The sequence below is a fragment of the uncultured Chitinibacter sp. genome (assembly GCF_945957625.1).
Taxonomy (GTDB): Bacteria; Pseudomonadota; Gammaproteobacteria; order Burkholderiales; family Chitinibacteraceae; genus Chitinibacter; species Chitinibacter tainanensis.
The window spans coordinates 57,672-113,361 of sequence record NZ_CAMFLP010000010.1 but is presented as its reverse complement, the minus strand read 5'-3'; the positions used below and the strand labels follow the sequence as shown (position 1 = coordinate 113,361).

Below are 55,690 nucleotides of genomic sequence, written 5' to 3'. Positions count from 1 at the left end.
CGATTTCACTACGGCTGGCCACGATGTAATTTGACAGCGCGTGCTCGGCGTAATAATCAATCAGCGGGTTCTGGCGCATGCCCTCCAGGCGCTCGATGCGGCTAGCGTTGAGTTTTTCATCGCCGGCCGGATCCATAATCGGGTAGATCTCCAGATAAATCTTGCCACCCAAGAAACACAGCGCAAGCCCGGCGCCACCCCACAGCGCCCAGCCGAAACGAGCGGCCATGGCAGGGATCGGCCAGCGCGGGGCGCTGCTTTGGGCAAATACCAGCATCAAGGCAAATGGGCCGAGGAAGTGGAAATACCACAGCGGATATTCCACCAGGCTATGCAGCAGTGATACCGACAACAGCGCCAAGGCAAACATCACACCCGGCTCGGCCCAGCGGCGCACCGCACTCCACAGCACGCCGGCTAGGCCCAACACAATCACCCCGGTGCCCAGCAGGCCGGTTTCAGCCATGAGGTTCAGCACTGAATTGTGCGCGTGGGTAAACAGCACGCTTTCCGACACAATCGCAAACTCAGGGCGCACTTGCAGCGCATTGCTGTGCACCGCATAGCTGCCCCAGCCCGTACCCAGCACTGGATATTGCTGGAATACCAGCCAGGCTTTTTGCCATTCCACCAGGCGGCGCGAACCATTCGAATCGAGGCGATCCAGACCGGTGGGGACTTCATTCTTGGCTTTAAGCAGCGCTTGCAGCAGCTCATTGACCATTGGCGCGGCAAATTGCATCAGGATAATCAAACCCGCCGCAATACTCAGTGCCCGGCCAAATTGGCGCAGGCTATCCTGACCGCGCCACCATACCAGCAAGCCCAGCGCCAGCCATGCCCCGGCGTACAGCAGCGGCGAGCGCGAGCCACAAAAAGCCAGCGAGAGCGCCAGCCACAGGCTGACCAGCCAGAAGACCGGCTTGGGCAGTTCGTCCTTTTGCGTTACCAGATAGGCGGCGCTGGCCAAGCCCCAGGCCAGATAATGGCCATACATATTTTTCTGGCCGATATTGCCGAAGATCAGTCGCGGGCCTTCCTGAATCAGCTGCACAATCTGCGGTACGGCAATGCCAGAGTTGAAAATCGCCCCGGCCAATAAGCCCCAGGCAAACATATTCAGCAATGGGGTTACGCCAAATACCGCAATCGCCCGCGCCAACGACCAGCCTGCCCCCGCCGCGCCTAGGGCGTATACCAACGGGTAAACTCGCTCGGTGGCGTAGCCATGCGGCAAGAACACCGCTTGCAAGCCAATCACGCCACAGAAGCCCAGCCACATCAGGCTGCTCCACGGCGGGGTGCAGCGGGTGTCGCGCTCGGACGGCACCAGCACGCCCGCGAGCGTAATCAGAATGCAGAAAAAGAAGGCCGCCAGCTCGGAAGGGAAGACCGGATTCGGATCCCAGCGATAGGGGATGCCGCAAGGCACCGCCGCCAGCAGGAAGAGCAGGCTTTGATAAAGACGTAGTTGGAAGGTCATACAGCAGAATCCGTTAGGCTGCTGCTTGTTCGTCCTTCACTGGTTGATACAGCCAAGTGGCAACCAGCACCCCGGCTTCGTACAGCAACCAGAGCGGAATGGCGAGCAAGCATTGCGACAAGACATCGGGTGGCGTAACTACCGCCGCGATCACAAAGGCGCCGACAATGACATAAGGGCGTACTTCGCGCAACTTGGCGACGGTGACAAAACCCATCCGCACCAAGACAATCACCGCGATCGGCACTTCAAAAGTCACGCCAAAGGCCAGAAACATGCCCAGTGCGAAATCGAGGTATTCGCCCGAATCCGGCAGCCACTGCATGCTATCGGGGATCACCGAGGCAATAAATTTGAAGACCACGCCAAAGACCAGGAAATAGGCAAAGGCCATGCCGGCGAGAAACAGCAGCGTGGAGGCAATCACTAGCGGCAGAATCAGTTTCTTTTCATGCACATACAGGCCCGGCGCGATAAAGGCCCAGATCTGATACAAGGTATGCGGCAGTGTGGCGACGAAAGCCACAAGCGCCGCAATCTTGATCTGCACCAGAAACGGTGTGGCAATCCCGGTGGTAATCAGCTTTTGCCCATTGAGCACTGCGGTCAGCGGGCCGACCAGCAGATCATAGAGCTTGGCCGAGAAAGCAAATGCGATCACAAAGCCCACAATAAAGACCAGAATACTGCGCACCAAGCGGTTGCGCAGCTCGATCAAATGGCCAATCAGAGGTTGCAGATTGTCGTTCAGGTCATTCATGGTTAACGGCGATCCGCGCCAGTGGGGGTGGGCTCGTTCAGGTCGGCAAATAGGTCAAGCTGGTTGTCCGGGGTGCTGGCTTCTGCTTCCCGGATGCTCGTCTTGCCTGCCGGTGTGAGAGGTTCCGCCATGCTCGTAGGCTCTGCACTGGCCGCTGTGGCCGTTGCCACGGCAGTGGCGGACTGGCTGGCTGATGTATTCGCTTGAGCCGCTGCCGGTGCAGCTTTAGCAGGCGTGGCGCTCTCCGCGGATGCGACCGGGGCTACGGGTGTCTCGGCGGCAGCGGGCTGAGCGGGTGCTTGCGCTGGCTGATCTTGCAAGGCCGAGCTGGCGTGTTCTAGCGTTTGGGCTACTTCGCTCTGGGCCGGCTGCATAATCGCGCTGATTTGCTGCTGTTCAGCTTCGATTTCGCGCTGGATTTGCGCTAGTTCGCTGGCCTGCATTTCACGCTGCAGGTCGGATTTGACGTTGGTTACAAACCGCTGCAGGCGGCCAAACAGCATCCCGGCTGTGCGGGCGACTTTCGGCAGTTTTTCGGGGCCAACTACGACCAGCGTAACGGCCCCGATGACCAGCAATTCACCAAAACTAACATCAAACACGATTATTTCTTATCGTTTTCGCTAACGTCGATCACGCGTTGCGCTTCTGGTTTGGCCGGCTCTTCTTCGCCTTTCATGCCGTCTTTAAAGCCCTTGATGGCCGAGCCGAGGTCTTTGCCCACATTGCCAAGCTTTTTGGTGCCAAAAACCAGGATCACGATCGCCAGAACGACCAGCCAATGCCAGATGCTAAATGAACCCATGATAAATCTCTCTAGGGGTATATCAATGCAAGCCTTTTAAGATATGGCCTGCAGATGATTACGGTTGTGGGGTACCCAGAATGTGCAGGTGCAGGTGGAAAACCTCCTGCCCACCAGCCAACCCGGTGTTGATCGCTGTTTTGTACCCGGCACCCAGGCCGTGCTCGCGCGCAATCACTGGCGTCAGCGCCAGCATTTTGCCAAGCAGCGCTTCATCTTCCCGGCTGGTGCTCAGCATGGATTCGATGTGGCGCTTGGGAATCAACAAAATATGCACCGGTGCGGCCGGGCGGATATCTTTAAACGCCAAGACCTCATCGTCTTCGTATACTTTGTTGGCGGGGATGTCGCCGCGCACGATTTTGCAGAAAATACAGTCGGTCATGGTTTTACTCAGTCAACACGGGCACGCGAAGCTTTTTCTTCAATACCGGAAATGCCTTCCCGGCGGGCGAGCTCAGCCAGCACATCTTCATGGCTTAAGCCTTCATGTGCCAGCAGCACCATGGTATGAAACCACAGATCAGCCACTTCACGCACGAGGTGCAGCTTATCGCCATCCTTGGCCGCCATAATGGTTTCTACGGCTTCTTCGCCCACCTTTTTCAGAATGGCTTCTTGTCCCTTGTTGTAGAGTTTGGCCACATACGAGGACGACGGATCAGCATGCCGGCGCTCGGCCAGCGTTTGCGATAGACGTTCCAGAATTTCAGCAGAAATCATATGCTGCTCCAAACAAAACAGGGTTGATTATATTGCGTCAGGATGACAAATCGATGTCAAACAGATGTGAACTTTTAGCTATTGTACCCCGCTCGCTGCTGCGGGGGTACCGTGCGCTTAAGGGTGGCTGTGGCCGTAAATGGCATGGGGGTCTTTGAGCACCGGATCGACCACGGCCCATTCGCCATCCACCAGGGTGCGAAAAAAGCAGCTCTCGCGCCCGGTATGGCAGGCAATGCCGCCCTCTTGCTCGATTTGGTAAATCAGCACATCGCCATCACAATCGAGCTGAATGGCTGAAACATGCTGAAAATGCCCTGATTCTTCGCCCTTGTGCCAGAGTTTCTGGCGCGAACGCGTCCAGTAGTGCGCCGTGCCTTTCTCGGCCGTGAGTGCGACGGCTTCGCGATTGGCAAAGGCAAACATCAGCACGCGGCCACTGACCTGATCTTGCGCGATTACCGGTACTAGCCCGGCTGCATCGTATTTAATTTCGTCGAGCCAGCTCATTGCACTACCACCTTGTCGGCGGTGAAATCCGCCACCGGGGTGTAGTACACCACCCATTGCCGAGTTTCATTGGCTTGGATTGCGCCCAACGCGCCTTCCATGCGAATGGGTTCGCTCACGCGGCCATTGGCATCCACCACAATCGGTGGGCGTTTGAAATCATGGCCAGCGGCGGCTTTCACTGTTAAAAACAGGGTGAGCTCGTTTTTCAGTCCGTGGCGCATATTGTCGACACTGACCGAAATATTGGCCGGGGTTTGCAGGCTTAAATCACAAGCCAGTAGATTGCTGCTCAAGCACGCAGCAGCGCAAAATAGTGCAAGGCGAGTCAACATCTGGGTGTTCCTCTGCGATTAAAGGCGCATTTCAATGCCAGCGGCCTGCATGGCTTCTTTAGCTTGGCGCACCGTGTATTCACCAAAGTGGAAAATACTGGCCGCCAGCACGGCATCGGCGTGGCCGATTTTCACCCCATCCACCAGGTGCTGTAAATTACCCACCCCACCTGAAGCGATGACCGGGATATCCACTGCATCAGACACGGCTTGCGTTAAAGGCAGATTAAAGCCAATTTTGGTGCCGTCGCGATCCATGCTGGTGAGCAGAATTTCGCCTGCGCCCAGTTGCTGCATTTTCAGCGCCCACTCTACTGCATCCAGCCCGGTTGGACGGCGACCACCATGGGTGAACACTTCCCAGCGGCTATTGGTGGCATCGGTGGCTTTGGCATCAATGGCCACTACAATGGCCTGACTGCCAAAGCGGCTCGCGGCCTGCTCAACCACTTCGGGGTTAGAGACTGCGGTGGTGTTAATGCTGACTTTATCTGCGCCGGCATTCAGTAAGCGGCGCACGTCATCGGCTTTGCGCACGCCACCGCCAACAGTGAGCGGAATAAACACCTGCGAAGCCACGGCTTCGATCACATGCAAAATCAGATCGCGATCGTCGCTCGAGGCAGTGATGTCCAGAAAAGTGAGTTCATCCGCACCTTGCTCGTTGTAGCGCCGGGCAATCTCGACCGGGTCGCCGGCATCGCGTAACTCAAGGAAATTCACCCCTTTTACGACACGACCCGCGGTCACATCCAGACAGGGAATAATACGTTTAGCTAGTGGCATATCAGGTTCCGCGTGGCGAGGGCCACGGTCATTCTTGCTGCTGCGTTTTCCAGCTGGTCCAGAGCGCTTGTGCCGTTTCGGCGTATTGGCTGCGGCCACCGGCGAATTCCGGCGTGAACCACTGGGTAAACACATTGAAGATTAGCTGCTGAACATCTTCGACATTCATGCATTGGGGCAGGCTACGAATAATGCTACCGGCTTCGGGGGCGTAGCCTTCCGGCTCGCCCACTAGGCGGATTAGCATGGGGTCGTATTCAAATAAAATGCGGCAGACTTCATCAAACCAATCTGGATTGGTGTCGCGTAAGAGCTGGCCGATCTGCCGCTCTTCGGTGGCCCAATCCAGCCATTCCGGTTTGTTGTCGTCGGCCGCCTTGTCGCTCATGGTTTAGCCACGCAGCTCGTCCGCCAATTCCTGCGCCTTGGCAAAGTCGATGGTGCCTTCGTAGATGGCGCGGCCGGTGATCACGCCTTCGATCCCTTCGGCGGCCACTTCACACAGCTTGCGTACATCATCCAGATTAGTGAGGCCACCTGAGGCAATCACTGGAATCGTCAGCGCTTGTGCCAGTTTTACTGTGGCTTCGATGTTCACGCCCGAGAGCATGCCATCACGGCCGATATCGGTGTAAATCACGCTTTCTACACCATAGCCTTCAAAGCGTTTCGCGAGGTCGATGACGTCGTGGTCGGTGACTTTGGCCCAGCCATCGGTCGCTACCTTGCCGTCTTTGGCGTCCAGCCCCACGATGATGTGGCCAGGGAAGGCATCGCACGCTTCGTGCAAAAAGCCAGGTTGCTTAATGGCCGCGGTGCCGATGATCACATAGTCGATACCGGCATCCAGATACATCTCGATGGTTTCGAGCGAACGAATACCGCCACCCAGCTGGACGGGTACTTCGCCATCCACTGCCTGCAGAATGCGTTTTACGGCATCCAGATTTTTCGGCTTGCCGGCGAACGCGCCATTCAGATCAACCAGATGCATGCGGCGCGCACCCTGATCCAGCCAATGCGAGACAAAGCTCGCCGGATCATCGGAGAACACGGTGGCATCATCCATCTCGCCTTGGCGCAAACGGACACATTGGCCATCTTTCAGATCAATTGCAGGAATAATCAGCATGATTTCAAAAGCAGGTAGTGAAGGGGGTTAAGTTAAAATGACAACTTCCAGTTTACGAAATTTTTCAGCAATTGCAGCCCAGCCGAGTGGCTCTTTTCCGGGTGACACTGAATCGCAAAAATATTGTCGCGCGCCACGCAGACTGCAAAGCGATCTGGGTAAGCTGATTCAATCACAGTTTCGGCATCCGTCGTCGGCGCAAAGTGATAACTGTGTACAAAATAAAACCGTTCGCCATCGTTAATGCCGTGCCACAGCGGATGTTCGCGGCGAATGAACATTTCATTCCAGCCCATGTGCGGCACTTTAAGTTTTTGGCCTTGGGCGTCATGCATGTTTTCAGGTTTGAATTTCACTACGCGGCCTTTGAATAGAGCGAGGCAATCCATATCGCCTTCTTCGCTGTGCTCAAACAAGAGCTGCGCGCCGACGCAAATGCCCAAAAATGGCCGGCTGGCGGCTGCATCGAGCACTGCTTGCTTTAGGCCGCTGGCGTTTAGTTCGCGCAGGCAGTCGGGCATGGCACCCTGACCGGGAAACACGACTTTATCGGCACTAGCGACGACCGCCGGGTCGGCAGTCAGCACGATGTGCGCCTGTTGCTCGGCGACCAGCTCAAAGGCTTTGGTGACCGAATGCAAATTGCCCATGCCGTAGTCGACAATGGCGATCAGAGGTTTACTTGCACTCATCATTAGCCCACCAAAGTGCCTTTGGTGGATGGGGTAATCCCGGCCATCCGCTCATCCCATTCCACTGCCATCCGTAGCGCGCGGCCTAGCGCTTTGAAGATGGTTTCGGCCTGATGATGTGCGTTATCGCCTTTCAGATTATCGATGTGCAGGGTTGCGGCGGCATGATTTACAAAGCCACGGAAAAACTCACCAAATAATTGCGTATCAAACTGGCCAATGGTGTCGCGGGTGTACTTGCAGTGGTATTCCAGGCCTGGGCGACCAGAGAGGTCAACCACCACTCGGCTCAGTGCTTCATCCAGCGGGACATAGCTGTGGCCGTAGCGGCGGATGCCTTTTTTGTCGCCAAGTGCTTTGGCGAACGCCTGCCCCAGTGCAATCCCGACGTCTTCAACGGTGTGGTGTGCATCGATGTGTAGATCACCCACCGCTTTGATGTCCAGATCAAACAGGCCGTGGCGAGCCACCTGATCTAGCATGTGTTCGAAAAAGGGTACGCCCGTATCAAATTTGCCCACCCCGGTGCCGTCCAGGTTTAGGGTGATGGTGATCTGGGTTTCCAGCGTATTGCGGGTGACAGTTACTTGGCGCATCAAAATTCTCGTTAACAGCTCAGCCGATGGCGGTCAATTCGGTATTTTCCAACAGTTTGGACGTGGCGGGAAGCATTTTGACCGGCAAATCCCTAATTGCGTGGGGAAAAGTGCCTGCCAGATTGCCTATTGCGCTTAACTTTCGCTGACTACTGGGGCTTGGATCGAAGTTTGTCAGCTTTAAGTCAATTGCATGCGATGATTAGTACGCTACTGCGCTCTTGGTCTGAGCGGCAAATGCTGCAGGAGTTCCGCCAAGGCGATCAGCGCCTGTGGCCCAGTCTGGGCATTGCCATGTGGTGGGTCGATGCAGGATGAAAATGCGCAGCCACCGCTGCGGCAGCCTCGAAATTTCAATGAAGGAAGGTTGAGCATGCATAAAATTTGGATGGTGATTGGGCTGCTGGCGGCCGAACTGGTGCTGGCGCAAACCCCGCCCCGCTTGCGTACGCCAGTAGTGGAAAATCAGGGGCAGGTGTCTGCCGCGCAGCTGGAAGAACAGGCGCAGCGTTTTCCGCAGACGTTTTTTCTGGAAGGGCCGGGTGATCGGCAAGTGGTGGCTTTGACCTTTGATGATGGCCCTAGCCTTGATACGCCGGCGCTACTGGATGCGCTGAAGAAAGAAGGCGTGAAGGCGACCTTTTTCTGGCAAGGCCAGAATGTACTGGCGCATCCCGAGATTGTCCGCCGCGCTGTCGCCGAAGGGCACACGGTGGCGAACCATAGTTTTAGCCACCCGAATCTGAGCAAAATGGAAGAAGGCGGCTTCTGGTGGGATTTGCAGCTGGCGAAAACCCAGTCTGCATTTCAGCAGGTAGTGGGTTTTCAACCGGCGCTGATGCGCCCGCCCTATGGTTTTTTGAACGATGGCCAGATCAAGGCGCTGCAAGCGCGCGGCTTGCACGCCATTTTGTGGTCGGTGGATAGTGCCGATTGGTATCACACCTGGAAAATCAGCAACGAGGTCCTCGCCAGCGCCCAAATCCACGAGGTGGTGGCCCAATATCTGCACCCCGAAGCCATTGTGCTGCTGCATGACTCTGGCGGGCGTACCCGCCGCCCCACTGTGGCGGCGGTGCAAACTCTGATTCCCGCCATTCGGGCTAAGGGCTATCAATTTGTGACGGTTGATCAGCTGTTAAAAGTGCCAGCTAAGCTCACGAGCGCCCAGCAAGCGGCGAACCAGCCTAGCTTAGACGCCACTTTGCAGCAGTTTCTAGTCTTATTCAATGAGCCGGATGCCGCTATCCGCGCGGCCGGTTGGGGCAAGATCCTGAGTGATGATTATCTGCATGTGAGCGCCGAGGGGGTATTGCGTGGAGTGCCGGCATACGCCGGCTTGGTTACCCAGTTGCGCTCCCAAATGACGGGCTTAAAGCTTGAACTCACCACGCCGGTACAGCAGCTGGGCGAGCAAGCCTTGTTTGGCTGGCGCGTGATGGATGCTGCGGGCACAACGGTGGCGAAGGGGGTGAATGTGTTGCAATTAGCCGCCGATGGGCGCATTAAGCAAAATACCGTTTATAACGACCGCCAGTTGCAGTAAGGTCGTGCTGACCTAGCCCGCAACGCGCAGATTCGCGCTGTGCTACAACGAAATTCGCCCGAGGATTTCGCATGCCACTGCAACGCCGGCAGGCCGAATTGGCCGCCATCGCCACTCAAATTTTTACTGCGCCCGCAGAAGCGCGCAGCGCCTGTCTTGCGCTACTGGATGAGGCACGCCTGCATTTTGATGTGCCGGTGTTTATCGAGGCCGCGCGGCAGCTGTCGCTGATTGAAGATCAGCTGGGTGATTTTGCCGGGGCGATTGCGGTGCTGCTGGAAGCGCAGGCGCTGGCGGTGGAGTTTCGTGCCTATCAGCAGATGCCCTTGATTTTGGAGCAGCTGGGTTGTTGCCATTATTCGCTCGGGCATTATCCGGCGGCGCTGCAGTATTTCCGGCAGGCGGTGCTGCTGTGTGGGCGGCAGGCCGAGCTGCAAAAAACTCGCGCGCTGGCGCTGATTGGTATTGGGCGGGTCTGCGATGCGGCAGGTGAGCACCGGCATGCCGTGCGCATGCATCAGGCCGCGAGCCAATTGCTGCAGGACAGTGGTGATGCCTATCTGATCACCATGGCGAAAATCAATTGGGCGGTGAATCTGCTGCAGCTGGATGAGCGCGCCGCCGCGCAGACGCTCTTGCAGCAAACCTGGCACGAAAGCGCGGCCGCGGGCTTGCCGCATCATGTGGCGGAATGCCAGTACCGGTTGGCGCAATTGGCGCGGCGGGAGCAGGATAGCGCTCAGGCTGAGCTCTTGCTGGAGGAGGCGTTGGGTACGCTCACTACCACGCCTTATCACTGGCTGGAAGTGAATGTGCTGGCCGAATGGGCCGAGCTGGTGGCCGAGCAGGCCGCCTTGCCGCAGGCGCTCACGATTTTGCAACGTGGCTTGCAGCTAGCACGCGAAGATCGCTTTTTGCATTTGGAGCTGCGCCTGCTGACACAGGCCGCCCGCTACGCTCAGCAGCTCGGGCTAAAACTGCAGCGCGAAGAATATGAGCGCCAGGCCGGGTTTTTGCATATCCAGCTGCACGACCACAGCGTGCCCTTACCGCAGCTGGATTTATCTGGCCTGGAGGCACTTGCAGTAGATTAATGCCAGGGTATGGGCTTGTAAATCTTGCCTGATAAGGACTTCAGCCCAATACCCCATTATTTCATCCGCAGTTCAGCCGCGTTGGCGTGCGCCGTCAGGCCTTCGCCGTGCGCCAAAACGCTGGCGATTGCGCCCAGCTTTTGCGCCCCAACCGCCGAGACCTTGATCAGGCTGGAGCGTTTCTGGAAGTCATACACACCCAGCGGGCTAGAGAAACGCGCGCTGCGGGCAGTTGGCAAGACGTGGTTTGGCCCGGCGCAGTAGTCGCCCAGCGATTCGGAAGTGAATTTACCCATAAAGATCGCGCCCGCATGGCGGATTTGCGGCAGCAGCGCCTCTGGCTCGGCCACGGATAATTCCATGTGCTCGGGGGCGATGTAATTGCAGATTTCACAGGCTTCGGCGAGGTCTTTCACTACAATCAGCGCGCCACGGTTGGCCAGTGAGGCGCGGATGATGTCTTGTCGCGGTTGGGTTGGCAGCAGTTTTTCAATGCTGGCCGCGACTTGGGCCACATACTCGGCGCTAGGGCACAGCAAGATCGACTGGGCGATTTCATCGTGCTCGGCTTGGCTGAATAGATCCATCGCCACCCAATCCGGGTTGGTCGTGCCATCGGCCAGTACCAAAATCTCGGATGGGCCGGCCACCATATCGATGCCGACAATCCCGAACACCGCGCGCTTGGCCGCTGCCACATAGGCATTACCCGGGCCGGTGATTTTATCGACTTGCGGTACGGTTTGCGTGCCGTAGGCCAAGGCGCCAACGGCTTGGGCGCCACCTACGGTGAACGCACGCGATACGCCGGCGACATAGGCTGCCGCCAGTACCAGATCATTGCGCTCGCCTTTGGGGGTGGGCACGACCATGATGATTTCGGCGACGCCGGCCACATGGGCGGGGATGGCGTTCATTAATACTGAAGATGGATACGCCGCTTTGCCGCCAGGTACATAAATACCCACGCGATCCAGCGCCGTAACTTGCTGGCCGAGCAGCGTGCCGTCTTCGTCCTCGTAGCTCCATGAGCTCATTTTTTGCTTTTCGTGGTAGCTGCGCACGCGGGCAGCGGCGGCTTGCAGGGCTTCGGCTTGGGCGGCGGGCAGGCGCTCGAAGGCGGCTTTGAGCTCGGCCTGCGTGAGTTCCAGCTCGGCCATGCTGCTGGCGCTGGTGCCGTCAAAGCGATTGGTGTATTCCACCACCGCGGCATCACCACGGCTTTTTACATCGGCCAGAATCGCGGCCACGCGCTGATCCACTTGCGGGTCTTGCGAGGTTTCAAACGCCAGCAGGGCGGTGAGTTCGGCTTGGAAATTGGCAGACGTGGAATCTAGACGGCGAATCATGGCAACGACCCAAAACAATGAGGAATTTCCCCATTATACCTTGAAGCCGTGGTGGCGTTCGCCAGCCGGCAAAAATGCCGGCCAAGGCTGATCTGGCGCAAGTGGGCGCACGCCCCGGTAGATCCCCGGGCGGGTATCTACCTGCAGGCTATGTTGTAGTTAGTTTTTTGACTGATACTGCTGGCTAAGTTGCAGCGCCTGCCAGGTTTTGTAGCCGCCGTTCAGGCTCTGCACCTGAAAACCCTGCTGCTGCAGATGGCGCTGCGCGATATAGCCGCGCAAACCCACCATGCAATACACCACTACCGGCCGCTGCCGATCTAGCGTGCGGCTCAGCTCGCGCAGCTGGCTGAGTGGCAAGTTGCGCGCGCCGGCGATCTGGCCGGTGGCGATTTCTTCCGGCTCGCGCACATCGATCAGCTGCGGTGCTGTGCCGCTGGCTAGATGTGCAGCCAGTGCTTCCGGCTCGATCAACTGAAGTAGGCCGTGTTGCAGATTTTGTGCGGCCATCCCCAGTAGATTCACCGGATCTTTGGCGGCGCCATAAGGTGGCGCGTAGCTGAGTTCCATTTCGGCCAGATCATCAATCGTGAGCCCCGCTTGCAGTGCCACGGCCAGCACATCAATGCGTTTATCCACGCCTTTTTCGCCCACGGCTTGGGCCCCCAGCAGTCGGCCGGTGGCAGGCTCGAATAGTACTTTCAGGCTGATCATGCTCGCGCCGGGGTAATAGCTGGCGTGATCATTGCCATGCAGATACAGCTTGCGATAGGCAATGCCGGCTGTGGCGAGGCTTCGTTCATTCAGGCCGGTGCTGGCCGCGGTCTGATTAAACACCTTGCAAATCGCGGTGCCCTGGCTGCCGCGATAAGCATTGCTGTGGCCAAAAATCGCATCCGCCGCGATGCGTCCTTGCCGGTTGGCGGGCCCCGCCAGCGGTAGCAATACGGCTTGCTGATGAATGGTGTGGTGCACCCCGACCGCGTCGCCCACCGCATAAATCGCAGGGTCGCTGGTTTGTTGCTGCGCATTCACGACAATCCCGCCGCTGCGGCCGATGCTAAGGCCTGCGGCTTGCGCAAGGCCAGTTTCCGGCTTAACCCCGATGGCGAGCACTACCAGATCGGTGTGCAGTGTACGGCCTGAGGCCAGCTGCAGGCCGAGTTGTTCGCCCGCGTGTACGGCTACCAGGCTCTCGTCCAGTAATAGTTCCACCCCATGTTGCGCCAGCGTTTGGGCTAAGGGCGCGGCCATTTCGGCATCCAGCGGGGTCAGCACCTGCGGCGCCCGCTCGATCAGGCTGACCGCCAGGCCACGGTGGCGCAGCGCTTCGACGGTTTCTAGCCCGATAAAACCAGCACCGACCACCGTCACATGTTTCACCTCACTGGTCATCGCCTGCATCAGCCGATCAAGATCGGGTACGGTGCGCAGCGTAAACACACGCGGGTTATCCAGCCCCGGCAATGGCGGGCGAATCGGGGCTGCGCCCGGTGCAAGGATCAGTGCGTCATAGCTTTCGTCATAGGTTTCACTGGTTTGTCGATTGTGCACGCGCACGGTTTTTGCCGCACGATTAATGCTGAGCACTTCGCTATTCACGCGCACATCTAGGCCAAAACGTGCGGTGAGGGATTCGGGTGTGTGCAAGAGTAGGGCGTCGCGCTCGGTAATCTCGCCGCCCAAGTGATAGGGCAGGCCGCAATTGGCAAACGATACATAGGGGCCACGCTCGAACACGACGATGTCGGCGTGATCATTCAGACGCCGCGCCCGCGCCGCCGCCGAGGCACCACCTGCCACCCCACCAATAATGACCAGCTTCTTGACCTGATTCATGGCTTTGCTCCGTTAAATTTAAACAAAGTATATTATGTTAAAAAGTATAATGTAAAGCCGAAAAGTACCAGGGCTTGATGCAGGTCATGCGGTTAGCTGATGCCGGCAGGCATGGGGGGGCTTAGTGTCGTGCCGGCGGTTCGGCTGGGGCGGCGGGTTGGGCGACAACGCGGCTGAAAATCAGCGTGATGAAAATGCCGAAGTGAGTCGAGCCGATAAATGATTCAGCGATAAATAGCAGCTTGCCATCGCGGTTGCAGGGCAGGAAATCACCAAAACCCACGGTGGCAAAGATGGTGGCCGAGAAATACAGCGAGTCGAGAAAATCCGGATTATTGCTGCAACCGGCGCTGGTGCCGTAAACGTCAAACATCTGCCAGCCGGTGGCAAAGGTATAAATCAGCAACAGATTGCTAAGGATAAACAGCCAGACGGCTTGCTCGGGCTCGATGCCATGCCGCAGGCGCAAGCCTTTGGCGATGCTCAGCACATAGGAAAAGTAATTGAGATACACCAGCGCGATAAACCCGTGCAGGGCTGTGCTGGTGTTCTCAACATAACCGAGCTTAAGTAGCCACGGCCAGGCGAACATGCACAACAACAGATACAGCGGTAAACGCTGCTGCTTGAAGTGCCGCCGTGGCATAGCTGAATTAGGCGTGGCGGGCCGCAACAGTCGCGGCAAAGGCATCCAGCATAGGCTGAATACGGGCGTGTTTGAGTTTGAGCGAAGCCTGATTCACCACCAAGCGGCTGGAAATCTCGCGAATATGCTCTACCGCCACCAGATTATTGGCTTTTAACGTGCCACCAGTCGATACCAGATCGACAATCGCATCGGCCAAGCCCACCAGCGGGGCCAATTCCATTGAGCCATACAGCTTGATCAGGTCAACGTGCATGCCTTTGCTGGCAAAGTGCTCTTTGGCTTGTTCGGTGTATTTGGTGGCAATGCGCATGCGCGCGCCTTGCTTAACCGCGCCTTCGTAATCAAAGCCATTTTGCACCGCGACCATTAGCCGGCATTTGGCGATTTCCAGATCCAGTGGCTGATACAGGCCCTGACCGCCATGCTCCAGCAGCACATCTTTACCCGCCACACCCAAATCAGCCGCGCCGTATTGCACATAGGTCGGCACATCCGAGGCGCGCACGATAATCAGCTGCACATCGGGCTGGTTGGTGCCAATAATCAGCTTGCGGGTGCTTTCCGGTGCTTCGGCTGGCTCAATGCCAGCGGCAGCCAGCAAAGGCAGGGTTTCTTCGAAAATCCGGCCTTTGGAAAGGGCGATGGTAATCATGGGGTATCCGTCCCTAGGTCTTGTAGGTGTTGCGTCCTAGCGCAATACCCTTATTTGAAAAGTGCAATCTTGGCCGGGTATTTGGCCGGCCAGCCATTAATCGCCCGCGCCGCCTGCCACATGCTAAACAAGGCCGCACCCACGCCAACCCACCACACAAAAATCGGGGCGTGTAAGAGAGTGGTAGCCAGAAAGGCCAGTGCATAAAAGCAGGCCATCAGCATCTGGAAATTCACCGATTCACGCGCATGCTGCTCGACAAATTCCGAGTGCACACGGGCAAATTGCAAGATGATAAAGGGCAGGCCCAGCGAAATCAGCGGCATGGCCAGCACCGGTAGCCAAAACACCGCTGCCAGATGGGCGATCACCGCAAAAAACTTTTCATGCTCTTTGGGCGGTTCAACTTTGCCGTCGCTGTCTTCGCTGGCGGGCTTGGGATTAATGGTGAGCATACCGCTTATTTGATCCGTTCGATTTTAACGCCGACACCGGCGAGCTTGCGCTCGATGTGCTCATAGCCGCGATCGAGGTGATAGACGCGATCCACAATGGTTTCGCCTTCGGCAATCATGCCGGCCAGGACCAGCGAAGCCGAGGCGCGCAGGTCGGTCGCCATTACCGTGGCGCCCGAGAGTTTTTCCACCCCGGTTACAATTGCGCTGTGGCCATCCACTTTGATTTTGGCGCCCATCCGCGCCAGCTCAGGCACGTGCATAAAGCGGTTTTCAAAGATGGTTTCGGTAATTACACCGGTGCCTTCGGCAATGGCGTTCAAGAGTGTAAATTGCGCCTGCATATCGGTTGGGAAGGCCGGGTATTCCAGGGTGCGGATATCCACGGCTTTCGGGCGCTGTTTCATATCCAGCGAAATCCAGGTATCACCCGTTTCGATGTAAGCGCCCGCTCCGGTGAGCTTATCCAGCACGGCGCCAAGGATGTCGGCACGGGTGTTTTTCAGCAGCACTTTGCCTTGTGAGGCGGCAGCGGCCACCAGGAAAGTACCGGTTTCGATGCGGTCAGCTACGATGGCGTGTTCGGCGCCATGTAGCTTTTCCACGCCAACAATCGTGATGGTGTCGGTGCCGTGGCCGGTGATTTTGGCGCCCATTTTGATCAGGCACTCGGCCAGATCCACCACTTCTGGCTCGCGCGCGGCGTTTTCCAGAATAGTAGTGCCTTCGGCCAATACCGCCGCCATCAGCAAGTTTTCGGTGCCGGTGACGGTGATCATGTCCGAACGGAAACGGCAGCCTTTCAGTTTACCGGTGGCTTTGACATAGCCGTGCTCGATCACGATCTCGGCGCCCATCGCTTGCAGGCCCTTGATGTGCTGATCAATCGGGCGCGCGCCAATCGCGCAACCGCCCGGCAATGAAACCTGCGCTTCGCCAAAGCGGGCCAGTGTGGGGCCCAGCACCAAGATGGAGGCGCGCATGGTTTTCACCAGCTCATACGGCGCGATGGTGCTGGTGATGTTGTTGGCGGTGATTTCGTACTCGTGCACGTTGTCGGTCATCACCCGCACGCCCATGCCTTGCAGCAGTTTTTGCGTGGTTTTCACATCGGCCAGCTGCGGGACATTGGTCAGGCGCAGGGTGTCGGCGGTGAGCAAAGAGGCACACAGAATCGGCAAGGCGGCATTTTTGGCGCCAGAAATGGTGATCTCGCCGTTGATAGGGCCGTTGCCGGTGATTTTCAGTTTATCCATGATATTTGGTTCCGCGCGGGGCGCTCGCCCCACTGATTTTATTTGAAGTACAGCCAGTAGCTCACTGCGAGCACTGCGATCAGCCACGGCAGATTGGCCAGCGCCGCTAAGGGGCCACCATTTTTCTGCTCGCGCTGGCGGGCGTCGAGTTTGGCTTGTTCGATGACTTTGTGCCGAGCCTCAATCTGGCCCAGATCAAAGCGGGGATCGCGCTCGCTCACTGGCGGGCAGTCCATTCGGCTGGGGTGAGGGTGGCACGCATCGACAGCGCGTGCAGCTCACCGGAATCCAGATACGATTTCAGACCATCATTGATCAGACGATGGCGGGCCAGCAGTTTAAGGCCCTCAAACTGGCTGGAAACGATGGTGGCATAGAAGTGATGGCCATCGCCCTCCACTTCGAGATGCTCACAGGGCAAGACTTGGCGGATCAGCGTCTGAACGTATTCTGGTGTCATAAGTATCTGTTTGGGTGCGCAATTTGCGAGGTTGCCGCCGCTTTGCAGCAGCGGCAGACCCGCATGATAGCCTTAGCGGCGGATTTTGTAGCCGGATTTTATCAAGGTCAGCGTGATTACGGTGAGGATTGCCAAAGTAAATCCGACAACCGCCAGCGATTGCCATGGGCTCACATCGGCTACGCCAAAGAAGCCATAGCGAAATCCGTCGATCATGTAAAACACCGGATTGAGGTGGGAAACGGCTTGCCAGAATGGCGGCAAGCTATGAATCGAATAAAACACGCCCGATAAAAAGGTCAGCGGCATGATCAGGAAATTCTGAAAGGCGGCCAGTTGATCGAACTTCTCCGCCCAGATTCCGGCGATGAGGCCCAGCATCGCCATCAGGCTGCAACCCAAAATCGCAAACACCAATACCCATGCTGGGTATGCGAATGGCGGCACCGCAAAAAATAGCGTAGCGAGCAATACCCCTAGGCCCACTACGATGCCACGCGCTGCGCCGGCGAGGGTGTAGGCCGCGAAAAATTCAAAATGCGAAATCGGCGGCAGTAACACATACACGATATTGCCGGTTATTTTGGATTGAATCAGGCTAGAGCTGGAGTTGGCAAAGGCATTTTGCAGCATGCTCATCATCATCAGGCCGGGAATCAGAAAGACGGTGTAGCGCACTCCCGGATACGGCTCGACATGGGCTTCGAGCACATGGGCAAAAATCAGCAAATACAAAAGCGCGGTAAGCACCGGCGCGGCAACGGTCTGAAAGGCCACCCGCCAGAAGCGCAGGATTTCTTTGTAAAACAGTGTGTAAAACCCGGTCATGCCTGCTCCGACTTAGGCGTGCATCATTTGCACAAAGATTTCTTCCAGATCGGGCTGGCTAATGGCCAGATCTTTGATGGTGATGTCGTGGGCGCGCAATTCGCGCAAGATCGCTTCCAGCCCATTGCAATCGGCCAGCTTCAGGGTAAAGCGGCTCTCTTGCTGCTTGAGCAGCAGCGGTTGCAAGCGTTCGGGCAGCGTAGCGGGTTTGAGCTTGAGCTCTACCGTCCGCGCCGCGCCGCGCCCGAGCATGGTGCTTTTATCTTCCAGCGCGATCAATTCGCCCCGTTTGAGCATGGCGATGCGATTACACAGGGTTTCGGCTTCTTCCAGATAATGGGTGGTCAGCACGATGGTGTGGCCCTGCGTATTGAGCCGCTGGATAAATTCCCACAAGGTTTGGCGAAGCTCGACATCCACCCCGGCGGTGGGCTCATCCAGAACAATCACCGGGGGTTTATGCACCAAAGCCTGAGCCACCATGACGCGGCGCTTCATACCCCCCGAGAGTGCGCGCATATTGGTATTGGCTTTTTCGCTTAAACCCAGATTGTGCAAAATTTCGTCAATCCAGTTGTCGTTATTGCGCAGGCCAAAATAGCCCGATTGAAAGACCAGCGATTCGCGCACAGTAAAGAAAGGATCGAACACCAGCTCTTGCGGCACGATGCCCACCGCGCGGCGGGCGGCGCGATAGTCGCTGGCGACGTCATGGCCCATGACGCGAGTTTGTCCGCGGCTGGCGCGGGTGAGGCCCCCTAAAATGGAAATCAGCGTGGTTTTTCCCGCGCCATTGGGGCCGAGCAAAGCAAAAAAATCGCCCTGCTCAACGCTGAAGCTCACTTCCTTGAGGGCGGTAAAGGCGCCGAAATCTTTGCCGACGTGGTTAAATTCTATGGCTTTCACTGCGCATCCTTGCTGGGTTCACTGGCGCTGGGGCTACTGCTGGGGGTGTCGCTTGCGGCTTCGGCCGCCACGCTGCTGCCGTGCTCGGCGTCGCTTCCCAACGGCAGCGGATAAGGTGGATTGCCATCGTGCACCTTGAACCAGCGCCGCTGCAAATAGGTGTCACGCACAAAACTATAGGGATCGAACTGCTCTTGCAGGGTGGCATCTAGCGGCAAAAGGCTGGCGCGCAGATCAATCACATAGGTGCTGTAATAGGCAATCTGGCCGGCCAGCGGGTCGATGTAGTCGATTGGCCCCCAGGCGAGGCGCAGCAGATTATCACTTGAATCACGCAGCGTGAGCGGGCCGTAGAATGGCACCATCAGATAGGGCCCGCTGGGCACACCCCAGTAGCCAAGCATCTGGCCAAAATCTTCGTTCTGTTTTTCGATAGGCAAATCGCTGGCCCAATCGATCAGGCCGCCCACACCCAGTGTGCTATTTAATACCACCCGGCCGGTACTCTTGGCCGCAGCGGTGCCTTTGGCTTGCAGCAGGGCGGCGGGTATGCCGAAGAGGTCATCCAGATTGCCAAAGAAATTACCTACCGCAGAGCGTAATGGCGGCGGTATATATTCGCTGTAGGCCTTGGCCACCGGGCGTACCAGATGTTGATCCAGCCCGCTGTTAAAGTCGTAAATCGGCCGATTGATGGATTCGAGCGGATCGTAGTTGTTTTGTGGCGTCGCGCAGGCGGTACACAGCAGGGCGGCCAGCAGAGTCAGTCGGCGCATAATGGAAAAAGCGCCGTAAGGCGCTGTCCGTGTGAGAGTCATACGGTTATTGTTGGTCGCTTAAACTTTGATTTGCAAGAGATCTTGCACGCCATAAACCCGAATCAGCTGACCAAGGGCGGCCGGGCTGCCCTGATAGCTTAGTTGCCGCTGCCGTGCCTGCGCCCGGCGCCGCCATTCCAGTAAGAGCGCCACGGCGCTGGAATCCAGCGTCGTAACGGCCTGTAGATCCAGTGTCAGATCACCTGCCGCCAGTAAGCCATCCAGCGCGCTGAGCAAGGCGGGTGTACTGGCGTGGGTGAGGGTGGCGGGCACTGGATACAGCTGCATCTTACTTGCCTTGCTTGGCAGCGTTATTACGGGCCGCTAATTGCTTGATCAGGCCGTCGATACCATCTTTGCGGATCACTGCGCCAAATTGATTCCGGTGGTTATTGATAAAGCTGATGCCATCGACGTTGATGTCGTACACCTTCCACTCATTGCCATTCTTTTCAAAGTTGAAATCGAGAGGAATAGGTTTCTGGCCTGGCAGGCTGACTTCGGTGCGCACGGTTTGTTCATCGGCATCATTGCCGGCGCGGGTGCCTTTGATATTGATTTGCGCGTTTTTGTAAACAGTAAGGGCGCTCAGGTAAGTGCGCACCAGCATGGCACGAAATTCGTTGGTGAGCGCTTCTTGTTGTGGCGTAGTCGCGCTTTTCCAGTATTGGCCCGTGGCCAGTGCGGTCATGCGTTTATAGTCGGCCAGCGGCGAGAGGCGTGCATCAACCAGGTCACGGGTTTTTGCTGGATCTTTGTCGTTCTTTTTGATGATTTCCAGCACGTCTTTGCTGGATGAGCGCACGATCTGCTCGGGGCTGTCGCTGGCGATGGCGCTATGGGCTACAAAACTCAGGCTCGCGGCCAGCAGCAGTTGTTTAACGAGTTTGATCATTCCTGTTTTTCCTTCTCTTTGTCGGCCTGGCTAAACAGGAAACGACTGATTAACTGCTCCAGCACAATCGCTGAAGAGGTGATTTTGAACGTATCCCCGGCTTTGAGGGTTTTCTCTTCGGCGCCGGAGGTAATGCCGATGTACTGCTCGCCCAAAAGGCCCGAAGTTAAAATTTCGGCTGAGCTATCGCGGCTAAATTGGTAGCGGCTATCGACATCCAAAGTGACTTTGGCGACATAGCGCTGTGGATCTAGGCTTATCTGGCTTACCCGGCCAACGACAACCCCGGCGCTTTTCACTGGCGCACGTACTTTCAGCCCGCCGATGTTTTCAAAATCAGCGGTTAGGCTGTAGGTGCTGCCGGTGGGTAAGTTGCCTTGGCTGCTGACCTTGAGTGCCAAGAACATCAGCGCCGCCATACCGGCCAGGACAAATAGCCCGACCCAAAAATCGATCATGCCACGTTTCATTTACACTCCCCGAAACATAAAGGCGGTCAGAATAAAATCAAGAGCCAGAATCACCAGCGCACTAGTGACCACGGTGCGGGTGGTGGCCGTCGAGATGCCTTCGGCAGTCGGGGGCGCATCATACCCTTCAAAGACGGCGATCAGTGAGACAGCAAAGCCGAAAAACAGGCTTTTGATGACTCCATTCATGACATCCAAGCGAAAATCTACCGCACCCTGCATTTGCGACCAGAAGCTACCTTCATCCAAACCCAGCAGCTGCACTCCAATCAGGTAGCCGCCAAATATCCCCATGGCGCTAAACATGGCCGCCAGTAAAGGCATGGAGATCACGCCCCCCCAGAATTTCGGCGCCACCACGCGGGCGATGGGGTTGACCGCCATCATTTCCATCGCTGCTAGCTGTTCGGTGGCTTTCATTAGGCCGATTTCGGCCGTGATCGCGCTACCGGCGCGGCTAGCAAACAGCAGCCCCGCCACCACTGGGCCCAGCTCGCGCACCAGTGACAGCGCCACCAAAATCCCCAGTGAGCTGGCAGCGCCAAAGCGTTGCAAGGTGTCATAGCCCTGAAGCGCCAGTACCATGCCCACAAACAGGCCCGACACCACAATAATCAACACCGAAAGCACACCGGCAAACCAGATTTCACGCAGGGTGAGCTGTGGGCGTAGCAATGCGGTGGCCGAGTGGCGCAAAATCGCCAGCTGGAAACGGGCGGCAAAGCCCAGTTTGATCAGCGTATTGGTGACTGGCTGCCCTAGGCGCGAAACCAGGTCGAATAGTAGCTTCATGCCTGCACCCCCAAAGCTTGGGCGTAGGGTGGCGCCGGCTTATGAAAGGGCAAGGGGCCATCGGGCTGCGCATTGATAAATTGCTGCACAAATGGATGAGTTGAGGCGCGTACGGCGGCCGGCGTGCCTTGGGCTACCAGCTGGCCCTGGTCAAGAAAGTACACATAATCGACAATCGCCAACGATTCGGCGACATCGTGGGTGACCACGATCGACGCCGTACCCAGAGCATCATTGAGCTCGCGAATGAGCTGCCCCACGGTAGCAAGCGAAATGGGGTCAAGACCCGTGAAGGGCTCGTCATAAAGCATGACTTGCGGATCAAGTGCGATGGCACGCGCTAACGCCACCCGCCGCGCCATGCCGCCGGATAAGGCCTGTGGCATCCAGTCGGCGGTGCCGCGTAGCCCCACCGCGTGGAGCTTCATCAGCACCAGATCACGAATCATGGATTCGGGCAGCTGCGTGCGTTCGCGCAGCGGGAAAGCCACATTGTCGAAGACCGACAAATCAGTAAACAACGCCCCGAATTGAAACAGCATGCCCAGCTTGCGGCGGAGCTGATACAGCTCGCCCTCATTCAGGCGACCGACCTCGATGCCATCCACAAGCACCCGACCATGCTGGGCGCGCAGCTGCCCGCCGATCAATTTAAGCAGCGTCGTTTTACCTGAGCCCGAGCCACCCATGATGGCGACCAGCTGGCCGGCTTCGATCTGTAGCGAGACATCGCGCAAGATCGGTGTGTCGTCATAAGCAAAGCTGACGTTTTCGAATTCAATCAGTGGCATAGCTGCAATTTTACGGTAAGGCATTCAGGGATACCAAGCGGTAGTTTGTTGCTAATTGTTCTTGATCGCACCCAGAGTGGGGTAAATCGCGCCGAAAGTGGAAAATTCACATTCTTGACGGAGCGATTCTTACTGTGAGCTGGCATTTGCAATGGGGTTTCCTAGAATAAGGCTATTCCTTTTCAGACTGGATTTCGCATGCGACAGCTGGCGTTGGCGATCGGTATTGGGCTACTAGCGGGGTGCGCAGGCACCACTGGCTTATCTCCCGTCGCAGGCCGGCATTTACAGGCCTCGGCCGTCGCGGCCAGCGATGAGATCCCGGCGCCGGTTAAAGTGATCCCCTACCTGCCACAGCCCGCGGCCAGTGCGCCTTTGGAAACCTACAGCGTGGTAGTGAGCCAGCTGCCCGTGCATAACCTTTTATTTGCGCTGGCTCGCGACGCGCGGATTAACGTTGATGTGCATCCAGAAGTGCAAGGGGTGGTGACTCTCAATGCCATCAACCAAACCCTGCCGCAGATCCTGACCCGAATTGCCCGCCAAGTGGATATTCATTGGCGTTTTGAGCAGGGCGTGCTCACGGTGATGCCTGATCGACCTTATCTGCAAACCTACAAAGTCGATTACTTCAATCTCTCGCGCAATATGAAGGCCAATGTGGCGATTCTGAATTCGGTAACCACGGGCGGCCAAACTGGGACAAATAGTCGTGGCAATAGCTCAACTACCAGCATTGACAGCGAAAACCCACATCAGTTCTGGAAAAGACTAGAAACCAATCTAAAAGAAATGCTTGGCATTCGTGATGGTGCTCCGACTAGCACATCCCTGACCCAGCCGGTGTTAGCCAATGTGGCCACCCAGCTTAATCAAACCTTGAGCCAGAAAACTACCGATACCAAAACCGCCGTGGCGCTGACCGAGGCGCTGAGCAAAGCCGAGAAAAACGCTGCCGATGCCGGTAAAAGCCGCGCCGAGCAAGCCAACGCCACTACAGTGGTCGGGGCGACGACGGTGAATATTCCGGCCAATCAGGTGATTATGAATCCGGAAAGCGGCACCATCAGTGTGCGCGCCACCCACAAAGATCAGCAAAAAGTCGCCGAGTTTCTGGCCATGGTGCAGGCCTCGGCCCAGCGGCAAGTGATGATCGAAGCCACCATCGTGGAGGTGGCGCTGGGTGACCAATATCAGGCCGGAGTAGATTGGAGCCGTATCGCTTCCGGCTCGGGCTGGTCGCTGGGGCAAAGTCTGGTTGGCGCCAATCTGGGCGCGGCTCCGATGACTTACCTGAGCTACAAGGGCAGCAACTTTACCGCCACACTTAAATTACTGGAGCAGTTTGGCCGCACCCGCGTGCTATCCAGCCCCAAGGTCATTGCGCTGAATAATCAGACCGCAGTGATGAAAGTGGTCGAAGAGCAGGTGTATTTTACGCTGCAACTTGAAGAAGATAAAAACACCGACGGTGTGGTCACTGGCCGCACCTACACCTCCACCCTGCATACCGTGCCGGTGGGCCTAGTGATGCAGGTGACGCCGCAGGTAGCGGAAACCGGGCTCATTTCGATGAATGTGCGCCCCACAATCACCAATATCAGTAGCTATGTTGAAGACCCCGCCGTGGCTCTGATCAGCCGTAATTCGGATCGCCCAGTGCAAAGCCTCGTGCCGGTTTTGCAGGTGCGCGAGTTTGATTCCACCTTGAAAATCGCCAGCGGCCAGTCGGCCGTGCTCGGCGGCTTAATTCAAGACAAATTAGTCACCAGTCGGCAGGGGGTGCCAGGCCTGTCGCGTGTGCCGGTGCTGGGCGATGCCTTTAGCTATCGCGATGATAAGGTCAGCAAGATTGAGCTAGTGGTGTTTTTGCGCCCGATTGTGGTGCGCGAGCAAGGGCTTGCAGCCGAGCAGGCCAGTGATCAGCGTTTTTTGCCGGGGGACGATTTTTTTCAGCGTAGCAGTGATCAAGAGCTATCGGCCTTTCAGGGCGGGCTAGTGCCATTGCCGGCCAAAGCGAGAGCGCAATGAGCGGCTCGTATTTGCAGGCGCTTAAAGACGCCGCGCGGCTGCGAGAACAAGGCGATGCTGCGCCCGAAAAGACTGAGCCGCCACTGGAGCTGGAGTTTGAAACGCCTGCTGCTGATTTAAATGCGGATTCAGCCGCTAACGCCACCGCCGAGCCCACGCCCCCAGCGGCAACAGAACTGGAGTCGCAGACGTCGTGGCCCACTTTGGATTGGGAAAGCGGCCCGCCAACGGCCACAGCCACATCTGCGCTCATCGATGTGTGCGCAAGCAATGCGGAATCTGGACATGCATTGCCAGTCGATATCGGTACTGAGCAGCCTTCGTCTATAGATACTCCGCTAAGTTTAGCGGCCGACGCAACGACTGAGGATGCGGAACCCAATCGCGAGCCCGCCACGGTTCGGCAAACATTACTAGCCGAGGCGGGCTTAATCGAGGCTGAGTTGCCGCAGCAGGAAACGATGGCCAGTGATCAGCTCGCGGCAGAGGTGATTGTGCCCCCGGCGGTTGAGGTAGCTGCGCCTGCCCCGCGAGCGCCTGACAGTACCGCGCAAGCAGCAACGGTTGTGAATGTTCCCCCTGCGCCCGATACCACCAGCACTTCGCCGCCTGCCACTAGCTGGTGGGCCGGCCAAACTCGTAGCCAATCGCGTGGCTTATTGCCCTGGCTGGCGCTTGGCGGCACGGTTTTTTTGCTGGGCATGGCCGCGTGGTTGGGCTGGGAATATCAGCAGCTCACGCGCAGTAGCGATGCACCTGCCCGCGTCATCGCCAGTGCGCCGGCTTCGGCGGTGGCGACGGCTGACCCCGGCGCCGAGGTGGCGGCCATTCTGGCGCAGTCGCAACCAGATGCATCCAATATGGCTACAGGGTATTCGTCTGAACCCAAAGAGAATATTGATTCTGCTGGCAATACCCAGGATGTAAAAGAGCCGGCTGCCGCCCCTGTGCCAAAGCTGCCAGCAACCTTCGCGCCACCCGAGGTACGGTTTGTGCGCACCGTGGCCAGTGCGCCCAGCACAGTTCAGGCGGCCTATCAGGCGTATCAGCGGGGAGATTTAGCGCTGGCAGAGCGGCAATATCGGGCGGTGTTGCAGAGCGAACCGCGCCAGCGCGATGCCTTGCTGGGCTTGGCCGCGATTTATTTGCGCCGGGATGATACCCCCGCCGCGCTAGGGGTTTACCAGCATTTGCTCGCGCTGAATCCGCAAGATGCGCCGGTGCAACAAGCTGTGCGCAGCTTGCAGGCTGCGGGTGGTAATGAAGCCATGGCGGCGCAAAGCACTCAGCAAGGTGGTGAGTTCAGCAACCCGCTCGCCCAAGCGCAGTTTCATGCGCAGCGAGGGGAATGGGCGGCAGCGCAGGCGCTGTATTTTTCGGCTTGGCAGGCTGACCCCAGTCAGCCCGATCTGGCGTTTAATTTGGCGGTGAGTTTGGATCAGCTAGGGCAGCGCAAGCTGGCAGCCGAGTTTTATCAGCAAGCCTTGCAGCTGGCGCAGCAGCGGCCAGCGCAGTTTGCCAGTGCGGCCGCCGAGGCTCGGCTGGCGCAATTGCGATTGGCGGGCTACTGATGAGCAATACCAAGAAAACTCTGCCCCTCGGCGCACTGCTGGTTGAAAAAGGGCTGCTCACAGAAGACCAGCTGCGCATTGCGCTGTTGGAGCAACGGCGCTCGGGAACCCCGCTGGGTAAGCTACTGGTGGCGCTGGGCTTTGTTTCGGAAGGGGTGCTGCGCGAAGCGCTATCGGAAAATCTCGGTCACCACAGCATTGATCTGAGCCGCACCGTGGCGGATTTGCAGGCGATCCGGCTGATACCCAAAGAGCTGGCCAAACGCTTGTTGGCTTTACCGGTGGGGCTGGATAGCGCGGCGGCAGTGCTTACCGTGGCGATGGTGGATCCGAATAATCTGGTGGCGCTGGATCAGCTGCGGCTGCAGACCCGAGATCAATATCGGATCGAAGCGCTGCTGGCAGCCGAGTCGGATATCGTCAGGGCGATTGACCAATATTATGGTTTCGAGCTCTCGATTGATGGCATTTTGCACGAAATCGAAACGGGCGAAATTGATTACGGCAGCCTCGCGCAGGCCGAGGCTGAATACAGCCAGCCGGTGGTGCGCCTGATTGATGCGCTCTTGGCCGATGCGGTGAATCGGGGTGCCTCAGATTTGCATTTCGAGCCCGAGCCTTCGTTTGTGCGGATCCGCTACCGCATTGATGGGGTCTTGCGGCAAATCCGCGCGCTGCATAAAACCTATTGGCCGGCGATGGTGGTGCGGCTGAAAGTGCTCTCGGGGATGAATATCGCCGAAACCCGGGCGCCACAAGACGGCCGAATTTCGCTCACCCTGTCGGGCCGTAGCCTGGATTTTCGGGTGTCGGCGCAGCCGACTAGCTGGGGTGAAAATCTGGTGCTGCGGATTTTGGATCGGCAAAAAGGCCTGGTGCCGCTGGATAAGCTTGGCTTGAGCCGGAGCAACCTTGATCTATTGCGGCTGATGATTGCGCGCCCGGAGGGGATCATTTTGGTCACCGGCCCCACCGGCTCGGGCAAAACCACCACCCTGTATTCGATTTTGAATCACATTAATTCGGTGGCGGTGAACATCATGACGCTGGAAGACCCAGTGGAATATCCGCTGCCCATGATCCGGCAAACCTCGGTGAATGAAGTGAGCAAGCTGGATTTTGCCAACGGCATCCGCGCCATGATGCGGCAAGACCCGGATGTAATCCTGATTGGCGAGATTCGTGACCGGGATACGGCCGAAATGGCGTTTCGTGCCGCGATGACCGGGCATCAGGTGTATTCCACCCTGCATACCAGCTCGGCAGTCGGCGCCTTGCCGCGGCTGCTGGATATCGGCGTGCTACCCGACGTACTCACCGGCAATATCATCGGCATTATTGCCCAGCGCCTAGTGCGTACTCTGTGCTCGCACTGCAAACAAGCCTATCAGCCCGATGCGTTCGAACAGCGTTTGCTCGGTATCCGCCAGCCCCAAACCATTTATCGCGCAGTGGGTTGTCCGCAATGTGAGCATCAGGGCTATCGCGGGCGCACCACGGTGATGGAGTTGCTGCGCCTGGATGGTGAGCTCGATGAGCTCATTGCCCGCCGTGCTTCGCAGCGCGAAGTCCGGCAATTAGCCTTGCGCAAAGGCTTTGTGCCGCTGGCCGATGATGCCTGCCGCAAAGTCTTGGCCGGGGAAACCGCGCTGGAAGAAATCGCAAGGGTGATTGACCTAACTGAGCGGGTGAGCTGATGCAGTTTCGCTATCGGGCCGCCGAAGCGGGCGGACGCATTCGGGAAGGGGAGATGGCCGCTACCAATGTGGCCGACTTGGAAATCCGCCTGGCGCGCCTGCAGCTCACCTTAATTGAGGCGCGGGCGGCCCCGCAGCGCTGGTGGGGCGCCCGGCGGATTCATCGCCGTGAGCTGATTCAATTTTGTTTTCATCTGGAGCAACTGACCCGCGCTGGTGTGCCGCTACTGGAAGGCCTGGTTGATTTGCGCGATAGCGTGGATCAGCCGCAAATGCGCGAAATTGCGGCCAATCTGATTGAAGATATCGAAGGCGGGCAGCAGTTATCCCAAGCCATGGCCGCGCATCCACAGGTGTTTGATCAGGTGTTTGTGAGCCTGATCCGTGCCGGCGAAGCCAGCGGTGAGCTACCTACGGTGCTGGGTAAGTTAGCCGAGGCAATTAAATGGCAGGATGAATTGGTCTCGCGCATGCGCCGGATTGTGATGTATCCGGCGTTTGTCGGGGTGTTGGTGTTTGCGGTGGTGTGTTTTTTGCTGATTTATCTGGTGCCGCAGCTAGTGGCATTTATCACTGCGATGAAGCAGACCTTGCCGTTCAGTACCCAGCTACTGCTGTGGCTCTCTACCCTGTTTGCCAATGCCTGGTGGGCAATTATTGGTCTGCCTGTGGCGCTGGTGCTGTTAGGCCGCTGGCGCTATCAGCAGGATGAGGCTTTTCAAATGCAGGCCGATGGCTATCTGCTGCGCCTGCCGGTGTTGGGGCCGATTGTGAAAAAAATCGTGCTGGCGCGCTTTGCCGGCTTTTTTGGTTTGCTCTACGGCGCCGGGCTGCCCATTTTGGAATGTTTGCAGATTTGCGAGGGCATTATGGGTAATCGGGTGCTCTCCGCTGCAGTCGCGCAGGCGGGGCAACAAATTCGCGAGGGGCAGGGCGTGAGTGCCAGCTTTGCCCAGGTGGGGCTGTTTCCGGCGCTGGTGCTGCGTATGCTGCGGATCGGCGAAAACACCGGCCAGCTCGATGGGGCGCTGGCCAATGTGGCGTATTTTTATGATCGCGATATCAAAGAGGCAATTGAGCGCGTGCAAGCACTGGTTGAGCCCACGATGACCGTGATTTTAGGGCTGCTATTGGCCTGGATTATGTCGGCGGTGCTCGGGCCGATTTTCGATACCATCAGTCAATTGCGATGAAAACGCTGATTCTCTTACTGACCCAGGATCGCCTCGCGGTGTATGCCGAGCCCGCGGCACCCAGCTTGCTGGCCGAATTTGGGCTGGATGACGCTGGCCAGCAGGCCTGGGCTGCTTGGCTGGCGGCGCGCGGGCCATATCGCTGCTTTGTACTTACTGATCTGGTGGAAGAAGATGTGCTGCAAGAGGAGATCCCGCGGCTGGGCGGGCGGGATCGGCAAGCACTCTTGCAGCGGCGCCTGGCACAGCAATTTCGCGCCACTGCCTATCGGCAGGCGCGGCTACTGCGCCGCGGCCGGCGCGGCGAGCCCGATCGGGTGCAGCTCGCGGCCTTGCTCAATGGTGAACTACTGGAGCGGGTGATGGCGCCCTTACTGACGCGGCAATGGCCGGTAGTCGGGGTGTATTCGCTGGCGCTGCTCACGCAAGCCTTGCTGGAACGGATACCGCAGCATCCGCCGCAGGTGTTGGTGATGAGTAGTTTGCGCCCCGGGCAATGGCGGCAAAGCTTTTTTACCCATGAGGGGCTGCGCTTTAGCCGGCTGGCGATCTTTAATGCCAGCCACGCAAGCCAGCCGGATGAGCAATTACATGATCTAGCCAGCGAATTACACCGTGCGCGGCAATATCTGAGCACTTTGCGGCTGGTAGGGCGCGATGTGCGCTTACCCGTGTGGCTACTGGTTGATGGCCCTCAGCTGGCCGCGATGGGTGGCTTGTCGGCGGCCCTGGGCGAGGAAGCTGGCGCGTTTGATTTGCAGCTGCAAACGCCGCAGGGCGAGCTGGCGCAGCGCCTGCGGCTACCCGTGCACAGCGAGCACTGGCTAGAGTCGCTGCTACGCCTACTGGTGAGTGGCAAGCTGGCCAATCAGTATGCTCCCGCTGCGGTGCTGAAATACGATTGGTTGTACCGCTTAGGGCGGCACTTGTATCAGTGGGCGGTGGTGTTGGTGTTGCTGGCCGCGGGGCTGGCCGCCATAAGCTGGTGGCAGGCTACCCAATTGCAGCAGCAGCTGGGTTTGGCTGAGCAGCGTTGGCAACATCTGCAGCGTGAGGAGCGTGAATACAGTCAACGCCTGCATGGTGCGGCGGCCAGTGCACCCTTGCGCTTGCAGACCATGGCCCGCTTTACCGAGCAGCATTTGCAGGCAGCGCCCGATCCGGAGCGCACGCTGCAGGCGGTGAGCCAGGTACTGCTGGGTTTGCCGGGTTTAACGCTGGATGAAGTGCAGTGGCAAACGCTGGCCCCGGCTGTGCTTGCCGATGCCGCGGCGAATGGTGCGGTGCCAGCCGAGCCGCAGGTGGCCGATCCGCAGGCGCAGCCCAATCCATGGCTGGCGCAGCAGCTCACCTTGCGCGGGCGGGTGGCCGATCGGCAGGCGCACCGACAATCTTTGCAGCAAGTGCGGGCGCTCCAAGAAGCGTTGCAACACGATCTGGCCGCTGTGCAGATTAGCGTGGTGCAATGGCCGCTGGATATCCGCTCTAAGGCGAGTATCCAGCCACAACTTAATCAGGTGGCCGATTCCAGAGCAATACCCGCCGATTTTGTGCTGCAACTTAATTGGCCTACCCCGGAGTTAACCCATGAGTGATGCTATTTGGTCGCAGCTCAGACGCAGTGATTACGCGCTGATACGCCGCCCAGTGCTGTGGTTTGGCACCGCGCTACTGATGGCGGGCGTGTTATTGCTGGTGGGGCAAGGCTATGTGTGGTTAAGCCAGAGCGAGCTGGATGCGCAGCAGCAACGACTGCGCGCGCAAGTGGCCAGCACCGAAGCGGCTAAATTGGCGTGGGATGCCGTACAGCGGCATCAGTCATTAGCCAGTCAGCTGCAGCGCCGCGGTGTATTGGGCGCGGAAAATCGTCTGGCTTGGGTCGAGCAACTGGCCGCACTGGCGCGCGTGCACCCGGAGTGGCAGCTGAGCTACAGCCTTAATCCGCGTCGGCTGAAAGAAGGGGCTACGCCCGAGCAGGGGCTGGCGCTGTATGCCAGTGAGCTGCACCTGCAGTGGCAGGCCGGCTCCGAGTGGGATTTTTCTACCCTGCATGCCCAGTTGCGGCAATTGCCGGGGCAGGCTGTGGCGCGTGAATGCCTGTGGCAGCGCGTGCCGGCTCAGGCGCTGCCGCTGCGGCTGGATTGCCGCTACGATGTACTCACCATGCATGATGCGGAGGCGCCATGAAGCGATTGGCTCTGGCGGTGTGTGCCGTGTTGCTGGCGCTTAGCCCGCTGGGGCTGGCGGCCGATTCCTGGGGGCGGCTGTTTTTTAATCCGCACGAACGCGCCCAGCAGCTCACCACCGAGCGCAGTGCCGCAGCAGCACCGGCTGACGCCACGCCCGCTCCGCTGCGCTACGATGGCCAGCTCAAAGGCCCACGCCGCCAGGTGCATTGGGTCAATGGGGTTGAGGCAACGCCGCCGGCCGGCTTGCGCCCCGGGCAGCAACAGCCTTAGCCGCAAAGTCCCGCGCACTTGTACCGTGCACGCAGGTTGGAACGGGGTAATTTTCAGCCCGCTGCCGTGCGCATACTGTTACAGGCCAGCTTGCGAAAGCGCGTAAAATGGCGGCACTCGCCGGTGCGAGATTGGCCTTGAGGTGTGTGGGTGAGCGCTGCCCGTTTAAGATCGAATATTCTGGCTCTGTATCTGGTACAGGGCCTCAATTACGTCGTGTCCTTCGTGACCTTCCCTTTTCTGCTGGTGCAGCTGGGAAGCGAAGGCTTTGGCGTGATGAACTTTGCCTTTGCCTGCGTGCAATATGGCGTGTTGCTGACCGACTTTGGCTTTAATCTCTCGGCGGTGCGCGAAGTCGCGCAAGCGCGGCATGATCCGCAGGCGGCGGCGCGGATTTTCTGGCGAGTTACCTGGGCCAAGCTGCTGTTGATGCTGGCCTCGTGCGTGCTTTTGTTCGCCCTCACGTTGGGGCTGGATAGCTGGCGCGCCCATGCCGAGGTGTTTTTCTGGAGCCAGCTGTATGTGGCGAGCGCGGTGCTGTTCCCGCTCTGGTATTTCCAAGGTTTTGAAAAGCTGCAGCTGGCTTCTGGCTTGATGGTGTTGGCCCGCGCGCTAACGCTGGGCTTTTTGCTGTATTGGGTCAATAGCCCTGACGATGTGGCGCTGGCTGTGATTTTGCAGGCCACACCGCAAATGCTGGCGGGTTTGCTGTGGTGGGCTACCGGGTGGGGTATTGCTCGCCCCGCTTTGCAAATTGTGCCCTTGAGCGAGATACGTCAGGTATTAAAGCTGAGCTGGCCGTTTTTTCTCTCGGCAGTGTCTACTAGCCTCTACACCACTTCAACCACCGTATTGCTGGGAATGTTTGCCGCGCCGCTGCAGGTGGGTTTATTCGCCGCCGCTAGCAAGCTGGTGTATATCGCGCAGGGGTTGATTGGCCCGTTTGTGCAGGGCATGTATCCGCGCATCGCCCAGCTGGCCGCGCATGAGCCGCCAGCGGCGCTGCGGCTGATACGCAAATCGCTGTGGGTGCAAGGCGGCGTTGGGGTGGCGATGACGCTGGCGCTGGCGCTGTTTTTGCCGCTGTTTACCCCGCTAGCGCAAGAGTGGCTCGGCGCGCAATCGGGCCTCACCCGCGCCCTAGTGGCGCTGGGCGACTCGCAACTGATCATGTGGTGGTTTGCTCCGGTGGTGCTATTAGGGGCGGTGTCGCTGGTGTTTGGTCAGCAAACCTTATTGGTGTTTGGTGAAGAGCGCTACTTTAGCCGTGTACTGATTGCTGCCGGGGTGCTGAATGTGGCGCTGATGTGCGCGCTGGTGCCCGGTGCGACGCAAGCCGGCTTGCGGGCGGCGCAGTCGGTGTTGTTGGTCGAAGGCTTTATCACCCTGGCCTTTTTTTGGCGGGCGCGGCAAGTGATGGCTCACGTGCGCCAAGCTGCCGTGGTAGAGGGGCAAGCATGAATCCGCTGGTGTCTTTTGTATTGCCGTGTTTTAACTCGGCAGAGTATCTGCAGCAAACCATTGATAGTATTGCTGTGCAGACTTATACCCACTGGGAGTGTGTAGCTATTGATGATGGCTCTAGCGATGCCACCCTAGCGATTTTGCTGGCGGCCGCTGAGCGCGATAGCCGTTTTCGGGTGATTACCCGCGAAAATCGTGGCCTGATTGCCAGCTTGAACGAGGGGATTGCCGCCGCGCGCGGGGAATGGATTGCCCGCATTGATGCGGATGATCTGTGCCGGCCAGAGCGGCTGGCGGTGCAGCTGGGCTATTGCGCGCAGTGGCAGCTAGATGTGTGCGGCAGCTGGGTTGGCTTTATTGGCGAGCGGCGCGGCGAGTGGCATACGCCCGTGACCGATGCGCAGATCCGTTTGGCTTTGCTGTTTAACACCCCGCTGGCTCACCCAAGTATTTTGGCGCGCACGAGCTTATTGAAAGCGCATCCATACCCAGCCGATGCGCCGCATGCCGAAGACTATGCCCTGTGGTGCCAGCTTGCCCGGCAGCCCAGCGTGCGCTTTGGCAATGTACCGCAAGTGCTGCTGCAGTATCGCACCCATCGTGGGCAAGTCACGCAGGCCAAAAAAGCCGCCTTGCTGATTACCGCGCAGCGTGTGCGCGAAGACTACGCTGGCCATGCCCTACCGCTGGCTTTGCAGCCACTGGCCGCCGAGTTTGCCAAGCTGGCCGAACCGAGCCGTTTACTGAATCATGCCGAATGGCGCTGGATGTGCGATTTCTTCCGCCAGCTGCTGGCCTTACGCCCAGAAAGCCGTGGCGCTTTGGGCGAATGGTGGCTGGATACGCTGCAGCGTAGCCGCGGGGTGAGCCTGCTGGATGCGCCAGCGGTACTGCGGCTGGCATTGCAGATGCCGCCGCCGCAAGCCGAACGCCCACGCGTGCTGAAGCAAGCCGCGCGCTTAGTGATGTCCGACCGGCTGTGGCAGGTGCTAAAAAATGGCTAAACCACGCGTTGCGATTTTGCTGCGAGATCTTGGCCTTGGTGGCGTTGAGCGTTGCGCCGTGCTGGTGGGCGAGGGGCTGTGCGCCTTGGGCTTTGAGGTGACGCTGGTGTTGCTCGGTGGCAGTAGCAATTTATGGCGCGAGCGGATTAAGCAGGTCAAGGTGGTTGATGTTTCCACCCAATGGCAGCCTCTGCGCCCGCAGACGTGGTGGCGGGGTTGGCGCGCGGTGCGGCAGATTGTGCGTGAGCACGATGTGGTGCTGGCCGGCTCTTTTTTGCTGCCGCTGTATATGGCCTACGCCGCCAGCTTTGGTTTGGGCAAGCGGGTGATTGGCTGGGTGCATGGCCCGCTGTTTGAATTGGATCAGTTCGCGCGGATGAACCCGGTGCACCGGCATGCCTGCCAGTGGGTGTATCGCCGCCTGGCGGAGTTGGTGTTTGTGTCTGAGCATGCGCGTAACTCATTGGCCCGCTGGTTGGAAATGCCGCCGCGCGCCGGCTGGCAGGTCTTGCCCAATTTTGTCGATGCTGAGCAAGACTGGCCGCGCTGGCAAGCACGGGCGCCAGGTGCGCCGCTGCGGCTATTGTTTGTGGGCCGCATTGCCGAAGAAAAACAGCCGCAGCTGTGGCTAGATACCCTGAGCGCCCTCAATCTGCGTGGCATCGCCGCCACGCTGACCATTGTTGGCGACGGCCCATTGCAAGCCGAGCTGGCGGCACAGGTGGCCGAACGTCAGCTCGGGGCGCAGATTCATTTTGCCGGGCGCCAGGCCGATGTCGCTGCTTATCTGGCGCAGGCCGATGTGCTGCTGCTGACTTCCAGTTTTGAGGGTTGTCCGCTGGTGGTGCTCGAAGCCATGCCGATGGGGGTGCTGGTGGCCAGTACCAATGCCGGCGGCGTGTACGAGCTATTTGGCGATCGGCGCAGTGATTTTGTGGTGCCCGACGCCACGGGCGCTGCGCTGGCCGAGTTGATCGAGCGCCAGCAAGAGCGGGCGCTGGTCTTGCAAAATTTCCTGTTTAAACGGGCGCAGCACTATGCCCAAAGCCAGATTTTGGCCCGCTGGGCCAGTTTGCTGGCCAGTACGAGAACCTCGCAATGAATCGTGTGGCCTTACTGATTCCGCATTTTAATAATCCGGCCGGCCTCTGTGCCTCCTTGGCCTCGATTGGGCCGGATGAAGCGCTGGATGTGGTGATCGTGGATGATGGCAGCACCCGTGCGCCGCTGGATGAAGCTGCCGCGCGTGCGGCATTTCGCGCGCAGGGCGAGCTGAAGTTTTACTATTTGCCGCATAATTGCGGCATTGAATATGCGCTGAATACCGGGCTGGAAGCCATGCTGGCTGCCGGCTATGAATATGGCGCCCGGCTTGATTGCGATGATGTAGTTGCGCCCGATCGCTTTGCCAAGCAAGCGGCGTTTCTGGATGCGCAGCCCGCGGTGTATCTAGTCGGCAGCGCGGTGACTTTTTTTGATGCCAGCGGTGATCGCTTTACCATTCATCAGCCGCAAAGCCATGCCCAGATCGTGCGGCAAATGCATGATGACAATGCCTTCACCCATCCGACCGTGATGTTTCGCATGGCGGGTGTGCGCGAGCTGGGCCTGTATCCCACCGACTGCAAGGCGGCGGAAGATTTTGCCTGGTTCTGGCAGTTTGTAGCCCGCTATCAAACGGCCAATTTGCCCGAAGTGCTGACCCGCAGCGAATACAACGATGCCGGTATTTCGATGAGCAAACGCCGCTTGCAACAAGGCCAGCGGCTGAAATTGCTGTGGCGGTATTTCGACTGGCAGCCGCGCTCGGCACTGAAGCTGGCCAAGGCCGGCGCCTCGTATCTGCTGCCTTTAACTGTGGCGCGGCGACTGAAACGCTTGTTGGGAATGGGGAAATGGAATTGACCATCCGGGCGGCAACGGCCGCCGATGCTGCGGCCATCACGGCTGTATTGCAAGCGGCCTTTGCCCAGCATCCGCATAGCCAAAATCAGGAATATCGACTGGTGGAGGCCTTGCGCGCGCAGGGCGGCCTGAGCGTGGCGCTGTGTGCCTGGCAGGGTGAGCAACTGTGCGGGCTGGTGTGTGCCTCGCCAGTGCAGTTGCCGATGAGCGCTGAGGGCTGGTACTGCATTGCGCCGTTGGCCGTACTGCCGGCGCTGCAAGGGCAAGGCATTGGCCAGCAGTTGATGCAGGCCGTGTTGCATAAATTGCAAGCCATGGGGGCGGCAGGCTGTGTGCTGGTGGGCGAGCCTGGCTACTATCAGCGCTTTGGTTTTAGCGCCGACCCGGCCCTGACTTCGGCTGGGATTCCGCCCGAGTATGTGCTCTCGCGCGCCTTTGGCTCGCAACAGGCGCAAGGCGAAATTATTTACCACCCGGCGTTTGCCGTGCTGGAAAGCTAATGGACGAACAGATTAAACCGTCGCAGCCGGTCTTGCTGCTGATCCCGCATTACAACAATCCGGCTGGCCTGGCCCAATCGCTGGCCAGCATCGGGCCCAATGAGCCTTGCGATGTGTTGGTGGTGGATGATGGCAGTGTTAAAGCGCCGCTAGACCGCGCAGTAGCGCAGGCAGCATTTACCGGTCAAGGTACTTTACGCATTTTATCCCTCGCGCAAAACAAGGGAATTGAAGGGGCGCTGAATGCCGGCCTGCAGTGGGCCAAGGCGCGTGGCTATGTGTGGATAGCGCGGCTGGATTGTGGTGATTGCAATGTATCTGATCGCATCGCTCGCCAGCTCTCGTTTGTAGAGCAACACCCCGGGGTGGTATTGGTGGGCGGCGCCGCTAGCTTCGTCGATCAGGCGGGGGTTGAGCAGTTTGTGTTACGCCATCCGTGCGCTCATGCCGAGATTTTGCGCTACATGAAGAAAAACTCGGCCTACATTCACCCTAGCGTGCTGTTTCAGTTAAGTGCCGCCGAGGCGGTGGGCTGGTATCCGCTGGATGTGCCGGCGGCTGAAGATTACGCGCTGTTTTGGGCACTGGCACGGCAGTACCAGGTGGCCAATTTACCGGATGTTTTAATTCGCTATGAACTCGACCCGAACGGTATTTCGCTGGGCAAGCGGCGCATTCAGCTGCAGTCGAGATTAAAACTGCAGCGGCGCTATTTTGATGGCAGCCCGGCCGCACTGACGGGCATCGCCCGCACGCTGGCGCTACTGGCCTTACCGTATGAGCTGGCCTTTAAGCTCAAAGCCCGTTTGCGCCGCGCACCGCGGCCTGCGGCGGAGGATACGCAATGAGCCGGATCGTGCATGTGGTTGAATCTTTTGGGGCCGGGACGCTGTCGATGGTGTCGGCCATGGCCAACCAGCAAGCGGCTGATGGGCATGCAGTGACGGTGATCCATTCGGTGCGCGAAGAAACGCCGGCCAATTGGCGCGCGCTATTTGCCAGTGCGGTGGCCTGTATTCATCTGCCGATGCAGCGCGCAATTCATCCGCTGAATGATTTTCGGGCCGGACGGGCGCTGTATCGCTGGCTGCGTGATTTGCAGCCCGAGGTCGTCCATCTGCATTCAAGCAAGGCTGGCGCGATTGGCCGACTGGTGAGCCTCTTGTGGGCCGAGCCGGGTGGGCCGCGCTGGTTTTTCTCGCCGCATGGTTTGTCGTTTTTGCAGCGGGCCGAAGGCCGCCTGAAAAATAGTATTTTTCTGGGGATTGAGAAAATCCTAGCTGGGGTGCCGGTGACGTTTCTGGCGTGCTCGCCCTCCGAAGCAGAGGAAATCCGCACCCACCTTAGCCCGAATGTACGGGTGGTGAATAACGCCATTGATCTGGCGCTGATCAGCCCCGCGCGCCCGGGTGGCGCACGGCTGCGTATCGGCACGGTGGGTCGGGTGACGTTGGCGCGTAATCCTGAGCTATTTGCCGAAATTGCGGCCCAATGTCGCGATTTGCCGGTTGATTTTGTCTGGGTGGGTGGTGGAGATACCAGTGGTGAAGCGGCACTACGCGCTGCAGGGGTGCAGGTGCTGGGCTGGTGCGAGCGTGCTGTAGCGCTGCGCGAGATGGCGCAGCTGGATATTTACCTGCAAACCAGTCGCTGGGAGGGCTTACCCGTGGCGGTGATCGAAGCCATGGCGGCCGGCCTGCCGGTGCTGGCGACCAATGTCGTGGGCAACCGCGATCTGGTGCAAAACGGCATCAATGGCTATTTGGTCAATACTGCTGACGAATTTAGCCAGACGCTGCGCCGGCTGGTGGCCGATGCCGAGGCACGCGCCCAGCTGGGCGATGCTGCGCGTGAGTTTGCGCAGGCGCATTACTCATTGCGCCGGATGATGAATGATTTGTACGCCGCTTACGGCATTCCCCCACAGGGGCAGGAAACACCATGATGCAAGAAGAAAAACACCTGCATGCCGAGCGGGCCAAGCCTTGGCTCGCGCTGACCGATTTTGCCGCCTTGGCCTTGTCATTCGGGCTGGCGATGCTGCTGTTGTGGCTGTTCCGTTATCACCGCATCGGCGCCAGCATGGAGCTGTGGTGGGTGTGGGAAGGCCAGCAGCAAGGGCTGGCGTTTCTAGGTTTGGCGCTGATCACGGTGGCCAGCTTCTGGTGGCGCGGGCATTACAGCCTGCGCTTGCCGTTCTGGGATGAACTACTGGAAGTGCTGCGCGCCTTGCTGCTGGCGGCCTTGCTCAATGGCATGCTGGTGCTGCTGGGTAAATTTACCGTGTCGCGGTTTTTGTGGCCGGTGTCGTGGGGGCTGGCGCTGGTGTTGTTGCCGTATTGCCGCCATCTGGTTAAGCGCGCGCTGCTGCGCGCCGGGCTGTGGCAATTACCGACGGTGATTATCGGTGCTGGGGTGAATGCGCAAGACGCCTATCGCGCCATGCATTCCGAGCCCACGCTGGGCTTTAGCGTGCAGGCCTTTGTGTCTACCGAGGCGGATGCTGAGGATGAACTGGTGTTTGGCGACGAACGCCTGCCGGTGGTGAAGCTTGCGCGCGAAGAATTACTGCCGTGGCTGGCTGCCAATGGCCGCCCGCATGTGGTGGTGGCGGTGAATCAGGATGAGCTGCAACAGCTCAGTAGCCAAGTGGAGCAATTATCGCTGCGCTACAAAGACATCCACATTATTCCGCCGATTGCCGGATTGCCGCTGTTTGGCGTGGTGCCGCATCACTTCTTTAGCCATGAAGTGTTGCTGCTGCGGGTGCGCAATAATCTGATGGTGAAGCCTTTAATCCGGCTGAAGCGTGCCTTTGATCTCTTTGGCGCCAGCGTGGGGCTGTTGTTGCTCTCGCCGCTGTTGTTGTATGTGCTGTATCGGGTGAAGCAAGAAGGCGGGCCGGGCTCGGTGTTTTTTGGCCACGAGCGGATCGGCATGAATGGCGTGCCGTTTAAGTGCTGGAAATTTCGCACCATGGTGCACAACAGTCAGGAAGTGTTAGAGCGTTTGCTGGCCACCGATCCGGAGGCGCGGGCGGAATGGGATAAAGATTTCAAACTGAAAAACGACCCGCGCATCACCCGCATCGGGGCGTTTTTGCGCAAAACCAGCCTGGATGAGATTCCCCAATTATGGAATGTGCTGAAAGGCGAAATGAGTTTGGTTGGCCCACGGCCGGTGATCGCCGCCGAGCTCGAGCGCTACGGCGATAAAGTAGATTTTTATCTTGAAGCGCGCCCGGGGCTGACTGGTTTGTGGCAAGTATCCGGTCGTAATGACACCACCTATGCCGAGCGGGTAGCGCTGGATGCGTGGTATGTGAAAAACTGGAACCTGTGGTATGACATCGCGATTGTCTGCAAAACCATCCGCACGGTGGTCAGTGGGCACGGCGCATACTGATGGTGGGTATTGCCAGCTAGGTATTAATAATATTTGATCGGGGCGATATACCCCGGTTGGCCAGTGTTTGCTTGCCCCAAGGGGCAAAAGGCTAGATCAATGCAAGATTTCGTACAGTGGTTTCGGCAGGCCGCACCTTATATCCACGCTTTTCGCGGGCGGACCTTTGTTCTGGCCCTGGGCGGTGAGGTGGTGCGTGATGGCAAATTTGCCACGCTGACGCACGACATTAACCTGCTAACCAGTCTGGGGGTGCGGCTGATTGTGGTGCATGGCGCCCGGCCGCAAATTGAGGCGCGCATGGCCGAGCGTGGTCTGGCGCCGCAATATCATCACGGGGTGCGGGTGACCGACAGCCAGGCGCTGGAATGCGTGATTCAGGCTGCCGGCCATGTGCGGGTGGAGATCGAATCCTGGCTGTCGATGGGTTTGGCCAATTCGCCGATGGCCAATGCCGATATCCGTGTCTCGGCCGGCAATTTTGTGACCGCCCAGCCGATGGGCGTGCGCGATGGCATTGATCTGCAGTACACCGGCGAGGTGCGCAAGGTCGATACCACCGCGATTAACTACCGGCTGGATGATGGCGAAATGGTGCTGCTATCTACCATCGGCTATTCGCCCACTGGCGAAATTTTTAACTTAACGCTGGAAGATGTCGCCACCAGTACCGCCATTGCGCTCAAAGCCGACAAACTGCTGTTTATGTTTGGCCAGCAAGGCGTCGTAAATGACGAAGGCGAGCTGCAAACCGAGCTGACCGCCATTGAGGCCGAGCAGTTTTTGCAGGATCACCCCGAGGTCAACGAAGACGTGCGGCTGTATCTGCCCTGTGCGATTCGCGCGGTGCGCTATGGTGTGAAGCGGGCGCATCTGATTACGCACCATGTGGATGGCAGCCTGTTGATGGAGCTGTTTACCCACGATGGGATCGGCACCATGATTTCGCGCGCCTCGCTCGAAACCCTGCGCCACGCCACCATCGATGACATCGGCGGGATGCTGGCGCTGATCGAGCCACTGGAAGATCAGGGCGTGCTGGTGAAGCGCGGGCGCGAATTGCTTGAGCGCGAAGTTCATCGCTATTCGGTGCTGGAGCACGATGGCAAGATCATCGGCATTGTGGCGATTCATCCATTTTTGGAAAGCAAAATGGCCGAGCTCGCCTGCTTGGTAATTCACCCGGATTATCGCGATGAAGACCGCGGCGCCGATCTTTTGCGCCACGTGGAGCAGCAGGCGCGCGGCATGGGCATGGAAAAACTCTTTGCCCTCACCACACGCACCAGCCACTGGTTTGTCGAGCGCGGCTTTAAGCAGGCCGCTGTGGATGATTTGCCGATCGAGAAAAAGCAGCTGTATAACTATCAGCGCCGCTCGAAAGTATTTGTGAAACTGCTGAGCCGCTAAGCCCGGCTGTGCTGCTGCCCTTGCGGGTGAAAACCCGCAGAACTGCAGCGTTTTTTACGCCGATCAACGGCTTTTCTAGTGCGCAGCGGCGAACTGATAGTAAGCTCAAGACTATGCTTGTCCGCCCGTTTTTTTCTTCGCTGCGCAGCCGGCTGATTGCCGCCAGTATTCTGGTGCAAGCCGCATTATTGCTGGTGCTGCTGCTCAATACTTCCCGCATCTGGACCGAGATGGTGCACCAGGTCAGTGAAGTGCGCGTGCAGGAATTATCGCGGCTACTCAGTGCCGCGTTTACCGCCCCGATGGCCAGCGGCGATCTGGCCAAAGCCAGCGATCTGCTCGATGGGATTCGCTCGACCGAAGGAATTGATTATCTGGTGCTGCTGGATAGTCGCCAGCAGATCATCGCCGCGCGGGGCTGGGATGTCTCGCAGCCCTTACCCAAACCCAATACCAGCTCGGTTGGTGCGCAAAGCGATACCGTGATTACCCATGCTGCCACCCGCATCGAGCAAGGTGGTGAGGCGCTGGCCGAACTGCGCTTCGGGATTTCCAATGTCATCATGCATGATGCCGCGCGCCGGCTGATCTGGCAAAGCGCGCTCGGGCTGGCCGTGGGCTTGCTGGCCACGGTGATTTTGATGACCATGCTGGGCGTGTGGCTCACCCGGCATTTGTATCGCATTCTGAGCGCAGCCGAGACCGCCAGCCAAGGGCATTTTGAGGCACTGGCCGAGCCGCAAGGCAATGATGAAGTTGCGCAAATTACCCGCCGTTTTAATGAAATGGCGCGGGTGATTCGCGATCGCGTGTATGCCTTATCGCAATCCGAGGCCAAGTTTCACGCCATTGCCGACCATACCTATAGTGCCGAGCTGTGGCTCAACCCCGAAGGTAAGCTGGTGTGGGTGAATGCTTCGGTTGAGCGCCTGACGGGTTATTCGGTGAATGAATGTCATCTGCTGCCTGATTTTCCACTGTCGCTGGCCACGCCCGAAGAGCGGGCGCGCCTGGATGGGGCGCTGCGGCAGGCGCTGCTCGAGCAATCGATGCAGCAAGATTATGAATTCCGCGCCGTGCGTCGCGATGGCGCGCTGTTCTGGGCTTCGGCCAGCTGGTTGCCACTGTTTGATAATCAAGGCCAATATCAGGGCCTACGCGCCAGTTTGCGCGATAACTCCGACATGAAAGACGACCGTCTGGCGCTGCGCAAAGCGGTGGTAGAGCTGCGGCAAATTCAGTCGCTAGGACAAAGCTATCTGCAGCGCGCCGAGAGTGAACGCGCGCGGATGATGGCGCTGCTGGCGGCGATGCGCTTTGGGGTGTTGTTCCTCGATAACGATAACCGGGTGGTGTTTTTTAACCCGGCTTTCTGCGAGCTGTGGGGCATTTCCAGTGCCGAATTGCTCAGTCACCGGCCGGTAGGGCAGGTGTTGCAACAGGCCGATAATCGTCCGGCGCTGGGCGATATTTTGTCGATTTATCTCGAAGAGCTGTCGCTGATGGAGGATCGCGTCGATTTTGGCGAGATCACCATGAATGATGGCCGCATCGTGGTGCAAAACTGCTACCGCGTGCTCGACCCAAAAGGCGAAACCAACGGGCGGATGTGGGTGTACGAAGACGTCACCCAGCAGCGCGCGCTGGCCGAGCATATGGTCAACCTGGCCGAGCGCGATGCGCTCACGGGCTTGTATAACCGCCACCGCTTCCAGCAAGAGCTGGAGCGGATGGTGTCCGAAGCGGATCGCCGCCAGCAATCGATGGCGCTGATCTTCTTTGATCTGGATGAATTCAAGCATGTAAATGATAGCTTCGGCCATGCGGTGGGCGATGAGCTACTGAAGAGTATTGCCCGCGAAATCAGCAAGCAGGTGCGCCGGCATGAAGTGCTCTCACGGCTGGGCGGGGATGAATTTGCCGTCTTGCTGCCGGAAAGTGGCGAATTTGAAGTCAGCAAGCTGGCCGAGCGGATTGTGAGCTCGATTGCGCAAATCCAGTTTAATACCGGCACGCACATGATTCGCCCGCGCACTTCGGTGGGGGTGGCGCTGTATCCGCTGCATGCCGACAATGCCGAAGATCTGGTCGCGCATGCCGATTCGGCCATGTATCAGGCCAAGGCCGCCGGCAAGGGCACGTGGCGGCTGTATCACCCCGATGCCGATCATTCGCGCAATGAGCTGACGCGGCTATCGTGGAAAGAGCGGATTATGGATGCGCTGGAGCATGATGGCTTCGAGCTGCATTTTCAGGGTATTTACCACTGTCATGACAAATCACTGGCGCACTTGGAAGCGCTGGTGCGGATGAAAGATGCCGATTCGCCTGGCGGCGTGATTATGCCGGGGCATTTCATCCCGCATGCGGAAAAAAGCGGCAAGATTCTGGAACTGGACCGCTGGGTGATTCATAAAGTGATCCAGCAGCTGGCTAATTTCCCATCTTGCCCATCCATCGCGGTGAATGTCTCGGGCCGTTCGTTTGATGACCCTGAGCTGCCGGCGTATATCGATAATCTGCTCAAGCAATATCGCGTGCAGCCCAAGCGCTTGCTGGTGGAGCTGACCGAAACCTCGGCGGTGTCGGATATGACCGATGCCCAGCGCTTTATTGATGCACTGCGTGCCACGGGGTGTGTGGTGTGTCTGGATGACGTCGGGGTGGGCTTTGCCTCGTTTGCCTACCTGAAGCAATTGAAGGCCGACGTACTGAAAATCGATGGGCTGTTTATTCGCGATTTGCAAAACGACCACGACAGCCAGGTATTCGTGCGCGGGATGGTGAGCATTGCCCACGATCTGGGCAAAACGACGATTGCCGAATTCGTCGAGAACGAAGCGATTTTCAAAATGCTGGTGGAATTTGGCGTCGATCAGGTGCAGGGCTACTGGCTGGATAAACCCCAGCGCGACCATCCGGGTTTGCGCTAGGGGTATGTAGCTAGATCCTAATCAAATCGATCTTGCCATGATGATACTGGGGTTGGGTATCTGTGCAGGATCGGGTGCGCTGGCGTACTAGCGTGCGACCACGGCCTGCAGGTTTTTATCGCCAGTGATTTGCGCAATGGCCGCTAGTGCAGCGTCGCGGTTGCGATAAGGGCCCAATTTCACCCGGTGCAATTTGCCATCGCTCTGGATCACCAGTTTGTCGGTATCGCGATCCAGCTCGCGCGCCAGATGCGCTTTGAAGTTATCGGCATTTTGCAACGAGCTAAACGCCCCCAGCTGCACATACACGCCACCCCCCTGATCAGCTACCGGGATCGGGCGTGGCAGATTCGGGCTGACTGGGGCCGGCGTCGCCGCTGGTACTTGCGCCGCGGCAATCACGGTGCTTGGTGCGTCGCCCGGCAGCAGGCTTTCAACGCGAACTTCAGCACTACCTTGCGTGGCATAGCCAAGGCGGCAGGCGGCGAGGAAGGATAAATCCATCACCCGGCCTTTATGAAAGGGGCCGCGATCATTCACGCGCACAATCACGCTGCGGCCGTTTTTCACATTGGTCACCCGGGCGTAGCTCGGCAGCGGCAGCGTCGGGTGAGCCGCCGTCATCTGGAACATATCGTAGACTTCGCCGGTGCTGGTTTTCTGGCCATGAAACTTGCGGCCATACCAGCTGGCGATGCCTTGCTCCTGCAGTTGGCCGGGCGCGGCCAGCGGGCTAAACGACAGCCCGAGTACGGTGTAGGGGCGATTGGCCCATTTGTGCAGCGGTTCCCACTTGGGCGCTGGCTCGGCAATGTAATCCAGATTGGCCGGCAGATCGCTCATCGGGCCATCGTCTTTGTAAAACGCGCCATTGCCGGTTTTGGGGCTGTATTCACAGCGATAGGGCGATGGGCTGCTGCTGAGCGTTGGGCCCGTGGGGGCGGTGCTAGGCTGAGGCGTAGGCGCGGGCTTACTCGGGGTGGTACTGGGTGGAGGTGTAGTGCTGCAGGCCGCCAAAATCAATGAGCCCAGTAGAATACCCTTGCTGCTGTATCGCATGCTGTGTCCTTGCGCTTAGCCTTTCATTAACGAGCGGTCGCGCTGGATGCTCATCAACAAGCCAAAGGTGGCCAGAATCGAAACCATCGAGGTACCGCCATATGAAATCAGTGGTAAAGGCACACCGACCACCGGCAGCATCCCCGAGACCATGCCCATATTGACGAGGGCATAGGTAAAGAAGTTCATCGCAATCGCCCCGGCCAGCAGGCGGCCAAACAGGGTGTTGGCGCTATTGGCGATCATCAGCCCGCGGAAAATCACCAGCAAGTACAAAATCAGCAAAACGCAGTTGCCCAGCAGGCCGAATTCTTCGCCATACACGGCGAAGATAAAGTCGGTGGTGCGCTCAGGGATGAAATCCAGATGTGTTTGTGTGCCAGCCAGCCAGCCCTTGCCAAACGCCCCGCCCGAGCCAATCGCAATCGTGCCCTGAATAATGTGATAACCGGCGCCCAGTGGGTCGGCCATCGGGTCGAGCATGGTGGCAATGCGGCGGCACTGGTATTCATGCAGCACCTGCACGCATAGATTCCAGTGCGTCACGATGTAGGCAAAAATGCCGATGCCCACGCTCATAAAGGCGAGGAAATACCACGACAGGCCGGCAAAAAACAGCACATAAAAGCCCGATGAAGCAATCAATAGGCCCGTACCCAGATCGGGTTGCTTCAGAATCAGCGCAAATGGCACCAAAATAATCAGCGCCGCACCGACAAAATGCCGCCAATTCAGCGTCGATTCAAAATGATGGAAATACCAGGCCAGCATCAGCGGCAGCGCCAGTCGCATCAGCTCGGATGGCTGAATGCGGGTAATGCCGATATTCAGCCAGCGGGTGGCGCCATGACTGGTGATGCCGAAAAACTCGACCGCCAACAGCAGCAATACCCCCAGCGCATAGCCCGGCAGTGCCAGTTGCATCAGAATACGCGGCTTGATATTGGCAATACACCACATGCCAAACAGCGAGACGCCCATAAAGGTGACTTTATCCATCACCCGCTCAAGGTCGCGATTTGAGGCGGAATACAGCACCACGCTCGATACCGCAAACAGCAACATGATGAACAGGAATAACCAAGGATCGACCGGGCGCTTGATCCGTTCCCAAAGATGTCTAATCACGAGGTACTACTCCTTCCTGCTCGACCACTTCGCTGGCCGCTTTGCTGGCCACGCCCGATGCGGCGACGGCGGGGTCGCTTGGCAGCTTGCCGGTCAGATAATAATCGAGCACTTTACGGGCAATCGGCGCCGCGGCTTGCGCACCGAAGCCGCCATTTTCAACAATAACCGCGAGCGCGATTTTGGGCTTGTCCACCGGGGCAAACGCAATAAACCACGAGTGGTCGCGCAGCCGCTCTTTAATCGCGTTGGCGTTGTATTTGGCGCCTTTCAAGCTGAAAACCTGCGCGGTACCGGTTTTACCCGCCGAGGTGTAGGGGGCGTTGCGGAACACCCCGGCACCCGTACCGACGGTCATCACGCCTTCCATGCCGCGAATCACCCGCTCGATATTTTCCTGTTTCCACGGTAGGGTTTTCACTGGTTTGGGCTCGACTAGCGTGGTTTTACCGCTGGCCGGGTCGGTCATCGAATACACCGCGTGCGGTTTAAATACCACGCCACGATTAGCGATGGTGGCGGTGGCGTGTGCTAGCTGCATCGGAGTGAAGGCGTTATAGCCCTGGCCAATCCCGATCGAAACGGTTTCACCCGAGTACCATTTTTGCTGGGCCGGTTTTTTAAAGCGCTTTTTCTTCCATTCGGGGCTTGGCAAAATCCCGGGCCGCTCGCCCGGCAGATCGGCGCCAGTGGGCACGCCGAAATCGAGCATCGCCATCGATTTGGCGATGTTATCAATCCCCATCTGTACGGCCAGCTGATAGAAATAGGTGTCTGACGAATACGGAATCGAGCGGTCAAAGTTCATCGATCCATAGCCGCCTTTTTTCGAATCATTAAAGCGGTGGCCGCCGTATACAAAATAACCCGGATCGCTGATGGTCTGGTGTACCAGCGGCAGATTCAGCTCCAGCGCTGCAATCGCCATAAAGGGCTTAAAGGTCGAGCCGGGCGGGTACTCACCGCGAATCGCGCGGTTGAGTAGGGGCTTATCCAGCGAGGTATTGAGTTCGGTCCAGGTTTGCGGGTCGATACCATCAACAAACAGATTCGGGTCAAAGCCGGGCTGGGACACCATGGCCAAAATGCCACCGGTGGCCGGATCAATCGCTACCAGCGAGCCACGGCGGCCGGCAAATTGCTGCTCCACCATCTGCTGCAGCTTCATATCCACGGCGAGAGTCAGGTCTTTGCCGGTTTGCGGTGGGGTGCGGCTAAGGGTGCGCACCGCGCGGCCACCCGAATCGATTTCCACCTGCTCAAAGCCGGTTTGGCCGTGCAGATGCGCTTCGTAGCTTTGCTCGATCCCGAGCTTGCCGATGTGATCGGTGCCGCGGTAATTGGGCAGTACCCCATCTTCATCCAGCTGCTTGAGGTCGCGATCGTTGATACGGCCGATGTAGCCGATCAGGTGGCTTGCTGATTCGCCCATCGGATATTGGCGAAACAGCCGCGCTTTAATTTCTACCCCGGGAAAGCGATAGCTTTGCGCGGCAAAGCGCGCCACTTCTTCATCGGTGAGCTTGGTGCGGATCGGTAGGGTTTCAAAGTCTTTGGTTTCTTCCTGCAGCTTTTTAAAGCGGCGGCGATCTTTGGGCGTGATCTCGACAATGCCTTTGAGGCGGGTGATGGTGTCTTCAAGGTCGCCCACTTTCGATGGGGTGATTTCCAGCGTGTAAGCCGAGAAATTATGCGCCAGTACCACGCCATTGCGGTCACGAATAATCCCGCGCGAGGGCGGAATCGGCACCAGCGAAATCCGGTTTTGCTCGGCCAGCGTCAGATAGCGCTCATGCTGCAAGACCTGTAGCCAGACAAAACGGCCAGTGAGTACGCAAAACATCAGCAGCACAAACAAAATCGCTACCGCCAGCCGCACCTGGAAAGCGTTGCGCTCATTATGATGATTCATCACCACCCGGCTCATGGCAGACTCCGGTGGTGAGCATTAAGCAGGCAGTGCGTCATAGTTCGTCCGGCACGTCCTTGCGCTGATACATAATCATCAGATTCGAGAGCGGCGGCCACAAAAAAGCCGCCAGCAAACTACCGGCAAAATAGCTCCAGCCGATAAATTGTGCGCCCATCAGCAGGTGAATCAGCAGCATGATCGACTGGGCCAGCAAGAGCAACGCCAGCGCGATCAGCGCTTGCTGCCAGAATGGAAACACCGCAATTTGCCGCTGCCGCGAGAGCGTCAGGTAAGCGATGATCGAATAGGCCAGTGCATGTTGCCCCAGCAAATTGCCATCGGCCACATCCATCAGCAGCCCCAGCGTAAATGCCCAGGCAATGCCAAAGCGGCGTGGCTGATTCAGCGTCCAGTAGATAATCAGCAGGGCAACAAAGTCGGGCGCGAAATTGACTGAAGTCACCTGCCAGGGCAGCAGATTAATCAGCATGGCGCAGATAAACGACATAAAAATAAAACCGCCACCCACCGGGCGCAGCATCTGACGACTAATCGGCATGGCTTAGTGTCCCTTTGGTTTGGGCGTAGGGCTGGTTTCGGGGTAAGGCGGTAAGGTGGCGGGGGGATTCATCAGCAGCAAGAAGCGATGCTGATCAATCCCGGCCAGTGGTTTGCACTGAATCCGCGCAAATGCCGAGCCGGCGGTGCGCTCCACTTTGCTCACCACGGCCACCGGCAGCCCGGGCGGGTAAATGCCATCAATACCTGAGGTAATCAGCACATCGCCGGCCTTGATGTCGGCGTTGGGGGGCATATTGCGCACTTCCAGCAGATTTTGCCGGCCCGAGCCATACACCACTGTGCGCAGCTGATTGCGCTCAACCATTACCGGCACCATATGGCCGCGATCGGAAATCAGCCGCACTTCACTGGTCATCGGCTGCACCCGCACCACCTGGCCGACCACGCCGCTGGCATCCAGCGCAATCTGGCCTTCCTTCACCCCGGCGCGCTCGCCCAGATCCACTACCAGTTTCGCGCCAAATGGGTCGCGACCGTTGTAGAGGATTTTGGAAAGCTGACTTTGCCGTGGTTGATGCTCGCTGGCTTGCTTGAGTGCGCGCAGATGGGCGTTTTCGGCTTCCAGCGCTTTCAGCCGCATGGCTTGGCCTTGGGCCAGCAAGCGCTCATCATTCAATTGCCGGTTTTCTGCGATCAGCTCGGTTTGCCGCTGCAAAAAGCTGCTGGCTTCCAGCGCCGCATTCACCGGCGCAGTAGCCACCCATTGCAATGGGTAGAGCAAAACCGAAATCTGCTCGCGCACGCGCGAAAGCATCTGGTAATAAGCATCGCCAACCAGTAAAGCCACCGAGAGCGTGGAAAAAATCAGCACGCGCGTCAGCGGTTTGGGGCCCTGCTTAAAAAAGGTGGGTTGAGTGGCTTGCATGTTTGCCCCGGGTATACGGCAAAAGGCCATACAGTGTATGGCCTTTGAGTGTATACCCTAATGTCAGTGCTTAATCGTTGGTGAAGATGCCGATGTTGCCTTTGTCCAGCTTCTCCAGCGCTTTGCCTGAGCCGCGAACTACGCAAGTCAGTGGATCTTCGGCCACGATCACCGGCAGGCCCGTTTCTTCCATCAGCAGGCGATCCAGATCGCGCAGCAGTGCGCCACCACCGGTCAGCACCATGCCTTTTTCGGCAATGTCGGCGCCCAGCTCAGGTGGGGTTTGCTCCAGCGCCTGTTTTACGGCAGATACGATCTGGTTCAGTGGATCGGTCAGCGCTTCCAAGATTTCATTCGAAGAAATCGTGAACGAGCGTGGAATCCCTTCGGCGAGGTTACGACCTTTTACTTCCATCTCGCGCACTTCCGCGCCCGGGAAGGCCGAGCCGATGCGTTTTTTGATTTCTTCGGCGGTGGTTTCGCCGATCAGCATGCCGTAATTACGGCGGATATAGTTGATGATCGATTCATCAAATTTATCACCGCCCACGCGCACGCTGCTGGCGTACACAATACCGCCCAAGGAAATCACGCCCACCTCGGTGGTACCACCACCGATATCCACCACCATCGAGCCGGTGGCTTCTTCTACTGGCAAACCGGCACCAATCGCAGCCGCCATTGGCTCTTCGATCAGCTCGACTTTGCGCGCGCCAGCGCCGAGGGCCGACTCACGAATCGCGCGGCGTTCTACTTGCGTTGAGCCGCAAGGTACACAAATCACGATACGCGGAGGCGAAGAGAACATCCGGCTAGGGTTCACTTTCTTGATGAACTGCTTAAGCATTTGCTCGGTGATGGTGAAGTCGGCGATCACACCGTCTTTCATCGGGCGTACGGCGGTGATATTACCTGGGGTACGGCCCAGCATTTTTTTGGCTTCCGCGCCCACGGCGAGGATGGTTTTCTTGCCTGATGGGCCGCCTTCTTGCTGAATGGCTACGACCGATGGTTCGTCCAGCACAATGCCTTTGCCTTGCATATAGATCAGGGTATTTGCCGTGCCCAGGTCAATGGCAATGTCGTTGGCGAAATAGCCGGAAAGTAATCCAATCATTCCTAATCTCTCATCTCTGAATCGGTGTAAATGCGGCACCGGCCGGCGCTCTTTTGCCGATCAATACCCTGAATGTCTGCGCTTGGATATGGCATTGCGGCATTGGTTTCATCGCAAGCAAATCCGCTTTGTTGCCCCGTTTTGACGCGCCGCAGCGCGGGTGGGAGAAACAAACCCAATATGATACCCTATTGTGTTGACGTTATTGAAGGTTTTACGGGGTAAATACGACCATGTCTTTGTCACAGGACGATGTACGCCGCATTGCACGGCTGGCCCGCATTGCGGTCAGCGACGATGAGGTGGCTGCCAGCCAGACCCAACTGAATCAACTCTTTACTTTGATTGAAGAAATGCGCGCGATTGACACCACCGGCATCGAGCCGATGGCCCACGCCCAGGACGTGATGCTGCGCCTGCGTGACGACGAAGCCCGCGCTGCCAATCGCCGCGAAGCCTTCCAGGCCGTGGCCCCAAGTGTGGAAAACGGCCTGTATCTGGTGCCAAAAGTCATCGAGTAATTCATTCCAAGGAGTCTGGCCGCATCGCCCTAGGTGGTGCCGCCATCAATTGCCATGCAAACTTTGAAACAACAGATCGACGCGCTGGCCAGCGGACAAACGACTTCGGTGGCGCTGGTTACCGAGAGCCTGGCGCGCATTGCCGCCCACAATGGCACGCTCAATGCCCTGATCACCATTGATGCCGATAAGGCGCTGGCCGCTGCTGCCGCTGCTGACGCCGCCCGCGCCGCAGGCGACACCCGCCCGCTGCTCGGCGTGCCGCTGATTCATAAAGACATCTTCTGCCACGAAGGCTGGAAAACCAGCTGTGGCAGCAAAATGCTGGATAACTTTATCGCCCCGTATTCATCGCAAGTGGCCGAAAACTGCGACGCCGCCGGCATGGTGGTGATTGCCCGCGCCAATATGGATGAATTTGCCATGGGCTCGGCCAATGAAAACAGCTTTTATGGCCCGGTGAAAAACCCATGGAACACCCAAACCGTACCGGGTGGCTCATCCGGCGGCTCGGCTGCGGCCGTGGCAGCGGGCTTTAGCGCCGTGGCCACGGGCACCGATACCGGCGGCTCAATCCGCCAACCGGCGGCGTTCTGCGGCATTACCGGTATCAAGCCGACCTACGGCATTGTTAGTCGTTACGGTATGGTCGCGTTCGCCAGCTCGCTGGATCAAGGCGGCCCGATGGCGCATACCGCCGAAGACTGCGCGCTGATGCTGAATGTGATGGCGGGCTTTGATGAGCGCGACTCCACCAGCCTAGAGCACGCCAAAGAAGATTACACCCGGGAGCTCAATACCCCGCTGGCTGGCCTGAAAATCGGCCTGCCACGGGAGTATTTTGCCGAAGGTTTGAACGCCGACATTGCTGCCGCGATCAATGCGGCGGTTGAGCAATACAAAGCGCTGGGTGCGACGATTGTCGACATCAGCCTGCCGAACACCAAGCTGGCGATCCCGTCGTATTACGTGATTGCGCCAGCCGAAGCGTCCAGCAACTTGTCGCGTTTTGACGGCGTTCGCTACGGCCACCGCACCGCCAAAACCGGCAGCTTGGACGAAATGTACGAGCAAACCCGCGCCGAAGGTTTTGGCGCCGAGGTAAAACGCCGGATTCTCACTGGCGCTTATGTACTCAGTCACGGCTATTACGATGCCTATTACCTGCAGGCGCAAAAAATCCGCCGCCTGATCGCCAACGATTTCCAAGCCGCGTTTGCCCAGTGCGACGTGATCATGGGGCCAGTAACGCCAACCACGGCATGGAATATCGGCGAGAAAAACGCCGACCCAATCGCCGTGTATCTGGAAGACATCTACACGCTGGGCGTGAACTTGGCCGGCCTGCCGGGCATGAGCGTGCCAGTGGGGCTGGCGAGCAATGGGCTGCCAATTGGTTTGCAGATCATTGGTAATTACTTCAGCGAAGCCAAGATGCTGGGCATTGCGCATCAGTATCAGCAAGTGACCGATTGGCATACCAAAGCGCCGCAACTGTAAGCGGCACAAGGACGTATACGATGAAATGGGAAGTCGTTATTGGGCTGGAAGTACATACCCAGCTCACCACCAAATCTAAAATTTTCTCCGCCGCCAGCACTGCGTTTGGCGCGGCGCCGAACACGCAAACTGCGGTGGTTGATATCGCGCTACCCGGCGCGCTGCCGGTGATGAACCGTGCGGCGGTCGAAAAAGCCATTCAGTTTGGCTTGGCCATCGGCGCCAAAGTAAACCGCAAATCAATTTTCGCGCGTAAAAATTACTTCTACCCTGATTTGCCCAAAGGCTATCAGATCAGCCAGTTTGAGCTGCCAGTGGTGGAAGGCGGCCAGCTCACCATTCAGGTGCAGCCCGCCAAGGGCGATCCGTACGAGAAAGTCATCAACCTGACCCGTGCGCATCTGGAAGAAGATGCCGGTAAATCGGTACACGAAGACTTCCACGGCGCTTCGGGTATCGACCTGAATCGCGCTGGCACGCCGCTGCTCGAAATCGTATCCGAGCCAGAAATGCGCTCCGCCGCCGAAGCCGTGGCCTACGCCAAAGCCTTGTATTCATTGGTCACTTGGATCGGCATTTGCGACGGCAATATGCAGGAAGGCTCTTTCCGCTGCGACGTGAACGTATCGGTGCGCCCAGAAGGCCAAGCCGAATTCGGCACGCGCCGCGAGATCAAAAACCTGAACTCGTTCAAATTCATCGAGCAGGCCATCAAGTACGAAGTGCAATGGCAAATCGACGAAATCGAATCGGGTCGCAAAATCCAGCAAGCCACGATTCTGTTCGACCCAGACAGCGGCGAAACCCGCATGATGCGCAGCAAAGAAGACGCGCACGACTACCGCTACTTCCCCGATCCAGATCTACCACCACTGGTAATCAGCGAGGAATGGGTGGAACGCGTACAGCGTGAATTGCCAGAGTTGCCAGTCGCGATGCAAGCGCGCTTCGCCGAGCAGTATGGCCTATCTGCCTACGACGCCCGCACGCTGACCGCCAGCAAAGAGCTGGCCGCGTTCTTTGAAGCCACCGTCGCCGCTGGCGCAGATGCGAAACTCGCCGCCAACTGGATCATGGGTGACATCTCTGCCACGCTGAATCGCGAAGAGAAAACGATTGCTGATTGCCCAGTTTCAAGCGACGCCTTGGCTGGCTTGATCAAGCGCATTTCGGATAACACCATCAACAACAAAACCGCCAAAGACGTTTTGAAAAAAATGTGGGAAAGCGGTGATGCTGCCGATGTGATTATCGAGCGCGACGGCCTGAAACAAGAAACCGACACCGGCGCGATTGAAGCAATTGTCGATGCGGTACTCGCGGCCAATCCGAAAGCGATTGAGGAATATCGCAGCGGGAAGGAGAAGGCACTCAATGCCTTGGTCGGGCAAGTGATGAAAGGATCTGGCGGTAAGGCCAACCCAGGAATGGCGTTGGAGTTGTTGAAGAAGAAGGTAAGTTAAGGTCAAATGGAGATGTTTTTACATCTCCATTTTTCTTTTTATGTGTACTTTTTTGAAGTATATCGGCTATTTAGTGGAAGGATATGGCTCTTAAAGTAAAGCTTCCTAAGCGGATGAATATTCTAACAATTGATGATTTGCTTTCGAAAACAGTAGATAAATCACTTACGCCAATTTCAGATGAAATTGTATACGATCTTTCATCTTTAGAGTTTATTGGCCCGACTGGTGTTACAGTATTTAGCAATTTGATTGAATGGCTGCTGTCTAAGGGAGTGGCTCAGCGGTTTGATATACCAAATAAAAATGCTGGCGCTATCAAGTTTCTAGATGACTCATTATTTTTTGAGCATTATGTTGGAAAGAAAATATTTAGCAATGCGACTCTTCGAGCTACAACTCTTCCTTTGAAATGGATTAATCACCCTCAAAGTCATTTATGGATAGAAAATCATTGCATTACATGGCTAGCTAAGGCTTTGGATACGTCCAAAAAATCGCTTGTTGAGCTAAGGACATGCTTATGGGAATTGTTTAATAATATTCGAGATCACTCTGGCAAAGATGCCGGATGTATTTTTGTTCAGTTTTTTCCAAAGTTGAAGAAGGTTGTGATAACGCTCTCTGATTTTGGAGTAGGCATTCCATCGAATGTTAAGAAAGTTCGTCCAGAACTTACAGATGGTGAAGCGGTTATTCTTGCGATGCAGGAAGGTTTCACAACAAATACGACGGTGAGAAATAGGGGTGTAGGTCTTTTCTATCTTTCTCAAACAGTGACCAACAATGGCGGAGAGGTTTCAATTCGTTCTGGTAATGCGCACATTATTTGTAGTGAGTACGGATGTTCTGATTTTAGTGAAAGATCTGGATATTATACTGGGACTGTTTTCGAGATAACTTTGCGTACTGATAAGTTTGATAGAACACTTGGGGATGATGAGGAGTTCGAATGGTGAGTGTGCGTGTTCTTGATTTTGTAAATCAAGCTTATACCTATGAAGATGGTGTGATAATTAGTGACATTATCATTAAGGCTTTTTCTGAAAATGAACAAGTAATGCTGTCTTTTTTCGGTATTGATGCAATACCTTCCTCGTTTGCAAATGGATGTTTTGTGAGAGTTTTGGAGAATTTTGGGTTTCAAAAGATTAAAGAAAATTTGAGCATTGTTGATTCTACAAAGCAAATAAATGGCATGATCAAGTCAAGATTAGTTTTTGAGTCGAAACGTAATGATCTATAGTCTCTTCGGTTGCTGCGCTATGTGGGGCGAATGCTGAATGATGAAACCGCCATGTTTGGCGGTTTTTCTTTGCCTGCCACATTCAATCAACGGACATTGGCGG

Annotated in this window: 60 protein-coding genes (1 of these 60 running past the window's edge); 25 read left to right on the top strand and 35 right to left on the bottom strand. The window is 57.6% G+C overall.

The window, feature by feature from the left end; translation table 11 throughout:
• The 13 genes from QV747_RS12220 to hisB all read right to left on the bottom strand — a co-directional run.
• On the bottom strand, nt 1–1,483 hold the 5' portion of the coding sequence (locus tag QV747_RS12220; protein WP_273431192.1) for a PglL family O-oligosaccharyltransferase. The gene continues 329 nt to the left of window position 1, outside the view; only the first 1,483 of its 1,812 coding nucleotides appear in the window; it begins with the start codon at nt 1,481–1,483; its stop codon lies beyond the left edge, outside the window.
• A 13-nt stretch (nt 1,484–1,496) separates the two neighbouring features.
• Nucleotides 1,497–2,243, bottom strand: coding sequence for a twin-arginine translocase subunit TatC (gene tatC / locus QV747_RS12215; protein ID WP_273431194.1), 747 nt, complete (start codon nt 2,241–2,243; stop codon nt 1,497–1,499).
• A 2-nt stretch (nt 2,244–2,245) separates the two neighbouring features.
• A complete protein-coding gene (gene tatB, locus QV747_RS12210) occupies nt 2,246–2,845 on the bottom strand; it encodes a Sec-independent protein translocase protein TatB (RefSeq protein ID WP_273431196.1) in 600 nt (199 codons plus the stop codon).
• A gap of 2 nt (nt 2,846–2,847) precedes the next feature.
• A complete protein-coding gene (gene tatA / locus QV747_RS12205) occupies nt 2,848–3,048 on the bottom strand; it encodes a Sec-independent protein translocase subunit TatA (RefSeq protein WP_028450364.1) in 201 nt (66 codons plus the stop codon).
• Nucleotides 3,049–3,106: 58 nt separating this feature from the next.
• Nucleotides 3,107–3,433 (bottom strand): histidine triad nucleotide-binding protein, encoded by a 327-nt coding sequence (locus QV747_RS12200; protein WP_047391230.1) that lies wholly within the window; start codon nt 3,431–3,433, stop codon nt 3,107–3,109.
• Between the two features lie 8 nt (nt 3,434–3,441).
• The gene (locus QV747_RS12195) at nt 3,442–3,768 is read right to left on the bottom strand and encodes a phosphoribosyl-ATP diphosphatase (RefSeq protein WP_197053759.1); all 327 of its coding nucleotides are present in this window, start codon (nt 3,766–3,768) and stop codon (nt 3,442–3,444) included.
• 120 nt (nt 3,769–3,888) lie between these two features.
• Nucleotides 3,889–4,281, bottom strand: a complete 393-nt coding sequence (gene hisI, locus QV747_RS12190) for a phosphoribosyl-AMP cyclohydrolase (RefSeq protein ID WP_273431199.1) — start codon at nt 4,279–4,281, stop codon at nt 3,889–3,891.
• Nucleotides 4,278–4,616: a hypothetical protein gene (locus QV747_RS12185; protein ID WP_028450360.1), complete on the bottom strand. Its 339-nt coding sequence runs from the start codon at nt 4,614–4,616 to the stop codon at nt 4,278–4,280. The genes hisI and QV747_RS12185 overlap by 4 nt, the downstream gene beginning before the upstream one ends.
• A gap of 18 nt (nt 4,617–4,634) precedes the next feature.
• Nucleotides 4,635–5,402 (bottom strand): imidazole glycerol phosphate synthase subunit HisF, encoded by a 768-nt coding sequence (hisF, locus tag QV747_RS12180; protein ID WP_028450359.1) that lies wholly within the window; start codon nt 5,400–5,402, stop codon nt 4,635–4,637.
• A 28-nt stretch (nt 5,403–5,430) separates the two neighbouring features.
• The gene (locus QV747_RS12175; protein WP_273431202.1) at nt 5,431–5,790 is read right to left on the bottom strand and encodes a hypothetical protein; all 360 of its coding nucleotides are present in this window, start codon (nt 5,788–5,790) and stop codon (nt 5,431–5,433) included.
• A gap of 3 nt (nt 5,791–5,793) precedes the next feature.
• The gene (gene hisA / locus QV747_RS12170) at nt 5,794–6,534 is read right to left on the bottom strand and encodes a 1-(5-phosphoribosyl)-5-[(5-phosphoribosylamino)methylideneamino]imidazole-4-carboxamide isomerase (protein WP_028450357.1); all 741 of its coding nucleotides are present in this window, start codon (nt 6,532–6,534) and stop codon (nt 5,794–5,796) included.
• A 32-nt stretch (nt 6,535–6,566) separates the two neighbouring features.
• Complete coding sequence (gene hisH, locus QV747_RS12165) at nt 6,567–7,226, bottom strand: imidazole glycerol phosphate synthase subunit HisH (RefSeq protein WP_273431204.1); 660 nt, start codon at nt 7,224–7,226, stop codon at nt 6,567–6,569.
• Nucleotides 7,227–7,228: 2 nt separating this feature from the next.
• A complete protein-coding gene (gene hisB / locus QV747_RS12160) occupies nt 7,229–7,822 on the bottom strand; it encodes an imidazoleglycerol-phosphate dehydratase HisB (protein ID WP_273431206.1) in 594 nt (197 codons plus the stop codon).
• A gap of 171 nt (nt 7,823–7,993) precedes the next feature.
• On the opposite strand from hisB, the gene QV747_RS12155 reads away from it, so the two are divergent.
• The 3 genes from QV747_RS12155 (at nt 7,994) to QV747_RS12145 (ending at nt 10,462) form a co-directional block, all read left to right on the top strand.
• On the top strand, nt 7,994–8,140 hold the full coding sequence (locus QV747_RS12155; RefSeq protein ID WP_273431208.1) for a hypothetical protein: 147 nt from the start codon (nt 7,994–7,996) through the stop codon (nt 8,138–8,140).
• 55 nt (nt 8,141–8,195) lie between these two features.
• Nucleotides 8,196–9,368, top strand: coding sequence for a polysaccharide deacetylase family protein (locus QV747_RS12150; RefSeq protein ID WP_273431210.1), 1,173 nt, complete (start codon nt 8,196–8,198; stop codon nt 9,366–9,368).
• A gap of 71 nt (nt 9,369–9,439) precedes the next feature.
• Nucleotides 9,440–10,462, top strand: coding sequence for a hypothetical protein (locus QV747_RS12145; RefSeq protein WP_273431212.1), 1,023 nt, complete (start codon nt 9,440–9,442; stop codon nt 10,460–10,462).
• A gap of 56 nt (nt 10,463–10,518) precedes the next feature.
• Here the strand turns inward: QV747_RS12145 and hisD are convergent, their stop codons facing one another.
• The 16 genes from hisD to QV747_RS12065 form a co-directional block, all read right to left on the bottom strand.
• Nucleotides 10,519–11,811 carry a histidinol dehydrogenase gene (gene hisD / locus QV747_RS12140; RefSeq protein WP_373317306.1) on the bottom strand — a complete coding sequence of 431 codons (1,293 nt, stop codon included), beginning with the start codon at nt 11,809–11,811 and terminating at the stop codon, nt 10,519–10,521.
• A gap of 159 nt (nt 11,812–11,970) precedes the next feature.
• A complete protein-coding gene (locus QV747_RS12135; protein ID WP_273431214.1) occupies nt 11,971–13,650 on the bottom strand; it encodes an FAD-dependent oxidoreductase in 1,680 nt (559 codons plus the stop codon).
• Nucleotides 13,651–13,771: 121 nt separating this feature from the next.
• Nucleotides 13,772–14,242, bottom strand: a complete 471-nt coding sequence (locus tag QV747_RS12130) for a potassium channel family protein (RefSeq protein WP_288791514.1) — start codon at nt 14,240–14,242, stop codon at nt 13,772–13,774.
• A 61-nt stretch (nt 14,243–14,303) separates the two neighbouring features.
• The gene (hisG, locus tag QV747_RS12125; protein ID WP_028450350.1) at nt 14,304–14,951 is read right to left on the bottom strand and encodes an ATP phosphoribosyltransferase; all 648 of its coding nucleotides are present in this window, start codon (nt 14,949–14,951) and stop codon (nt 14,304–14,306) included.
• Between the two features lie 50 nt (nt 14,952–15,001).
• Nucleotides 15,002–15,406 (bottom strand): DUF4870 domain-containing protein, encoded by a 405-nt coding sequence (locus tag QV747_RS12120; RefSeq protein WP_028450349.1) that lies wholly within the window; start codon nt 15,404–15,406, stop codon nt 15,002–15,004.
• A 5-nt stretch (nt 15,407–15,411) separates the two neighbouring features.
• Nucleotides 15,412–16,662, bottom strand: coding sequence for a UDP-N-acetylglucosamine 1-carboxyvinyltransferase (murA, locus tag QV747_RS12115; RefSeq protein WP_273431219.1), 1,251 nt, complete (start codon nt 16,660–16,662; stop codon nt 15,412–15,414).
• Between the two features lie 38 nt (nt 16,663–16,700).
• A complete protein-coding gene (locus tag QV747_RS12110; protein ID WP_273431221.1) occupies nt 16,701–16,883 on the bottom strand; it encodes a hypothetical protein in 183 nt (60 codons plus the stop codon).
• The gene (locus QV747_RS12105; protein WP_273431223.1) at nt 16,880–17,122 is read right to left on the bottom strand and encodes a BolA family protein; all 243 of its coding nucleotides are present in this window, start codon (nt 17,120–17,122) and stop codon (nt 16,880–16,882) included. The genes QV747_RS12110 and QV747_RS12105 overlap by 4 nt, the downstream gene beginning before the upstream one ends.
• A gap of 72 nt (nt 17,123–17,194) precedes the next feature.
• Nucleotides 17,195–17,950, bottom strand: coding sequence for an ABC transporter permease (locus QV747_RS12100; protein WP_273431224.1), 756 nt, complete (start codon nt 17,948–17,950; stop codon nt 17,195–17,197).
• Nucleotides 17,951–17,962: 12 nt separating this feature from the next.
• The gene (locus QV747_RS12095; RefSeq protein WP_273431226.1) at nt 17,963–18,856 is read right to left on the bottom strand and encodes an ABC transporter ATP-binding protein; all 894 of its coding nucleotides are present in this window, start codon (nt 18,854–18,856) and stop codon (nt 17,963–17,965) included.
• Nucleotides 18,853–19,632, bottom strand: coding sequence for a VacJ family lipoprotein (locus QV747_RS12090; protein WP_273431228.1), 780 nt, complete (start codon nt 19,630–19,632; stop codon nt 18,853–18,855). The genes QV747_RS12095 and QV747_RS12090 overlap by 4 nt, the downstream gene beginning before the upstream one ends.
• Before the next feature lie 60 nt (nt 19,633–19,692).
• Nucleotides 19,693–19,962, bottom strand: a complete 270-nt coding sequence (locus QV747_RS12085; RefSeq protein ID WP_273431230.1) for a lipid asymmetry maintenance protein MlaB — start codon at nt 19,960–19,962, stop codon at nt 19,693–19,695.
• Between the two features lies 1 nt (nt 19,963).
• Entirely contained in the window at nt 19,964–20,569 is a 606-nt protein-coding gene (locus tag QV747_RS12080) for a phospholipid-binding protein MlaC (RefSeq protein ID WP_047391265.1), read from the bottom strand.
• Nucleotides 20,566–21,039, bottom strand: a complete 474-nt coding sequence (gene mlaD, locus QV747_RS12075; RefSeq protein ID WP_028450341.1) for an outer membrane lipid asymmetry maintenance protein MlaD — start codon at nt 21,037–21,039, stop codon at nt 20,566–20,568. The genes QV747_RS12080 and mlaD overlap by 4 nt, the downstream gene beginning before the upstream one ends.
• Nucleotides 21,040–21,831: a lipid asymmetry maintenance ABC transporter permease subunit MlaE gene (gene mlaE, locus QV747_RS12070; RefSeq protein ID WP_028450340.1), complete on the bottom strand. Its 792-nt coding sequence runs from the start codon at nt 21,829–21,831 to the stop codon at nt 21,040–21,042.
• Nucleotides 21,828–22,646: an ABC transporter ATP-binding protein gene (locus tag QV747_RS12065; protein WP_273431232.1), complete on the bottom strand. Its 819-nt coding sequence runs from the start codon at nt 22,644–22,646 to the stop codon at nt 21,828–21,830. The genes mlaE and QV747_RS12065 overlap by 4 nt, the downstream gene beginning before the upstream one ends.
• A 174-nt stretch (nt 22,647–22,820) precedes the next feature.
• Here QV747_RS12065 and QV747_RS12060 point away from each other — a divergent pair, with 174 nt between their 5' ends.
• The 17 genes from QV747_RS12060 (at nt 22,821) to QV747_RS11980 (ending at nt 44,194) form a co-directional block, all read left to right on the top strand.
• Nucleotides 22,821–24,653: a pilus (MSHA type) biogenesis protein MshL gene (locus QV747_RS12060; RefSeq protein WP_273431234.1), complete on the top strand. Its 1,833-nt coding sequence runs from the start codon at nt 22,821–22,823 to the stop codon at nt 24,651–24,653.
• Complete coding sequence (locus QV747_RS12055) at nt 24,650–26,224, top strand: lipopolysaccharide assembly protein LapB (RefSeq protein ID WP_273431236.1); 1,575 nt, start codon at nt 24,650–24,652, stop codon at nt 26,222–26,224. Before QV747_RS12060 ends, QV747_RS12055 begins: the two co-directional genes overlap by 4 nt.
• A complete protein-coding gene (locus QV747_RS12050) occupies nt 26,224–27,921 on the top strand; it encodes a GspE/PulE family protein (protein ID WP_028450337.1) in 1,698 nt (565 codons plus the stop codon). The genes QV747_RS12055 and QV747_RS12050 overlap by 1 nt, the downstream gene beginning before the upstream one ends.
• Nucleotides 27,921–29,114, top strand: coding sequence for a type II secretion system F family protein (locus QV747_RS12045; protein WP_273431238.1), 1,194 nt, complete (start codon nt 27,921–27,923; stop codon nt 29,112–29,114). Before QV747_RS12050 ends, QV747_RS12045 begins: the two co-directional genes overlap by 1 nt.
• On the top strand, nt 29,111–30,709 hold the full coding sequence (locus QV747_RS12040; RefSeq protein ID WP_273431240.1) for a hypothetical protein: 1,599 nt from the start codon (nt 29,111–29,113) through the stop codon (nt 30,707–30,709). The genes QV747_RS12045 and QV747_RS12040 overlap by 4 nt, the downstream gene beginning before the upstream one ends.
• Nucleotides 30,702–31,301: a hypothetical protein gene (locus tag QV747_RS12035; protein WP_273431242.1), complete on the top strand. Its 600-nt coding sequence runs from the start codon at nt 30,702–30,704 to the stop codon at nt 31,299–31,301. The genes QV747_RS12040 and QV747_RS12035 overlap by 8 nt, the downstream gene beginning before the upstream one ends.
• Nucleotides 31,298–31,573 carry a hypothetical protein gene (locus QV747_RS12030; RefSeq protein ID WP_052190474.1) on the top strand — a complete coding sequence of 92 codons (276 nt, stop codon included), beginning with the start codon at nt 31,298–31,300 and terminating at the stop codon, nt 31,571–31,573. The genes QV747_RS12035 and QV747_RS12030 overlap by 4 nt, the downstream gene beginning before the upstream one ends.
• Nucleotides 31,574–31,723: 150 nt before the next feature.
• Complete coding sequence (locus QV747_RS12025) at nt 31,724–33,034, top strand: oligosaccharide flippase family protein (RefSeq protein WP_273431245.1); 1,311 nt, start codon at nt 31,724–31,726, stop codon at nt 33,032–33,034.
• On the top strand, nt 33,031–34,041 hold the full coding sequence (locus QV747_RS12020) for a glycosyltransferase family 2 protein (RefSeq protein ID WP_273431247.1): 1,011 nt from the start codon (nt 33,031–33,033) through the stop codon (nt 34,039–34,041). Before QV747_RS12025 ends, QV747_RS12020 begins: the two co-directional genes overlap by 4 nt.
• Nucleotides 34,034–35,143 (top strand): glycosyltransferase, encoded by a 1,110-nt coding sequence (locus QV747_RS12015; RefSeq protein ID WP_273431249.1) that lies wholly within the window; start codon nt 34,034–34,036, stop codon nt 35,141–35,143. Before QV747_RS12020 ends, QV747_RS12015 begins: the two co-directional genes overlap by 8 nt.
• Nucleotides 35,140–35,946 carry a glycosyltransferase gene (locus QV747_RS12010; protein ID WP_273431251.1) on the top strand — a complete coding sequence of 269 codons (807 nt, stop codon included), beginning with the start codon at nt 35,140–35,142 and terminating at the stop codon, nt 35,944–35,946. The genes QV747_RS12015 and QV747_RS12010 overlap by 4 nt, the downstream gene beginning before the upstream one ends.
• Entirely contained in the window at nt 35,937–36,446 is a 510-nt protein-coding gene (locus QV747_RS12005) for a GNAT family N-acetyltransferase (protein WP_273431253.1), read from the top strand. Before QV747_RS12010 ends, QV747_RS12005 begins: the two co-directional genes overlap by 10 nt.
• Nucleotides 36,446–37,294 (top strand): glycosyltransferase, encoded by an 849-nt coding sequence (locus QV747_RS12000; protein WP_273431255.1) that lies wholly within the window; start codon nt 36,446–36,448, stop codon nt 37,292–37,294. Before QV747_RS12005 ends, QV747_RS12000 begins: the two co-directional genes overlap by 1 nt.
• A complete protein-coding gene (locus QV747_RS11995) occupies nt 37,291–38,391 on the top strand; it encodes a glycosyltransferase (RefSeq protein ID WP_273431257.1) in 1,101 nt (366 codons plus the stop codon). The genes QV747_RS12000 and QV747_RS11995 overlap by 4 nt, the downstream gene beginning before the upstream one ends.
• Entirely contained in the window at nt 38,388–39,851 is a 1,464-nt protein-coding gene (wbaP, locus tag QV747_RS11990) for an undecaprenyl-phosphate galactose phosphotransferase WbaP (RefSeq protein WP_273431259.1), read from the top strand. The genes QV747_RS11995 and wbaP overlap by 4 nt, the downstream gene beginning before the upstream one ends.
• A gap of 99 nt (nt 39,852–39,950) precedes the next feature.
• Entirely contained in the window at nt 39,951–41,261 is a 1,311-nt protein-coding gene (argA, locus tag QV747_RS11985; protein WP_028450327.1) for an amino-acid N-acetyltransferase, read from the top strand.
• A gap of 113 nt (nt 41,262–41,374) precedes the next feature.
• Nucleotides 41,375–44,194 (top strand): bifunctional diguanylate cyclase/phosphodiesterase, encoded by a 2,820-nt coding sequence (locus tag QV747_RS11980; RefSeq protein WP_288791513.1) that lies wholly within the window; start codon nt 41,375–41,377, stop codon nt 44,192–44,194.
• Between the two features lie 87 nt (nt 44,195–44,281).
• Here the strand turns inward: QV747_RS11980 and QV747_RS11975 are convergent, their stop codons facing one another.
• From QV747_RS11975 to QV747_RS11950, 6 genes are all read right to left on the bottom strand, one after another.
• Entirely contained in the window at nt 44,282–45,253 is a 972-nt protein-coding gene (locus QV747_RS11975) for a septal ring lytic transglycosylase RlpA family protein (RefSeq protein WP_273431262.1), read from the bottom strand.
• A gap of 15 nt (nt 45,254–45,268) precedes the next feature.
• Nucleotides 45,269–46,381, bottom strand: a complete 1,113-nt coding sequence (gene rodA / locus QV747_RS11970) for a rod shape-determining protein RodA (RefSeq protein WP_028450325.1) — start codon at nt 46,379–46,381, stop codon at nt 45,269–45,271.
• Nucleotides 46,374–48,308, bottom strand: coding sequence for a penicillin-binding protein 2 (mrdA, locus tag QV747_RS11965; RefSeq protein ID WP_051259007.1), 1,935 nt, complete (start codon nt 48,306–48,308; stop codon nt 46,374–46,376). Before mrdA ends, rodA begins: the two co-directional genes overlap by 8 nt.
• 37 nt (nt 48,309–48,345) lie before the next feature.
• Nucleotides 48,346–48,852: a rod shape-determining protein MreD gene (gene mreD, locus QV747_RS11960; RefSeq protein ID WP_047391297.1), complete on the bottom strand. Its 507-nt coding sequence runs from the start codon at nt 48,850–48,852 to the stop codon at nt 48,346–48,348.
• A 3-nt stretch (nt 48,853–48,855) separates the two neighbouring features.
• Nucleotides 48,856–49,740 carry a rod shape-determining protein MreC gene (gene mreC / locus QV747_RS11955; RefSeq protein WP_273431265.1) on the bottom strand — a complete coding sequence of 295 codons (885 nt, stop codon included), beginning with the start codon at nt 49,738–49,740 and terminating at the stop codon, nt 48,856–48,858.
• 70 nt (nt 49,741–49,810) lie between these two features.
• A complete protein-coding gene (locus tag QV747_RS11950; protein WP_028450322.1) occupies nt 49,811–50,857 on the bottom strand; it encodes a rod shape-determining protein in 1,047 nt (348 codons plus the stop codon).
• A gap of 233 nt (nt 50,858–51,090) precedes the next feature.
• On the opposite strand from QV747_RS11950, the gene gatC reads away from it, so the two are divergent.
• From gatC to QV747_RS11925, 5 genes are all read left to right on the top strand, one after another.
• Nucleotides 51,091–51,378, top strand: coding sequence for an Asp-tRNA(Asn)/Glu-tRNA(Gln) amidotransferase subunit GatC (gatC, locus tag QV747_RS11945; protein ID WP_273431268.1), 288 nt, complete (start codon nt 51,091–51,093; stop codon nt 51,376–51,378).
• 48 nt (nt 51,379–51,426) lie between these two features.
• Nucleotides 51,427–52,878 carry an Asp-tRNA(Asn)/Glu-tRNA(Gln) amidotransferase subunit GatA gene (gatA, locus tag QV747_RS11940; RefSeq protein ID WP_273431334.1) on the top strand — a complete coding sequence of 484 codons (1,452 nt, stop codon included), beginning with the start codon at nt 51,427–51,429 and terminating at the stop codon, nt 52,876–52,878.
• A 20-nt stretch (nt 52,879–52,898) separates the two neighbouring features.
• Nucleotides 52,899–54,341: an Asp-tRNA(Asn)/Glu-tRNA(Gln) amidotransferase subunit GatB gene (gene gatB / locus QV747_RS11935; protein WP_273431270.1), complete on the top strand. Its 1,443-nt coding sequence runs from the start codon at nt 52,899–52,901 to the stop codon at nt 54,339–54,341.
• Between the two features lie 83 nt (nt 54,342–54,424).
• Nucleotides 54,425–55,300 carry an ATP-binding protein gene (locus QV747_RS11930; protein ID WP_273431272.1) on the top strand — a complete coding sequence of 292 codons (876 nt, stop codon included), beginning with the start codon at nt 54,425–54,427 and terminating at the stop codon, nt 55,298–55,300.
• Nucleotides 55,294–55,587 (top strand): STAS-like domain-containing protein, encoded by a 294-nt coding sequence (locus QV747_RS11925; protein WP_273431274.1) that lies wholly within the window; start codon nt 55,294–55,296, stop codon nt 55,585–55,587. Before QV747_RS11930 ends, QV747_RS11925 begins: the two co-directional genes overlap by 7 nt.
• The last annotated feature ends 103 nt before the right edge of the window (nt 55,588–55,690 follow it).

What these genes read in the sequence shown, in the direction of transcription:
- tatC (WP_273431194.1), bottom strand. Translation starts at nt 2,243, where the DNA reads ATGAATGACCTGAACGACAATCTGCAACCTCTGATTGGCCATTTGATC.
- tatA (WP_028450364.1), bottom strand. Translation starts at nt 3,048, where the DNA reads ATGGGTTCATTTAGCATCTGGCATTGGCTGGTCGTTCTGGCGATCGTG.
- QV747_RS12200 (WP_047391230.1), bottom strand. Translation starts at nt 3,433, where the DNA reads ATGACCGACTGTATTTTCTGCAAAATCGTGCGCGGCGACATCCCCGCC.
- hisI (WP_273431199.1), bottom strand. Translation starts at nt 4,281, where the DNA reads ATGAGCTGGCTCGACGAAATTAAATACGATGCAGCCGGGCTAGTACCG.
- QV747_RS12185 (WP_028450360.1), bottom strand. Translation starts at nt 4,616, where the DNA reads ATGTTGACTCGCCTTGCACTATTTTGCGCTGCTGCGTGCTTGAGCAGC.
- hisF (WP_028450359.1), bottom strand. Translation starts at nt 5,402, where the DNA reads ATGCCACTAGCTAAACGTATTATTCCCTGTCTGGATGTGACCGCGGGT.
- QV747_RS12175 (WP_273431202.1), bottom strand. Translation starts at nt 5,790, where the DNA reads ATGAGCGACAAGGCGGCCGACGACAACAAACCGGAATGGCTGGATTGG.
- hisA (WP_028450357.1), bottom strand. Translation starts at nt 6,534, where the DNA reads ATGCTGATTATTCCTGCAATTGATCTGAAAGATGGCCAATGTGTCCGT.
- hisH (WP_273431204.1), bottom strand. Translation starts at nt 7,226, where the DNA reads ATGAGTGCAAGTAAACCTCTGATCGCCATTGTCGACTACGGCATGGGC.
- hisB (WP_273431206.1), bottom strand. Translation starts at nt 7,822, where the DNA reads ATGCGCCAAGTAACTGTCACCCGCAATACGCTGGAAACCCAGATCACC.
- QV747_RS12150 (WP_273431210.1), top strand. Translation starts at nt 8,196, where the DNA reads ATGCATAAAATTTGGATGGTGATTGGGCTGCTGGCGGCCGAACTGGTG.
- QV747_RS12145 (WP_273431212.1), top strand. Translation starts at nt 9,440, where the DNA reads ATGCCACTGCAACGCCGGCAGGCCGAATTGGCCGCCATCGCCACTCAA.
- hisD (WP_373317306.1), bottom strand. Translation starts at nt 11,811, where the DNA reads ATGATTCGCCGTCTAGATTCCACGTCTGCCAATTTCCAAGCCGAACTC.
- QV747_RS12135 (WP_273431214.1), bottom strand. Translation starts at nt 13,650, where the DNA reads ATGAATCAGGTCAAGAAGCTGGTCATTATTGGTGGGGTGGCAGGTGGT.
- QV747_RS12130 (WP_288791514.1), bottom strand. Translation starts at nt 14,242, where the DNA reads ATGTTCGCCTGGCCGTGGCTACTTAAGCTCGGTTATGTTGAGAACACC.
- hisG (WP_028450350.1), bottom strand. Translation starts at nt 14,951, where the DNA reads ATGATTACCATCGCCCTTTCCAAAGGCCGGATTTTCGAAGAAACCCTG.
- QV747_RS12120 (WP_028450349.1), bottom strand. Translation starts at nt 15,406, where the DNA reads ATGCTCACCATTAATCCCAAGCCCGCCAGCGAAGACAGCGACGGCAAA.
- murA (WP_273431219.1), bottom strand. Translation starts at nt 16,662, where the DNA reads ATGGATAAACTGAAAATCACCGGCAACGGCCCTATCAACGGCGAGATC.
- QV747_RS12105 (WP_273431223.1), bottom strand. Translation starts at nt 17,122, where the DNA reads ATGACACCAGAATACGTTCAGACGCTGATCCGCCAAGTCTTGCCCTGT.
- QV747_RS12100 (WP_273431224.1), bottom strand. Translation starts at nt 17,950, where the DNA reads ATGACCGGGTTTTACACACTGTTTTACAAAGAAATCCTGCGCTTCTGG.
- QV747_RS12090 (WP_273431228.1), bottom strand. Translation starts at nt 19,632, where the DNA reads ATGCGCCGACTGACTCTGCTGGCCGCCCTGCTGTGTACCGCCTGCGCG.
- QV747_RS12085 (WP_273431230.1), bottom strand. Translation starts at nt 19,962, where the DNA reads ATGCAGCTGTATCCAGTGCCCGCCACCCTCACCCACGCCAGTACACCC.
- QV747_RS12080 (WP_047391265.1), bottom strand. Translation starts at nt 20,569, where the DNA reads ATGATCAAACTCGTTAAACAACTGCTGCTGGCCGCGAGCCTGAGTTTT.
- mlaD (WP_028450341.1), bottom strand. Translation starts at nt 21,039, where the DNA reads ATGAAACGTGGCATGATCGATTTTTGGGTCGGGCTATTTGTCCTGGCC.
- mlaE (WP_028450340.1), bottom strand. Translation starts at nt 21,831, where the DNA reads ATGAAGCTACTATTCGACCTGGTTTCGCGCCTAGGGCAGCCAGTCACC.
- QV747_RS12065 (WP_273431232.1), bottom strand. Translation starts at nt 22,646, where the DNA reads ATGCCTTACCGTAAAATTGCAGCTATGCCACTGATTGAATTCGAAAAC.
- QV747_RS12060 (WP_273431234.1), top strand. Translation starts at nt 22,821, where the DNA reads ATGCGACAGCTGGCGTTGGCGATCGGTATTGGGCTACTAGCGGGGTGC.
- QV747_RS12055 (WP_273431236.1), top strand. Translation starts at nt 24,650, where the DNA reads ATGAGCGGCTCGTATTTGCAGGCGCTTAAAGACGCCGCGCGGCTGCGA.
- QV747_RS12050 (WP_028450337.1), top strand. Translation starts at nt 26,224, where the DNA reads ATGAGCAATACCAAGAAAACTCTGCCCCTCGGCGCACTGCTGGTTGAA.
- QV747_RS12045 (WP_273431238.1), top strand. Translation starts at nt 27,921, where the DNA reads ATGCAGTTTCGCTATCGGGCCGCCGAAGCGGGCGGACGCATTCGGGAA.
- QV747_RS12040 (WP_273431240.1), top strand. Translation starts at nt 29,111, where the DNA reads ATGAAAACGCTGATTCTCTTACTGACCCAGGATCGCCTCGCGGTGTAT.
- QV747_RS12035 (WP_273431242.1), top strand. Translation starts at nt 30,702, where the DNA reads ATGAGTGATGCTATTTGGTCGCAGCTCAGACGCAGTGATTACGCGCTG.
- QV747_RS12030 (WP_052190474.1), top strand. Translation starts at nt 31,298, where the DNA reads ATGAAGCGATTGGCTCTGGCGGTGTGTGCCGTGTTGCTGGCGCTTAGC.
- QV747_RS12020 (WP_273431247.1), top strand. Translation starts at nt 33,031, where the DNA reads ATGAATCCGCTGGTGTCTTTTGTATTGCCGTGTTTTAACTCGGCAGAG.
- QV747_RS12015 (WP_273431249.1), top strand. Translation starts at nt 34,034, where the DNA reads ATGGCTAAACCACGCGTTGCGATTTTGCTGCGAGATCTTGGCCTTGGT.
- QV747_RS12010 (WP_273431251.1), top strand. Translation starts at nt 35,140, where the DNA reads ATGAATCGTGTGGCCTTACTGATTCCGCATTTTAATAATCCGGCCGGC.
- QV747_RS12005 (WP_273431253.1), top strand. Translation starts at nt 35,937, where the DNA reads ATGGAATTGACCATCCGGGCGGCAACGGCCGCCGATGCTGCGGCCATC.
- QV747_RS12000 (WP_273431255.1), top strand. Translation starts at nt 36,446, where the DNA reads ATGGACGAACAGATTAAACCGTCGCAGCCGGTCTTGCTGCTGATCCCG.
- QV747_RS11995 (WP_273431257.1), top strand. Translation starts at nt 37,291, where the DNA reads ATGAGCCGGATCGTGCATGTGGTTGAATCTTTTGGGGCCGGGACGCTG.
- wbaP (WP_273431259.1), top strand. Translation starts at nt 38,388, where the DNA reads ATGATGCAAGAAGAAAAACACCTGCATGCCGAGCGGGCCAAGCCTTGG.
- argA (WP_028450327.1), top strand. Translation starts at nt 39,951, where the DNA reads ATGCAAGATTTCGTACAGTGGTTTCGGCAGGCCGCACCTTATATCCAC.
- QV747_RS11980 (WP_288791513.1), top strand. Translation starts at nt 41,375, where the DNA reads ATGCTTGTCCGCCCGTTTTTTTCTTCGCTGCGCAGCCGGCTGATTGCC.
- QV747_RS11975 (WP_273431262.1), bottom strand. Translation starts at nt 45,253, where the DNA reads ATGCGATACAGCAGCAAGGGTATTCTACTGGGCTCATTGATTTTGGCG.
- mrdA (WP_051259007.1), bottom strand. Translation starts at nt 48,308, where the DNA reads ATGAGCCGGGTGGTGATGAATCATCATAATGAGCGCAACGCTTTCCAG.
- mreD (WP_047391297.1), bottom strand. Translation starts at nt 48,852, where the DNA reads ATGCCGATTAGTCGTCAGATGCTGCGCCCGGTGGGTGGCGGTTTTATT.
- mreC (WP_273431265.1), bottom strand. Translation starts at nt 49,740, where the DNA reads ATGCAAGCCACTCAACCCACCTTTTTTAAGCAGGGCCCCAAACCGCTG.
- QV747_RS11950 (WP_028450322.1), bottom strand. Translation starts at nt 50,857, where the DNA reads ATGATTGGATTACTTTCCGGCTATTTCGCCAACGACATTGCCATTGAC.
- gatC (WP_273431268.1), top strand. Translation starts at nt 51,091, where the DNA reads ATGTCTTTGTCACAGGACGATGTACGCCGCATTGCACGGCTGGCCCGC.
- gatB (WP_273431270.1), top strand. Translation starts at nt 52,899, where the DNA reads ATGAAATGGGAAGTCGTTATTGGGCTGGAAGTACATACCCAGCTCACC.
- QV747_RS11930 (WP_273431272.1), top strand. Translation starts at nt 54,425, where the DNA reads ATGGCTCTTAAAGTAAAGCTTCCTAAGCGGATGAATATTCTAACAATT.
- QV747_RS11925 (WP_273431274.1), top strand. Translation starts at nt 55,294, where the DNA reads ATGGTGAGTGTGCGTGTTCTTGATTTTGTAAATCAAGCTTATACCTAT.